Source organism: Ferrimonas balearica (assembly GCF_019802055.1).
Classification (GTDB): Bacteria; Pseudomonadota; Gammaproteobacteria; order Enterobacterales; family Shewanellaceae; genus Ferrimonas; species Ferrimonas balearica_A.
In genome coordinates, this window is sequence record NZ_JAHVHW010000007.1 from 113,633 (window position 1) to 169,929 (window position 56,297).

Here is a 56,297-nt window from a genome sequence, read left to right on the forward strand (position 1 = left end):
CATAGGAAGTAAAAGGATTAGTCGATGGAAATTGTACTCGGCGTAGGAATGTTTACCGCGATTGTGACCGTGCTGGTATTGGTGATTCTGTTCGCCAAATCCAAGCTGGTGGCAAGCGGAGACGTTCGCATTGATATTAATGGCGATCCGGAAAAAGGGATCGTAACCAACCCTGGCGACAAGCTGCTGGGCAGCCTGGCCAATAACGGCGTATTCATCTCCTCCGCCTGTGGTGGTGGTGGCTCATGCGGTCAGTGTCGTGTGAAAGTGAAGTCCGGCGGTGGCGACATTCTGCCGACCGAACTGGACCACATCACCAAGCGTGAAGCCCGCGAAGGCTGTCGTCTGGCCTGTCAGGTGGCGGTGAAGAGCGACATGGAGATCGAGCTGCCTGAAGAGGTGTTTGGCATCAAGAAGTGGGAGTGCACCGTTGTCTCCAACGACAACAAGGCCACTTTCATTAAAGAGCTCAAGCTGGCGATCCCGCAAGGCGAGTCTGTACCGTTCCGTGCGGGTGGCTACATCCAGATCGAAGCACCGGCTCACCATGTGAAGTACAAGGATTTTGATATCCCGGAAGAGTACCGTGGTGACTGGGAGCGCTTTGGCTTCTTTAACCTGGAGTCCAAGGTGGATGACGAAACCATCCGTGCCTACTCCATGGCCAACTACCCGGAAGAGCATGGCATCATCATGCTGAACGTGCGTATCGCTACGCCGCCGCCGAACAACCTGTCCCTGCCTTGTGGTAAGATGTCTTCCTACATCTGGAGCCTCAAGCCGGGTGACAAGGTCACCATCTCCGGTCCCTTCGGTGAGTTCTTCGCCAAGGAAACCGACGCTGAAATGGTCTTCATCGGTGGTGGTGCCGGTATGGCTCCGATGCGCTCTCACATCTTCGACCAGCTCAAGCGCCTTAACTCCAAGCGTAAGATCAGCTTCTGGTACGGTGCCCGTTCCAAGCGTGAGATGTTCTACGTGGAAGACTTTGATGGCCTGGCGGCGGAGAACGATAACTTCAAGTGGCATGTTGCCCTGTCTGATCCTCAGCCTGAGGACAACTGGGACGGCTACACCGGCTTTATTCACAACGTGTTGTACGAGAACTATCTGAAGAACCATGACGCGCCTGAAGATTGTGAGTACTACATGTGTGGGCCGCCGGTGATGAACGCCGCCGTGATCAACATGCTGAAAGAGATGGGCGTTGAAGATGAAAACATCCTGTTGGATGACTTCGGCGGCTGATCTGCGAATCGCAAATGAATAGAGGGTTCACGTTGTTCCGAACCACACTGAAATGGCTGGCCCCACTGGGGCTGGCCCTTTTTATCTTAGGTTGTGCGCCCCAGCAGCACGTGGTGTCCATTCAGGGCCAAACCATGGGGACCACCTACCACATCACCTGGGTGCAACCCACCAAGCCGGTGGAGAGACTGACGCTGCAGGCCGCGGTTGATACCCGGCTGGAACAGGTTAACGACTCCATGTCGACCTGGCGGAAGGACGCGCTGATCAGCCAGTTCAATCGCCATAACTTTGATACCCCGATGCGCATTGATGACGACTTTGTGCGGGTGTTGGAGGAGGCGATCCGACTGGCTCACCTGACGGACGGGGCGCTGGATGTTACCGTCGGTCCGTTGGTGAACCTCTGGGGCTTTGGTCCGGATGGACGGGTCACCTCGGCGCCCTCTTCGTTGGAGATCGCCGAAGCCAAGGCCCGGGTCGGCGTTGAGCATTTGCAGCTTAACGGTGAGTTCCTCAGCAAAGATCGGGCGGATCTGTACCTGGATCTCTCCTCCATTGCCAAAGGCTATGGAGTGGATGTGGTGGCCGAAGTGTTGGAGCAGCGTGGTATCCACAACTATCTGGTTGAGGTCGGCGGGGAGTTGCGTTTAAGCGGCCATAAGCCGGACCAAAAACCCTGGAGAATCGCGATTGAGCAACCCGATGAAGATGGTCGTGAGGTGTTCAAGGTCATTGAGCCCGGAGAACTGGCTGTGGCCACTTCCGGCGATTATCGGAACTTCTTTGAGGAGAACGGGCGCCGTTTCTCTCATCTGATTGATCCTCGTTCCGGCGAGCCGGTCAACACGCGTCTGGCTTCTGCCACCGTGCTGGCCCCCTCCTGCATGACCGCCGATGGCCTGGCAACGGCCTTTATCGTGATGGGCACGGAGCAGGCGCTGGCACTGGCGGAGCAAGAGTCTTTGCCAGCCATGTTTATCGAGAAATCTCCGGAGGGGTATAAGGTTCACTACTCCTCCGCTTTCCTGCCTTACCTGGGGGAGACCAACCCATGAATACGTTTTTTGCCACTTTCGCTGCGATGCTGTTGCTGTTTGGCCTGATGTCGGTGGGTTACCTCATCAAGAGAAAAGCGATCAGCGGTTCCTGCGGCGGTCTTGCGGGCGTCGGCATTGAGAAAGAGTGCGATTGTCCTGAGCCCTGCGATAAGCGCAAAGCCAAGATGGCCAAAGAGGCCGCAGAGGCGGAGCGTCGTGAGCGCCTGGCGCAAAACCGGATAATCTGATCCCATCCCGCATACTGAGGCGACCATAAGGTCGCCTTTTTTCACCACTTCACTCAGATACCCCTACTGACCTTCTCGTTGTTTTTTCAGTGCTAATCGGTATTTTGTTATCAAAGCGTTGCCAAAGACGCCGATAACCATAAAACAAGACAAAGACAGGGTTTGGGAGTTTAGGGGATGGAGATCCTACGTCGTTCCATAACGCGCCAGCTGGTGGCAGCCATCGGCGGAAGCGTGTTCATCATTTTGCTGCTTGGCAGCGCATGGCTTATCTCACAGAGTGCCAAGAAGACCCGGCAGGAAGTGACCGCCGAGGTGGCTCAACTGGTTAAGCAGCAGAGCACTGCCATTCAGGGCTTTTTTGAAGCGCGCGGGCAGGTGATCCACAGCATATTCGCCAATCCTCAGGTGGTACGGTTCTTCCGGGAATACGATCAGCGCGGCGGTGACCTGGCCCGTAATGGGGACTACCAGGATACGGTGCGCTACTTCCGCCACTTCTCGGATCAGGACCCCAGCATCAAGAGCATCTTTTTCGGCAGTGAGAATACCCACGAGTATTTCGATCTCAATGGTCGCTATGAAGATGACCCCAACTACTACACCGCAAAGCGACCCTGGTGGGGAGAAGCGATCGCCCAGGGACGCCTTTTTGTGGGTGATCCGGCGGTAGACGCCAACGACGGCTCCATCTCCGCCACGGTCAAACTGCCGCTCTATGAGAATGGACGCTTTCTTGGTATTGGCGGCATGGACATCCTGATCAGCACCATCGGCGAGCGCTTGCTTTCGGAGGTGCGTTATCAGGGGCAGGGCCAGGCTTTCCTGGTTACCGAGCAGGGTAAGTTGGTGTTCTTCCCGGGTTTCAGTGAGGCGTTCCCTCCTGGCTCCATGATGGCAGAGGTGGACACTCAGTTTGGCGAAACCGCGGGGTTCTCCGCGCTGGATACGGCGCTGAAGTCCGACGCCAGTGGTCAGGCTGAGGTGATGTTGTCCGGTGAGCCGATGTTGGTGAAGTGGCAGAGTGTTGAGAGCGACTATCCCCACCTGCGCTGGCGTCTGGGTCTGCTGCTGCCTCAAAGCGTGATTGGTGAGCGCGTAACCGACGCGGCCTGGTCCACGGCCTGGGCCAGCATTGGATTCACCCTGCTGCTCTGCTGTCTGGTTTGGGCCATGCTGCTGCCGTTACGCAGTCAGCTGGGGCGTTTGCTGGCGGCGATGGAGGAGATCGCTGACGGTGACGCGGATCTGCGTCAACGCATTGAACTGGACCGAATCGATGAACTGGGACGCCTTGGCTGTGCCTTTAACCGGTTTGCTGGTCGCATCCATGAACTGGTGCGGCAAACCGCCAATATGACCAACTCGGTGCGCTCCGCCAGTGCCAATGCGGGCGAGGTGTGGCAGAAAACCATGCTGGCCATTGAGGAGCAGAAGTTGGAGGTTGACCAGGTGTCGACCGCCACCACCGAGATGGCTCAGACCAGTCACGAAATGGCTCAAGCGGCGACCCGGGTCAGCAACCATGCTGAATCCGCGCAGCACCAGGTGGCGCAAGCGTCGCAGGAGGTGGGCAGCGCCAACGAAGGGATCCGCCGCCTCAACGAGCAGGTTCAGAGTGCCGCAGCGGTGGTGTCCGAGCTGCGCAGCAACTCAGAGCAGATTGGCGAAGTGCTGAACGTGATCCGGACCATCGCCGAGCAGACCAATCTGCTGGCGTTGAATGCCGCCATTGAGGCTGCCCGTGCCGGTGAGCAGGGGCGGGGCTTCGCAGTGGTGGCGGATGAGGTACGCACCCTGGCGTCCCGTACCCAGGATTCCACTGCCAATATTCAGCAGATCATTGCCCAACTGCAGCAGGCCAGTGAGGCGGCGCAGAAGGCGATGCAGGAGAGCTGTGAGGAAGCGGCTTCCAGTGCTGAGATCAGCGCCAAGATCAGCGATGCCCTGATGCAGGCTAATGGCGCGGTAGGGGAGATCCAGGGGCAGATCCATGAGATCAGTGCCGCTATCAGTCAGCAGGCTACAGTGGCGGAGGAGATCGACGCCAAGGTGATTCGGGTGCGGGAGTTGTCGGACGTCACTACCGCCGCCTCGGAAGCCCTGGAGGGCGCTGTGGGTGAGATGACCTCCTCATCCCGGGAGATTGGCGTACAGCTGGATCAGTTCAAGATCTGAGTGCGGCATGGCGATCGGAGGGGGCCCTGGGGCCCCCTTTTTTTGATTGAGTCCCGCCCAGACTGTGATAGCATTCGATAACTGGATAAATATACAGTTATTGGGCGATGAGCGAATCGTTGAAAGGCCGTAAGATCATTCATGTGGACATGGATTGCTTCTACGCCGCGGTGGAGATGCGGGATAACCCGGAGTATCGGGGCCGGCCGCTGGCGGTGGGTGGTAAGGCGGATTCCCGTGGGGTAATCGCCACCTGCAACTACGAAGCGCGCGCCTTCGGTGTCCGCTCCGCCATGCCCAGTAGTGAGGCCAAACGGCGCTGCCCGGAGTTGTTGCTGGTACGGGGCAGGATGGAGGTGTACAAAGCGGTCTCCGAGCAGATCCGCGCCATCTTCGCCCGCTATACCGACCTGATTGAGCCGCTCTCGCTCGATGAAGCCTACCTGGATGTTACCGACTGCCCCTACTGTCAGGGCAGCGCGACCCGAATAGCCGAGCGGATACGGGCGGAGATCCTTGCTGAAACCGGGTTAACCGCGTCGGCAGGGATAGCGCCCAACAAGTTTCTGGCGAAAGTGGCCTCCGATGAGAACAAGCCCAATGGCCAGTGTGTGATCCCCCCTGATCGCACGGCCGAGTTCGCGGCCGCCCTGCCACTTCGTAAAATTCCGGGGGTAGGCCCCAAAACCGCAGAACGACTGGCTGAGCATGGCCTGCATATCGGAGCGGATGTGTTAGCGAAGACGCCTGAGCAACTCGCGCACTGGTTGGGGAAATTTGGCCCGGTTCTGCATCAGCGGGCTCAGGGGATCGACCCGCGTCCGGTGCAAACCCATAGAGAGCGAAAGTCCGTCGGCGTGGAGACCACGCTGGCCCGGGACCTGACTCAGGCACCGGCCTGTTACCAGGTGCTGGAGGGGCTGCTTCCCGAGCTTGAGCGTCGGTTAAGGGGACGCCCCTTTAAGGGGGTTCAGGTCAAACTGAAGTTTCACGATTTTCAGCAAACTACTCTGGCTCAGCAGGCGACGGTGCTGGAGTTGGCGCAGCTGAAAGCGATGGTTGATGGCGCGTTTGAGCGCGGCGAGGGACGTCGCGTACGGCTTGTGGGCGTCGCTGTCACTCTGGCGCCAGCAGAGGCGGAACAGGCTCAGCAATTGCCGCTGGGATTGGGTTAGTGATTTATGATGGACCGGTCGCCATATTTCGATGAGTAAACTGGCGATTCATAAAACCGGGGAGAGTTTCGCTAACTTTCAGTGAATTATGAATATTTATGTTAATTGACTGTGGTTTTATTGATCGCGATCAACCGTGTTTTGAGCATCTGCTCCTAGTCTGTGATTAAGCCCCCTCGATATAAGCGGGGCATGCGCAGAGTTAAGGAGGCCCAGGATGAGAATACGAAGCCTGTATCGTCAACTTTTTACCGCGGTATTTATGCTGGGGGTCGTGAGCCTGGTGCTCTTCACCCTGGCGTTTCAATTCAACGAAGCCCGCCCCCTAAGGGACGCCGAACGATTTGATCTCTATGTCGGCGAAAAAACCTATTGCCGCACTCTGAACCACTACCAGTCTCAGGATAAAGACGCCAAGGTGGAACGCCTTATCGAGTACAGCGACCAGAATGCCATGCAGTTTATTCTCTGGCGCTTCGGTAAGGAGAAAGGGCGTGAGATGATCGATACCTGTGAAAAGGCGAAGAAGGCGCACATTATCGAGCGCTGTGAACAGCAGCCGGAGTTGGCGATTGAGCAGGTGATTCTGGAATACAACAGACCCGCCATCGCAGAGAAGGGCTATATCTGAACCCTTGCCAAGGCAAAAGAAAAGCCGCCCGTTGGGCGGCTTTTTTGTGGTTTGCCGTTACTTGGTCGGGATCGCCTTCAGTACGGCCAACAGCAGTTGCCAGTACTTCTCTACGGTGGCGATCTCCACTTTCTCATCCGGAGAGTGAGGGAATCGGATGGTGGGGCCGATGGAGACCATATCCAGCGCCGGGTAGGGCTCCTTGAACAGGCCGCACTCCAGACCGGCGTGGATCACCTGGATGTTGGGCAGTTTGCCGAACAGACCCTGGTAGGTTTCGCGAACCACCGCCATGATCGGAGAGCTCGGATCCGGCTGCCAGCCCGGGTAGGCGCCACTCAGCTTCAGCTCAGCGCCCGCCAGGTCCGCCAGGGCCTGCAGCATGTTTTCCACCATGGAGCGACCGGAGTCGACGGTGGAGCGGATCAGGCACATTACCCGAACGCTCTCCTCCTTGGTGGTGATCACGCCCATGTTCAGGGAGGTCTCTACCACGCCCGGGAAGGCGTCGCTCATCCGGATCACCCCGTTGGGGCCTGCGTGGATCAGCGCCACCAGTCGGGCCTGGTCATCGGCATTGAACACTTGAGCCGGAGCGTCGATGGCGCTCAGCTCCAGGCTCAGATCGGTTTCGATCGCCTGCAGTTCGTTTTTCAAAATGTCGGTGTAGAGGCCAACTAGACGCTCCAGTTCGGCCACCTTATCGGACGGGATAACGAACTCGGCGAACGCTTCACGGGGGATGGCGTTACGCAGGCTGCCGCCTTTGAACTTGGCGAGGCGCAGGCCCAGTTCGGCCGCGTGGCCAAACAGGAAGCGGCCCAGCAGTTTGTTGGCATTGCCACGGCCAGTGTGGATGTCACAACCGGAGTGGCCGCCTTTCAGGCCGGTCAGGGCCAACTGCAGGCTGACGTGATCCGCCGGAGTGGCTTCACGGCCCACAGGCAGGGTCAGCTCTGCGTCTACGCCACCGGCACAACCCATATAGACCTCACCCTCCTCTTCGGAGTCGGTGTTGATCAGGATGTCACCCTTCAGCAGGCCGGCTTCCAGACCGAAAGCGCCGGTCATGCCCGCTTCCTCGTCGATGGTCAGCAGCACCTCCAGCGGACCATGTTCAACGCTGTCGTCGCCCAGTACCGCGAGAGCGGAGGCCATACCGATGCCGTTGTCGGCACCCAGTGTGGTGTCTTTAGCGGTCACCCAGTCACCGTCGATATAAGCCTGGATAGGGTCACGATCGAAACGGTGCTCGGTGCCGGAGTTCTTCTGGGGCACCATATCCAGGTGCGCCTGGATGATCACCCCTTTAAGGTGCTCATAACCGGGAGTGGCCGCTTTGCGGATCACCAGGTTGCCCACGCCATCAATGACGGTTTCCAGCCCCTTCTCCTCGGCCCACTGCTGAATATGGTCACGGAGGGCGATCTCACGCTTGGAGGGGTGGGGGATGGAGCAGATGGTTTCAAACCAGGTCCAGAGTCCCTGGGGGGATAGGGTGCTTAGAGCTGACACTGCACTCTCCTTATGAGGTGTAATTCGGTTCGGAGGAAAAACGCGGCCAGTGTATCACAGCGGCAGCAAAGCGTGACCTCAGTAGCACACCGGGTACGCGGCCTGCTATGGTGTGCTCCAGCAAGATTTGGACAGCAAAAGGATAAAGGATCATGAGCAAGCTGTTGATTGTGAAAGCCGACCAGGAAGAGGCCCTGTTTGGTGATGGCGGTTGGGATGCGGTCGTGGTGGTGGGCGACGCCAACGGGCTGGAGTCTCACCCCGAAATCGGCCAGCTGGTGGCTCACGCCGCTCATGTGGATGCCCGCATCGGCAAGGAGCCACTGATGTTGATGGCGCCGGGCTTGGCGGGAGGGCGCCTGGTGCTGGCGCCGACCGGCGACCTGGACAACGAGTATGAGGATGTGCGCCGTTTTGCTGAAGCGGCTCAGGCCGGGATTGGCATCGCCTTGCGAGCCGGGGCCCGGGCGCCCCTGCTGCTGGTTTCCGGCAATGATGACCTGCGCTACAGCCAGGCATTGGAGGTGGCACTGATGGGGGCGGGTCACGAGATCTATACCCCCTTTGATGTGTCGGGTCCGGAGGTCACTCTGGGCGTGCTGGGGCTGGATGAAGTGGCTCGGGTCAATGCGCTGGAGAATGGGCGCATTGCGGCCCGGGATCTTTGCGGTGGTGATCCTGAGCAGATGGCGCCTCCGGCCTTTGCCGATTACTGTGTTGAGCTGTTTTCCGATACCGCCGTCTCCGTTTCGGTGATTGACGATCCCGACACACTGAAAGCCGATTACCCCCTGCTCAGTGCTGTGGCGCGGGCTTCTTTTGCGGTAGAGCGGCATGCCCCCCGCGTGGTGCGACTGGAGTACGTGGGTGAGGGCGTGATCAGCCGCAACTGGTTCCTGGCGGGTAAGGGCGTCACCTTTGATACCGGAGGAGCGGACCTGAAGATCGGCGGTGCCATGGCAGGAATGAGCCGGGATAAAGGGGGCGCTGCTGCGGTGGCTGGCCTGATGGCGACACTTGCCCAACTGAAACCGAAAGGGGTCCGTGTGGTGGCCGAGCTTGGCCTGGTGCGTAACAGCATCGGTTCCGAGGCATTTGTGCCGGATGAGATCATCGAGAGTCATGCCGGTGTGAAGGTTCGTATCGGTAACACCGATGCGGAAGGGCGCCTGGTGCTGGCGGACGTGCTCAGCCACCTGCGTGAGTCGGTTAACGGTTGCGAGAATCCCGTGATGTTCTCTCTGGCCACCCTGACCGGTCACGTTGGGCGGGCCTATGGCCCCTACAGCGCCGTCATTGAAAATGGTGTAGCCCGTGGCCAGGCGCTGGGCGGTCAGTTGCAGATGGTGTCGGAGATCTGGGGTGAGCCCTTTGAGCTGTCACGTCTGCGTCGTGAGGACTTTGCCCAGGTGGCGGCCCGCTCCCCTTCAGAGCGGTTGCTCTCCTCCAACAATGGCGCCTCAGTGAACATCTCCCGGGGCCATCAGTTCCCCATGGCGTTCCTGGTCCAAGCGTCGGGACTGGATCAGCATGGATTGGGCAGCGATCAGCCCATCGCCTACCTGCACCTGGACATTGCCGCCTCTTCTGTAGAAAAACGAGATCCGCTTTATGGCCAGCCTACAGCGGTGCCGGTGGCGACCTTGCTGGCGAATCTGCTTGACCATTAATGGGTTAGCTTGCGCCTGAAGAGACTGCGTGCCTCGCATCAAAATCCCTCATCCGGTAATTAAATTACATACTGGGCCAAATGAGGGATTTTTTGTGGGGCCGTCTTGTAATAAAACTACATATTGGTATGATGCATTCCATCGGGAGCTGACGACTCCCGAACACGTTGGCTAGGACAGCCCGAGTTCTCCAAGGAACCGAGTGACGAAGACACCACGGATGACTCCGTGTTCCTGTCGTTATTTGTCATTTGTTTGATTATTTAGGAGTTCGGTATGCAATACCCCTTTTCTTATGACGTGACCCTCTACAACACCTGGTTCTCCCGTAGCTGGACTACCGGTGCCCTGTTCCCCCTGGGTCGCTGATTATCGTCACTTTGCTTCATCAACCTGTAAATCGGGGTTTCTGGTGAACGGCTAGGCAGGCCGTTTTGGACTTCCCCACAGTAGGGTTTCTCTTCCCTTCGGCGCCTTTATGGCGCCATTTTTTTTGCCTTTCTCCCAAAGTTCGCCTGTTTTGTTGGCACCTTAGCGACAAAACGGGGATAATCTCGCGCCAAATTTACCGGCAATTCAACCGTCGGTGAGTTTGCCTCTCTGTGCACTACAAAACACAAAATAATTAAGGTCCGACAATGCTCGAGTCGATTTTCAAGCTCAGTGCGAACCGCACCACGGTTCGTCAGGAAGTGGTTGCTGGGATCACCACTTTCCTCACCATGGCCTACATCATCTTCGTTAACCCCGCGATGCTGGCTGACGCCGGTATGGATCACGGTGCCGTTTTCGTTGCCACCTGTGTGGCGGCAGCCGTTGGCTGTCTGGTGATGGGTCTGCTGGCCAACTACCCCATTGCCCTGGCGCCTGGGATGGGCCTCAACGCCTTCTTTACCTACACCGTTGTTCTGGAAATGGGCCACAGCTGGGAAACCGCGCTGGGCGCCGTATTCCTGTCCGGTGTGCTGTTCCTGCTGCTTTCGGTGCTGAAAATCCGTGAATGGATCGTCAACGCCATCCCCATGTCTCTGCGACTGGGCATTGCGGCAGGTATCGGTCTGTTCCTGGCCCTGATTGGCCTGAAAAACGCCGGTATCGTAGTCTCCAACCCCGCCACCATCGTGGGTCTTGGCGACGTCACCAGCTTCCCGGTTGTGATGGCCGCGCTGGGCTTTGCCCTGATCATCGCTCTGGTGCACTTCGGCCTGAAAGCCGCCGTGATGATCTCCATTCTGGTGATCACCGCTCTGGGCCTGATGTTTGGTGATGTGCAGTACCACGGCCTGGTCTCTATGCCGCCCTCTGTTGCACCGACTCTGGCCGCTCTGGACATCGCCGGTGCGCTGGAAGTGGGCATGCTGTCTGTAGTGTTTGCCTTCCTGTTCGTTGACCTGTTCGATACCTCCGGCACCCTGGTGGCGGTGGCACAACGTGGCGGAATGCTGGATGACAAAGGGCGTCTGCCCCGCGCCAACCGCGCGATGATGGCTGACTCCTCTGCCACCATCGCTGGCGCCTTCCTCGGTACCTCCACCACCACCAGCTACATCGAAAGCACCGCAGGCGTGTCTGCCGGTGGCCGCACCGGTCTGACTGCCGTCGTGGTTGGTCTGCTGTTCCTGGGCTGTCTGTTTATCTCTCCGCTGGCGGGCATGGTTCCGGCTTACGCCACCACCGGTGCACTGGTCTATGTGGCGATCCTGATGATGTCCGGTCTGGTTCACCTGGAGTGGGATGACCTGACTGAAGCCGCTCCGGTGGTGGTGACTGCCATCATGATGCCGCTGACCTTCTCCATCGCTCACGGCATCGCCATCGGCTTTATCACCTACGCGGTGATCAAGCTGCTGAGCCGTCGATTCCAGGACGTCAGCCCCGCGGTTGGCATTCTGGCGGTACTGTTCATTCTGAAGTTCATGTACCTGTAAGGCTGTTCGCCTTCCGGCCTGACACCGCCTCCCTTTGGGGAGGCGGTGTCGTTTCTGTGCGTCAAACCTGCTGTGTCAAAGCCACTTTTTCGGTATAACTACTCCTTCTGTCTTTTTTTGAGCCTTACCCCGAGTGAATCCGCTACGTTATCGCCGGATAGTGGTCAAACTGGGCACCAGTGTCCTGACCTCCGGCAGTCCCAAGTTGAACCGTGCCCATATGGTGGAATTGGTTCGCCAGATGGCCCGCCTTCGTCAGGCTGGCTGTGAGATCATCCTGGTTACCTCCGGCGCCATCGCCGCGGGTCGCGAGCACCTGGGTTTCCCAACATTGCCGGACTCTCTGTCGAGCAAGCAGATGTTGGCAGCCGTAGGGCAGAGCCAGTTGATCCGGACCTGGGAGCAGCTGTTCAATCTCTACAATCTGCACGTGGGTCAGATCCTGCTGACCCGTGCCGATCTGGATGACCGCGAGCGCTACCTCAACGCCCGCGATACTCTGCAGGCGCTGCTGGATAACGGCATCATTCCGGTGATCAACGAGAACGACGCCGTGGCAATCGCGGAGATTAAGGTAGGCGATAACGATAACCTCTCCGCCCTGGCGGCCCTGTTGGGCGAGGCAGAGTTGCTGATGCTGCTGACGGACCAGCCGGGTCTGTTTGATGCGGATCCCCGCAGTAATCCCGATGCCAAGCTGATCCCGGAAGTGGAGCACATCGACGACAGTCTGCGCCGTCTGGCGGGAGGCAGTGGCACCAACCTGGGCACCGGTGGCATGGCCACCAAGCTGCAGGCGGCGGATGTTGCCCGTCGTGCGGGAGTTGAGGTGGTGATCGCCGCTGGCCACGCCGAAGGGGTAATCGAGGGGCTGGCCCGGGGTGAGTCTATCGGCACCCGCTTCCCGGCGTTGGCCTGTCCTCTGGATGGCCGCAAACGCTGGATTCTGGCGGGACCGCCCCCGGCAGGCACCCTGCATCTGGATGCCGGTGCGGTTTCTGCCCTGGTAGACAAAGGGTCGAGCCTGCTACCCAAAGGGATTACGGCCGTTGAGGGCAACTTTGCCCGGGGCTGCACCCTGATGCTCAAGGACCCGAATGGCCAACTGATTGGCCGCGGTATCGCCCGCTACGGGGCGCCGGACATGCGTCGTCTGGCTGGCCAACACTCCAATGAGATCGAAAGCCTGCTGGGCTACAGCTACGGCACGGTGGCGATCCACAGAAACGACCTGGTGGTGCTATGACAACCAATCCCCTTTTGCCCATGGGTGAGAAAGCCCGTGAAGCCAGCTACGCCCTTCTGGGGCTGGGAGCGGCTGAGAAGAATGCTCTGCTGGCGACCATCTCCGCCCAGATCCATGCTCATCAGGAGTCGATTCTGGCGGCCAACGCCGAAGATATGATCCGTGCTGAGCAAGCGGGATTGTCCGGGGCCATGCTGGATCGCCTGCTGCTCACCCCGGAACGTCTGGCCGCCATTCGGGCCGATATCGATACGGTGATCGCACTGGCGGATCCGGTCGGCGTGGACATTGAGAGCCGTCTGCTGGAAAACGGCATGCGCCTGGCCCGTCGCCGCATCCCGCTGGGGGTGATCGGCGTGATCTACGAAGCCCGTCCCAATGTCACTGTGGATGTGGCGGTGTTGGCGCTGAAAACCGGCAACGCCGTGATCATGCGTGGTGGTAAGGAGACAGTACGCTCCAACCAGGCGCTGCTGATCGCTATCCATGCGGCCCTCACCGAACGGGGTGTGCCCACCGATGCGGTGCAGCTGATCGACGACCCGGATCGGGCGTTGGTCACCGCGCTGCTGAACCTGGACAGCCATGTGGACATGGTGATCCCTCGTGGTGGCGCCGGGCTGCATCAGCTCTGTAAGGAGCAGGCCCGCATGCCGGTGATTACCGGCGGGATCGGCATCTGCCACATGTTCATCGATCAGGCTGCAGACCTGCATCGCGCACTGCCGTTGATTGAAAACGCCAAAGTGCAGCGTCCCACCGTGTGTAATGCCCTGGATACTCTGCTGGTGCATGAGGCGGTAGCCGATGCGCTGCTGCCTGAGGTGGCGAGCCGCCTGCGTCCGTTGGGCGTTACCCTTAAAGCGTGCCCCAAAGCGTTGGCCGCTCTGGGCGCGGATGCGGAAGCGGCGGGCGAGGGGGACTTTGACACCGAGTGGCTCTCTCTGGTGCTGGGAGTCAAAGTGGTCTCCGGTGTGGATGAAGCGATCACCCACATTCGCACTCACTCATCGGAACATTCCGAAAGCGTGGTGACCGAGGATCGCTCAGTAGCGGATCGCTTTGTGGCAGCCATCAACTCCTCAGCGGTATACGTTAATGCCAGCACCCGCTTTACCGATGGCAGCCAGTTTGGCCTGGGTGCCGAAGTGGCGGTCAGTACCCAGAAACTGCATGCCCGCGGACCGATGGGGCTGGAAGCCCTGACCACCTACAAGTGGGTGGGCACCGGGGATTACCACGCCCGTGGATAAACCGTAACGGTGAGAAAAGGGACGCAATGGCGTCCCTTTTTTGATCCTGATGGCCGGGAAAACAGGGCAAGAGGTGTGACGCTGTTCACTTTCAAAGAAATCGATGCCCGCGCGATAAAATCGTCGTGGCATGCCTTGGAAACGAAATGTAAAATCCTGAACCCATTGATGATTTAGGCTCCACAGCGAGGCTGTTGGGGCACAAAGGATTTTTACGTCAGATGAGACTAAGACAGGGAGTTGGCGTTATCGCGGTCGCGATATCGCTTGTCGCCTGCTCCAGCAAACCGCCGAAACAGTATATCGCTCCGACCATCTCCACCGGCATCGCCATGCCCGCCAACGCGGATTTGAGTGACAGTAACGCTGCACTGCAGAAAGCGCTCAATGAACGGCAGCTCTACTTAACGACCGAAGGGGAGGCGGCTCCCTATGAAACGTCCGGTTGCCGCTCAGAGTTGTTGAAGCGGGTTTCCTCACCACAAGGGATTTTGCCGGGGGAAGACCCGCTGTATGGGGGGTATCTGTTGCCTGTGCAGGTCATCGGCCAGTCCGTCCACTACCTGAGCGAAGCGGGTCGACCTGTCCCGCTGCGGGACCTGCCCAACACCCAATCAGCGCTTTACCTGGATTTCAGTGGTCTTGGGGGGAATGACCTGGGGGGCCAATGGATGGCAGCCACCGCGTCCTTGCAGGCCAATATCGTACTGAGTGATGGACAATGGCGAGCGTTGAAAAAGACCGGCTTTGCCGGAGTGAGCCCGCAGCGGGTCTTCGTTAAGCGAGCGCCCCTGTTAAGGCGACCGGAGCCAGCGAATGCGGGTGCAGAGTACCTGTTTAATGAGACGCTCAGCCAGCCTCTTGTGGCCATCAGCGGCAATCCGCTGGGGATGTGCCAGAGCCTGCGGGACTCGGTGTTTATATCCAGCTCAACCCTTCCATACCAGCAAGGGCGGGGCTATCTGCCGCCTCAGCTGGTCTCGATGCTGCCTCAGAACGCGGACTTCAACCAGCTTGATAAGCAGGTGGAACTGGCGAAGCAGGGACGCTACCTCACGTTCTGGGGCAAGCGTGCTGTATTGCAGGATCGCTGCAAAACCGGCGAGCTGGGTGAGGAGGTGTGCGGCAAGGGCTCATCGAAAACCACCCGGGAGCGCTCAGGCGCGGTGGTCGTGATCGGTGGAGGTCAGGGTGACCGATAATCTCTCCCCGAAGAAGCCAAAGCGCTTTGCTGGCTTGATTACCTTTATGGCTTTGCTGCTGGGTCTTATCGGCCTGGCGCTCTACCTCTACGTCGAGATCGCCCTGAACGTGACCCTGGTGAGCCTCTACTCATCCGGTTTGACGGCGCTAGTGAACGATTACCACGAACTGGCGGGCCACGTTGAACTGGTGGGACGCATCATCAGTGGCTTTGGTCTGGCGTTGGGCCTGACCTTCTGGCTGCCCGGAAAACTGATCCAGCGGGTGCCATTGGGGGCGGCCAAGGTGCGCGCCCTGGCGTTTGTGCTGCTGTGGCTGATCAGTGTGCCCTCGCTGAAGCTGGCAGTGGAGCATCTGGTGCTCAGCACCTCCCCCCAGGAGAAGCTGGCATCCGTTCGTTCTTTGCTTTTCCGGGAGGCGCTGGACCGTGAGCTGCTGGCGTTCGATGGGGCTACGACGCTGAACCAGATTGTCAAAGATGAGGAGCAGCGTGCGTTGCTGGTGGCATTGCTGCCCTCTCTGGCGCTGGTGTCCAATGCGGTGGACAGCACCATTGAAGCCCAGACCGAAGAGATGGTTGTGGCGATGATGGAGCGCGACCAGCGGGCCTATTTCCGTGAGCAGATCTTCCCCACCTACCAGTCAGCCTGGACCGCTTATGACGGAGAGTGGGAGCGTTACGGCCAGGCGCAGGCTGATGCCCGGGCTGTGCGCCAACGCCTGACTGCACCCGGCGTGATGGAGCAGAAGTTCAAACAGCTGCAGAAGGGGATTGATCAGCAGTTGGCGAATGAGTGGCTGCTCTACCAGACCGCTTTCGACGACGTTGATGAGTATGTTGAGCCTCTTGTCGCCGCATTCCTGCCGGAGTTTCGTCAGCGAACCCCCCGATACCGCTCCAGCAAATGCGACCGAAGCTGTCGGGCGGAGATCACCAATGAGTGGGTGCGCTTCGTGGAGCACAATCGGGCTCAGGGCTTCCCCGGCCTGGATGGGATAACCCTGCCCGACCCGGAAGACTGGTTTGCGACCACTTACGTATTTGGCCGGGAGATCCACCTGAAAGTGGTGTTCCAGAACGCCCGTGAAGGCTATCTGGAGCAGCGCTTCCCCTTTGATGATGATCTGGAGCAGGAGGAGTTCGTGACTCAGCCTGCCATGCAGCGCATCGTGGTGGAATACGCCCGCGCCCAGGGCTACCAGGTGCCGGATAACTGGCAACGCACCGACTTCCAGTCGATAAGACAGTCGCTGCAGGCTCAGGCCCAACAAGCGATCGACAAAGTCTGGCTCGCTTATCAGCAGCAGAGCCGCTTTAAGTTTGTCGACCGCACCATGGACAAGGGCGAATACGCCCGAGCCGGTGTCGTGGATGCGATGCACCGGGAGACACTGGGATCGCTCTATTTCAATGGCTACCGTCGCAGCCTCGGCTTTGATGCCCTGTTTGACCGCTGGGCAGAGACGGAAGAGAACGCCAACTTTGTTCGGATGCTGACGGATGCGGCGGCCGAAGCGGCGTTCTCCCCTGGTGGCATCATGTATGAGCTGGGCGTGGATGCAGTGCGCCTCTCCTACATCCCACCGGTGGCGATTGTCGCCTCCTTCAGCGCCATTCTGATGCTGGTGGGCCGGTTTGGCAGCTTTGTTCATCGTAAGGCACCGATGGCAGGCAAGGGCTACTTCGCGCTGTTTGGCCTGCTGGCGGTGGTCGCCGTCAGTGGGGTGGCGTCCAGTAAGGACAGCTACGCGAACGCGATGAAAGAGTTTGGCCAACAGACGGTGGCGCTATCCGGGCCTGAACTGGCGTTCGCCACCTTCCTGGGTGGCGTTATCGACGCGGAACATTGGCTGCTGCAGAACGTGGAGGCACCCAGCCTCAAACAGCTGAATCGCTTTTTCAATCAGGAGCAAAGTGATGCCGCTCTGCACCAGGCTTACGTTCGGGCTGTGCAACTGGATGAGACCCTGTACCAGGGACTGCTGAGTGCGCTGATTGTGAAAAACCGCGTCGAGCGGGGTGGGGTGGTCCCCTTTGACTTCAACCTGGCGGTGATCAAGGCGGATGAGCGGGTCGGTTTCTATGCCGGTCTGAACTACGACGAAGAGGGCAAGTTGTCCAAAGTGAGCATTCCCAATGTGCTGGCTTCCGAGGAGGTGGCGTTCGCGCTGGAGCAGCGCTGGATCTACCGACCGGATCTCATGCGCGACGCCTATGCCGTCGTCAACAGTTACGCCAGCCCGGATGGCTGGATGGAGATGAGAGAGCTGGGCAAAACCTCTCTGCGCGAAGAGCTTGAGCGTCGCACCCTGATGGTGATGCGCGACTCGGACAGTCGTCAACTCCGGCGGGTACACGAAGCCTACACCCAGGGGCACAACAACCTGATCTTTGTTCAGCGGGGGCGCGGCAACGTGTACGACTGCTACCAGATGCCCAGACTGTCCATTGAGAACATCGCGCAACTGGCTGCGCGACAGGAGATTGAGGGACAGCACAAGTTTGAGTGCCGAGGAGAGGTGTTTTGATTCGGAAATGGTTAGCTCAATTGCCGGCGTCTTCCGCCACTGTTGCCCGGGGGATATTGGTGAAAGTGGTGGTGGCGGCTCTGGTGATCGCCGGTGTCACTCACCTGACCTCGGTTCAGGACCAGGCGATGCATGCGCTTTATCAGAAAGCGGAAATCATTAAGTTAAAGCTTCAATTAACAGGAATTAAGTAATGGCAGAGGCACAACAGAAAGCGCGCTGGATCAGTTTTGGTGATCTCTGGACCATGTTGGCTGGCGTGTTGGTGATCTACACGGTCTGGACCCAGCATCAGAGCAGCATGGCCAACATCGAAAAGACCAATCAGATGCTGGCCAAGTACGAGACCCAGTTGGATCTGGCGATCGCCAATGACGGCAACGTACTGAAGACTTACCAGAAGAACCTGCGGGCCATCACCACCTCCATGAGCAAAGAGGAGAAGGCGCTGCTGTCCCAACTGTTGAGCGTGGAATCCTCCATGGCCAACACCAGCCTTTAATCCGAACAGCCCGGCAATGGCCGGGCTGCTTTCGCTGACCTAGAACCGCCGTTTCCACAGCAACAAAAAAGCAAGCCGGAATCGGCTTGCCTTTGTTTTGCAAACGGTTGGCGGTTTTAGCCAAAGGTGCGGCCAAGCTCGCCGATCCCCTCCACTTCCTGCTTTACCCGCTCTGCGGTGTGCTCTACCTGTTCAGACTGACGCAGAACTCCCTGGGTCAGCTGATGGATTGAGTCCAGATTCTCGGCGATTTCGGCGGCGGCCATGCGTTGCTGCGTTGCGGCAGTCGCCGTCTCAGCCGCCATCTTCTCCACCTGTTTCACCTGGGCATTGATGGTATCAACCTGGTTCGCGCTGTGGCGGGCGTGTTCCGCGCAATCATCAGCCTGCGCGCGGTTCTGCGCCATCTGCTCCACCCATTGCGCCAGGGTTTGATTCATCTCCTGAACACTGGTCTGGATGGCGGTAGTCGCTTGCTGAGTCCGGCTGGAGAGTGCGCGAACCTCATCGGCGACCACGGCAAATCCACGACCCTGCTCTCCCGCACGGGCGGCCTCAATGGCGGCGTTCAGCGCCAGCAGATTGGTCTGCTCGGCGATGCCATCGATCTCCTGCATCGCAGCGGACACCTTCTCCGCCTCCTGATGGAGGGTGGTGGCCCGGTTAGCAGCCTGAACCACGCTGTTGGCCAACTCATCAATCCGTTCGGAGCTTGCCAGCATGGCAGTGCGGGTTTGCTGGCAGATCTGGTGGGTTTCGGAAACCTGGTTGGAGTTGGCTTCGGCGTTGTGGGCAATCTCTCCGATGGTGACATTCATCTCCTCCACCGCCGTCGCGATCTGGGAGAGACGGTGTTGCTCATCGTCGATGCCCTGTCGGGCCTGGTGGGCGATGGACACCAGCTCCCTGGCGGAATCATCCAGGCGACGCCCGGCGTCGGCGGTTCGTCCCAGCACCCCCTGCATCTTGGTTTTGGCCAGGCCGAGATGGAAGTGTGCGACTGAGGCGCTACCGGTCCCTTCGTAGACCAGTCGGCTGACACTGTCATACGCACTCTGCAAATCGGCCAGCAGTGCCGGAACCTGCACCGCTTCGTCCCAGAACAGCCAGACCAAAAGGGCGAAACTGAGCAGCGCCGGGATCAGCACCATCGGACTGAACCACCATGAGGTGGCCGCCGCCATGACCAACGCCAACAGAGCCGCCAGAACCTGCTTTTGGCCAAGTCGCAGCTCTTTTGGTAGGGGTTTACCCGCCTGGATGCGGGCGTAGAGACGGGAAGCCCTGGTGACCATCTCGACCGTGGGTTTGCGGCGTACAGACTGGTAACCCACCACTTTGCCGCGTTCCAGAATTGGTGTGACAAAGGCGTCCACCCAGTAGTAACGGCCATCTTTGCAGCGATTTTTGACGACGCCGCGCCAACTGTTCCCCGCCTTGAGGTGGTCCCACAGGTCTTTGAATGCGGCCGCTGGCATATCCGGGTGACGAACCAGATTGTGGTTGTGGTTCATCAACTCTGACTCGCTGTAACCACAAATGCGGATAAAGTCGGCATTGGCGTAGGTGATAACCCCACGGGTGTCGGTGGTGGAGACCAGTTCATCATCCGCTTGGAGAGGGACTTCCTGGTCGATGCAGTCACGGGTCCGTGTCATGTGATGCTCGTCTGATTTACGATGATTTATGAGGCGCTTATCTATTTTAACGGCAGTTAATGTGATTATCTTTATGCATTTGTGCTAATCGGTTGATAATCAAGCGCTTTGGGACTGCGCGACGGTCGCTTCTCATTAGGGCTTTTGATAGAGGTTTGCCTGAGATAAAGAGAATCTTGCGGCGTCTTGATGAGAGATAAGCGGATCGCCCCGTAAACTGAAATTCATTCCACACATCCGACCAGTCATGGCGGAAGGTCCGGTTAGCTGGAAATGCTCTGAGAAGTGGATCGGAGAACCGCTTGCCCAGTATCGGGGCGCGTTTTTTCCTTGGCCATATTCGAGTATGCTGGGGATTGGTTACGACAAAAGTGAAACGCACGTCTATGGCAGCCAATGATGGGCAAACCCTGGAACGCCTGGCTAACCGCTTGGGATCACTTGGGGTTTTGATGCTGGTTCTGCCCTCTCTGCTCGCCTCCCTGGTGTATGAAGGGGAAGCGGGAGAGCCGTTTAATTTTCTGAATCACTCCCTCTCGGAATTGGGACGCTATGAGTCCTCTCCTCTGGCATTGCTGGTCAATGGCGGGCTGTTTTTTGGTGGGCTGTTTCTGGTGGTGAGCTTTGTCTCCCGAGGCTGGTTACGGCGTCGGCGTCCCATCAAGCTGTCTCTGAATCTGTCCGGCGTTCTGATGTCGCTGAGTGTGGCGGCCTGTGGCCTGTTTCCGGTGAATGTCGGCATGGTGCATGCCTGGGCCGTGACCGCGTTCTACGTGATGACCCCCATCTGCGCAGTGATCTACTGCTTTGCCATCCTGACGGAGATCCCGCCCCGATGGGGGGTGATCCCCGCATTGGCTGCGGCGGGTTGCGCCATTGCACTGCTGACCCGGGATGACCGCCTGCTGGCACTGATGGATCGTTACCCCTACGGGTTGTTTGGCGCCGACCGACCGATAATCTGGTGGCCGGCGCTGTTGGGCTGGATGTTGCTGGGCTGTGTCGCCCTGTGGCTGCTTTACGCCCTGGTACTGGTGACCCGACGCAACCGTTAATCGTTGGAGAGCGCCACCGTGGTTTGCTGGCGCTGCCAGAATTGACGCATCCCCACCACGGGCGGATCAAACCGGTCCGCCCCGGCCGCCAACGCCTCCTGAAGCTCCCTTGCCCAGCCCCATTCCAGTTCCGGACCCGGATCGATCCGCAGCCAGTCCAATTTCAGTTCGCGCAGCGCGGGCAGACTGTCGAGCAGGTCGATGGGGCGGTCGCCGTGGACCTGCACGCCGTTCAGCAGCAGCATCGCGTCACCCTCCAGGGAATCCGCGCGCTGCGCCCCTCGCTGCTGACATACGGTGTCGCAGCGCTTGCGGTTGCGCCCCGCAACCCGGGCGGTTGAACAGCGGGCTGAAACCGACAGGGGCGGGTGGCCATAACCCAGCAGCTCCAGCTCAAAGCGGGCGCGCTCCCCTTCGGCCTCGGCTTGCGCCATCAGGGTTGTGAGAACCGGCTGGGCCATCTCAAGCGGTGGCTGGTAGGTGGTCATGCCCAGGCTGAGCAACCAGCGCAATGTTTCCAGGTTGTAGGCATTAAGGCCCTGGCCCGCCACAAAGGGCAAACCTGCCTGATACGCCGCGCCGACTGCGCCCATCTCGTTGGCTTCAATGGCGAAGCGTTCTTGCTGGCACAGCTTCTCCAGCAGAGCCAAGTCCCGCTCACTGCCCAGCAGAGTCAGACTGGTCAGTACCACCTCTTTGCCAGCCGCCTGCAGCGTTTCCGCGATAGAGAGCAAAGTACGGGGAGCGATGCGGTCCCGCAGGCTGCAGACGCTCTCGCCCAGGTAGACCCGCTGGAAGGGGCTGTCCTGAAGCGCATCCAGATAGGCGTGCTGAGCCTGCCGCTCCATCGGCCACCAGTTTGGGGCCAGACTTAATCGGGGGGTGTGAGTCATTGCCATGGGTTCAGGTAGGGTCCGGTAGTCAGCAGTTGGCCTTCCGCCAGGGCACGCAGGGTGGCCTGGGCGGCAGGATCGGTCCGGTAGGTGTCCGGGTTTGCCCGGTACGCGTCGATGGCGCGTCGCCATACCGCGGTGATCTGGGCACTGTAATGCGCGCTGCGCTGGCGGCCCTCCAGCTTAAGGGCCGCTACACCGGCCTTGGCCAGTCGCGGCAGCAGGGGCAGGGTAGAGAGCGAACAGGGGCTGGAGATGGGGTGCATTATCCGCCCCTCCACCTGGTATCGCCCCTTACAGACAGTGGGGTAGCCGCCGGGCTGGCCCGGTGGAACCCGGTCCAGCAGTCGGCCATTCAGGCGGGCCTCCCGGCCTTCAGGACCTTCCACCCAGCGTACCAGCGAGGCGGGCGAGCAGGCGCCGCCAGAGTTGGGGGAGTGGCCACTGACCCAGGTCGAAAGCTGGCAACGGCCCTCGGCCATCACGCAGAGTGAACCGGAGGCAAACACTTCGAGTTCAACCGGCGAGTCCTGTGCAATCCGCTCGATCTGTTCAATATCCAGCACCCGGGGCAAAACCGCCCGGGTGATGCCAAACTGTTGATGAAACAGACGCAATGCCGGGAGGTTGGCGGCACTGGCCTGAACCGACAGGTGACGCTCCAGGTCGGGATGTCGCTGTGCGGCGTAACCCAGCAAACCGGGGTCCGCCATGATGACAGCGCTGATCCCTGCCTCAGCGGCCTGATCCACCGCCCGGTGCCAGCGGGCCTCCTGACCGGGCTGAGGAAAGGTGTTGATGGCGACGTACAGTTTGCGGCCGGCATGGCGGCACAGGTCGGCCGCCTCGCCCAATTCGGCGGGGGTAAAATTGAGACCGGCAAAACGACGGGCATTGGTGTCGTCCTTAAGGCCGACGTAAACGGCGTCGGCGCCTTGGGCCAGCGCGGGTGACAATCCCGCCAGATTGCCCACCGGTGCGAGCAGTTCCATTACTTGGGCTCCACTGCGGAAAAAAAACTACGGCGCCTAAGTTAGCAGTGGGATCGCGATCATTTCTTGATGTAAAACAGGAACAAGATCCAATTGCGGCGTTATCATCCAGCGGTTTATCTCTAAATTGGTAGGAAAGATGTTGCCTCGTCCCCCTTTAGCCCCACTGCGGACTTTGCTTTTGCCCCTGCTCAGCCAGCGACTGGCGGAGCCATTGCGTCAGGGGGAGCTGGCTTTTCTGGACGGCCGCAGCGTCAGCATCGCAGTGAAAGAGCTGCCCTGGGCGCTGAAACTGGGTCTGTCTGATGGCCAACTGTGGCTGGATTGGGCGGACGATTCGGTGGATGCCAGCATGAGTGGCGATGCCCGGGCGCTGCTGCAGATGGCGCTGGGGAGCGCCGACGGGGACGCCCTGTTCTTCCAGCGTCGTCTCGCGATGGAGGGGGACACGGAGCTGGCGATGGAGCTGAAATCCCTGCTGGGCCGTTATCCTTTGCTGCCAGCCCCGCCGTTTGCCCTGCCGGGGCTGACCGGGGTCTGACCCTATCTGAGCAAAAATGCGGGGCACTCCCCGCTTTTTTTTCGTCCCTCCCTTGCCTCGCCCCATCTGCGTCCGTTTCTATACTCAGTGCAGAACAAACAGGAGGGTGCGCCATGCCGTTGGTTCTCTGGTGTTTATTGCTGTTGTTGCTGATCCCTTACGCCCTGGCTGCACTGGGTGGCGTCTACAAGTGGCGGAACCTTGGAGGGCTGGATTTGCACCACCCTCGTGCTCAGGACGCCACTCTGACCGGACTGGGTAACCGACTGAGGGCGTCCCAGAGCAACGCCTGGGAGGCTCTGGCCTTTTTTACCGGCTGCGTGCTTATCGCCCACCTGCGGGGCGCAGACCTGGATGCGCTGGCATTGCCTGCTCTGCTGTTTGCCCTGACCCGCCTGCTTCACCCGCTGCTTTATGTCGGCGATCTGCCCCCGCTGCGCTCCACCGTGGTGGTGGTGGGGTTGCTTGCTGGCGTCTATCTCGCCATCTGGGCGGGATAGCATTTCAGTTCTTCTGAATCCTGGTCGCATTAGCCCACGTAAGTGGGCTTTGTTGCTCTTGGGCTTAATCAATTGAGGGATTTGGGATGGCGGTAGCCAAGATGAAGTTTGCCATTGATGATGGTTCCACCAACGTCAAGATCAGCTGGATTGAGGGAGGTCAGATGCGCAGCATCATCTCCCCCAACTCATTCCGTAAGGACTGGAAGAGTGCCGCTCTGCTGAGCGACAAGAAGGTGTTTAACTACCAGATAGGCACCACCAAGTACACTTTTGATGCCACCTCCGACCGGGCGCTGGCGACCACCCATGTGGCCTATCAATACGACGACCTCAACCTGTTGTCCGTTCATCATGCACTGTTGCAGACCGGCATCGCACCCTGTCCCGTCAGCATCATGGTGACCCTGCCGATCACCGAGTATTACAACGCGGATGATTGCCAGAAGAATGAGGTCAATATCGCCCGTAAGAAAGCCAACCTGATGCGGGAGATCAGCCTGAATAAGGGTGAACTGTTTGAGATCATCGATGTAGAGGTGCTGCCGGAAAGTCTGCCTGCGGTGCTGACCACACTGATGGATTCCGGCGTCAATGAGTTCACCAAGTCCCTGGTGATCGACTGTGGCGGCACCACCCTGGATATGGGCGTGATTGTCGGTGAGTTCGAGGATGTCTCCGGTGTGTATGGCAATGCCGAGATTGGCGTTTCCATGGTGACGGACGCAGCCAGAAAGGCGCTGGCGGCGGCGGACAGTGACGCCAGCTACCTAGTGGCTAACGAACTGATTAAGCGTCGCCATGACCGTGCCTTTGTGGAGCAGGTGATCAACGACCTTTACCGGGTTGACTGGGTGCTCTCCCGCATTGAAGAAAAGATCAGCGAACTGGGCGCCGCCGTGGCTTATGAAGCCAAGACCTTCGCCCGCAACCCAAATCGCATCTACCTGGTTGGGGGCGGCGCTCACCTGGTGGCCCCTGCCATTCGTGAAGCCTACCCCAGCCTGGGCGACAAGATCACCGTCGTGGAGGAGCCCCAGTCCGCTCTGGCCCGGGAGATCTGCTGCTATCACGCCGCGGAGCCGGCCCAAGCCAGTTAAGGAGGTCCTATGCGGATCAGTTGCAGCTTTACCCTGACTCCGGCAAGCCAGGAATCCGATGCTGAGGCGGTGCGCCTCCTGAAAGCCTGGCAGCAGGATGAGCAGGCCCGCGATGCGTCGCCGGAGACCCAGCGTCAGCGCCGCAGTGAGTTTCATCGCCAGATCTATCTCAGCGGCCTGTTTCTGCATCAACTGGCGCCGCGATTGCCGGCTTTGCTGGCGGACGCTCTGGATGGGGCTAAAACGGCGGAACAGTTGGTGGCACTGGCGGAGGGGGCCGGAGTGAGCCTGCGTCCTGAAACCGGGCTGTCAGCGGCGCAATGGCAGAAGCTCAGCACCCTGATGGCGACCGCTCCCACCCTTGACCCCACCCCCATCATTGAAGCGCTGAGTGCCCGGGGCAGTGCCGCGACACCGGCGGAACCAGCGCTGGATGGCGAAGCCCTGCTGGGCAGTGTGGCGGCATTGCAGGCGGGACAATCCCGCACCCTGGCATTACTGACCGCCCTGTCGGAGCAGATGACGGCGCGGGGGGCTGAACCCGGACCGGCAGCGGAGCCGGAACCGGCGCTTTCCGGTCAACTGGAGAAGGCAGGGAAGGTGAAGCAGAAAGGGCTTTGGTAAGGATGAAAAAAGGCAGCCAACAGGCTGCCTTCTCTTTTACGCTTTACCGGTCAGGATCAGGTACTTGGCCATCAGCGTGTCCTGATCTTCCTGATGCTCAGGGTCGACCTCAATGCAATCGATGGGGCAGACACTGATGCAGGTGGGCTTGTCGTAGTGGCCGACACACTCGGTGCACCGGTCGGGATCGATCTCGTAGATCTCCTCGCCCATGGTGATGGCGGAGTTGGGGCACTCCGGCTCACACATGTCGCAGTTGATGCAGCTGTCGAGGATCACCAGCGCCATATCAGAGTTCCTTCGCCTGCGGGTTGCGGGTGGTTTGCCCTTCGCCCAGGTTGCGCATCAGGATGGCGTGGGAAAGATCCAGCTCTTCCGGCAGCGGCAAGTACATGGTGTGGCCGTTGCCCGGTGCCACATCGACGGACTCGCCTTTGCGGGTTTCGATGTGACCCAGGGTCAGGTTCAGGTTGCCCTGAGGGGTCATCAGTTCCACATGGTTGCCCACTTCAAAGCGGTTCTTCACCAGCACTTCAGCCAGACCCTGAGCGTTGCGTTCACCGGTAAACTCACCCACGAACTGCTGCTTGTCGGACACGGAGTAGCCGTAGTCGTAGTTCTGGTAAGTGTCGTGAGTGTGGCGGCGCAGGAAGCCCTCGGTGTAGCCGCGATGAGCCAGGGACTCCAGGCTGTGCATCAGACTCGGGTCAAACGGTTTGCCGGCGGCAGCGTCGTCGATCGCCTTGCGGTAGAGTTGCGCGGTACGGGCCACGTAGTAGAAGCTCTTGGTGCGACCTTCGATCTTCAAGGAGTGCACACCCATCTTGGCCAGACGCTCTACGTGCTGGATGGCACGCAGATCCTTTGAGTTCATGATGTAGGTGCCGTGCTCATCCTCAAACGCCGGCATGTACTCGCCCGGACGGTTCTCCTCCTGAAGCAGGAAGATGCGGTCGGTGCTGGGGCCTTCGCCCAGAGTCGGCTGCTGGATCTGAACTTCAGGTTGCACCGCAATGACGTCACCCGCCTCATTCTCTTTGGCTTCGTGGACATCATACTTCCAACGGCAGGCGTTGGTGCAGGTACCCTGGTTCGGATCACGCTTGTTGATGTAGCCGGATAGCAGGCAACGACCAGAATAGGCCATGCACAGAGCGCCGTGTACGAACACCTCAAGCTCCATCTCCGGTACCTGCATGCGGATCTCTTCGATCTCGTCGAGAGACAGTTCCCGGGACAGAATCACCCGCTCAACCCCTTGCTGCTGCCAGAACTTCACGGAAGCCCAGTTGATGGCGTTGGCCTGTACGGAGAGATGGATCGGCACATCCGGCCACTTCTCTTTGACCATCATGATCAGGCCCGGATCGGACATGATCAGTGCGTCAGGGCCCATTTCAACAACCGGTGTTAAATCCTTAATAAAAGTTTTAAGTTTGGCATTGTGTGGGGCGATATTAGAGACCACGTACAGCTTCTTGCCGAGGGCATGGGCTTCCTGGATACCGGTCGCCAGGTTTTCCAGGTTGAAGTCGTTGTTGCGCACCCGCAGACTATAGCGGGGCTGGCCGGCGTACACGGCATCCGCACCGTACGCGAAGGCGTAGCGCATGTTTTTCAAGGTCCCGGCAGGGGAAAGCAGTTCGGGTTTAAACATGGTGGCCTCAAAGGGGTTCATAGCGGGCGGCAATTCTACTGCTGGCCATCCCCTGTTGCAAATGTAGACAAGAGCGAGTTAACGGCGGTTCCCGACACAACCTATACTGGGGATCACTGCTCAAGGAACGAGTAAAAGAGACAGATATGTCAACGGATCATGCACTGCTGGTGCAACTGCTAGGGAAAGTGAAGAGTGGCGAGCTGGTTTTGCCGAGTCTGCCGGAAGTGGCGATATCGGTGCGGGAGATGGCGCGTCAGCCGGATTGCTCCCTGACAGACCTCGCTGCCGAGATCAGCAAGGACCCCGCCCTGGCGGCTCGTATTGTCAGCCTCTCCAACAGCGCCGCGTTTGGCGGCATCACCAAATCCACCAGCGTTATTGCTGCTGTCACCCGGCTGGGGCTGAATCGGAGCCGGGACCTTGCCGTGGCCGCCGCCATGCAGCAACTGTTCCGCTCTTCCCGCAGCATGACCTGGGACCTGATGGATGAAATCTGGCGCTTCAATGTCGAAGTGGCTTCCTGCGCCTCGGCCATCCTGGCTTGTCAGCATGAGTTGGGGAACCTGAAGCACCTCTCTGCGGATACCCTGCTGTTGGCGGCACTGATCCACAACATCGGGGCTCTGCCGGTGCTTGAGCAGGGTGAGCTTCAGCCGGAGCTCTTTGCTGAGCGCGAGCAGCTTCGGCGCATCATCCAATTGCTGAAGGCACCCATCGGCCGCTCTGTTCTGATGGAGTGGGGGTTTGAGCAGGAGTTGATTGAGGTGGTGCACCGCTGGGCGGATTTCAGCTTCCAGACCCAGCAGGTGGGCTACCTGGACCTGGTTCGCCTGGCGGCGATCTACAGCCGTGAACTGGTGCTGGCTGACCCTTTCCCGGTGGTATTGGAGATGTTTGTCAGCAAAGGGGTGATCCCCAGCCTCGACCTGTTTGGAATGGAAACCTACTTCCTGACCTACAACGAGATCAAAGCCAGTTTCGACAGCGGACCGGGTTACCGGAGAACCGGCTGAATTGAAAAAGGGCACCGTAAGGTGCCCTTTTCTGTTATTGCCGTGCCAGACGCACATTCTCCGGCAGGGATTCAAAGTCGGAGCGGAAGGGGTTGATGTCCAGACCGCCACGACGGGTGTAGCGGGCGTAGACGGTGAGCTGCTGGCAAAAGCAGTAGCGCTTGAGATCCATAAAGATCCGCTCCACACACTGCTCGTGAAACTCGTTGTGGCGGCGGAAGCTGATCAGGTAGCGCAGCAGCGCTTCATGATTGATCTTCGGACCCTTATAGCGGATCTGTACGCTGCCCCAATCCGGCTGGGAGGTGATCAGGCAGTTGGATTTGAGCAGATCGGAGCGCAGGCTCTCCTCCACCACCTCTCCATGCTCATCGGCGGCGCCAGCAAGATGCTCCGGTTCAAAGCTGTAATCGGCGATCTCAATATCCAGATCATCAATCAACTCGCCCTCCAGCTCCGCCAGAGGTTGATGCCGAAATTCGCTGGGCATCACCAGGGTGACATTCACCTCACCATCGGCGCACTGGGATAGGTCCCGGGCCAGCATGGTCTGAAGTTGCTCTACCGATTCGATACGGGTTTGGTTGAAGCTGTTGAGATAGAGCTTGAAGCTCTTGGATTCCACCAGGTTGGTACTGGTTGCCGGCAGCACAAACTGGGCGATGGCGACCATCGGTTTGCCTTTGGCGTTCAGCCAGGAGAGTTCATAGCCGGTCCAGATGTCGGCACCCTGGAAGGGCAGGGCGTCAGTCAGGCCGATGGCATCCCGGTTGAGGGAGCGGGGCACAGGCTGAAGCAGGCTGGGGTCGTACTGATCCTGGTATTCGGTTTTCTGGCCCAGAGTCAGGCCTTTGAGCGCATCGGCGCCGGCGTAAGGGTCGTGATGTGACATGGTCTTCAGTTTTTCTGGCACACTATGTCCCTATTGTACCCCAACTGAGTTTCTAGACATGTCTGTTGAGGCCCTGGCCGCGTTTCATCACCGATATCTCACCTGCTGGCAGCAGAGCCTGGGGCAGGATCCCGTCAGCGACAAGCCTGATCACGGTCCGGCGGAAACCGGTCGCGACAGCGAAGGGCGGGCCCTGTGGCAGGCTCGTCCCAGAGACCCGGCTGGTCAGTTTGATAATGTGGCAAAGGCACTTGAGATTGAGCTGCATCCTGCCCTGGCCGAGCTGTATGGTCACTTCTATGCGGGCAACCTCCACTTTGAGGCGCCGTTTGGCCAGGGAGAGTTGCTGCAGGTCTGGTGTGATGAGGACTTTGTCTATCTGCAGGAGAACCTGATTGGTCATCTGCTGATGAAGCAGAAGCTGAAGCAACCGCCCACCCTGTTTATCGGTCTGGTGGATGAGCTGATGCTGGTGTTGGACAACGCTGATGGCAGCGTCTGGCTGGAGGTGCCGGGGAAGGCGCCTCACCAGAAAGTGGCGGAATCACTCGCTGCCTTACTGGACGAACTCAAGCCAGTCACCCAGTTGCCGGAGATGCCTGCACCGGAAGTGGCGACGCCCTCTTTCGGGCAACGGGTTCGAATTATGCTGAGTCACCTGATGCCCAGTGGTAAGAAATAAAAAAACGGGAGCCGGTAGGCTCCCGTTTTGCTTGGGTCAAAAGAACCCGAGGGGGTTGGGATCGTAGCTGATCAGCAGGTTCTTGGTCTGCTGGTAATTGGATAGCGCCATCTTGTGGGTTTCCCGGCCAATGCCGGATTGCTTGTAACCACCAAATGCCGCGTGGGCGGGGTAGAGGTGGTAGCAGTTCACCCAGACACGGCCCGCCTGAATGCCCCGAGCCATCCGGTAGGCGCGGTTCTGGTCCATGGTCCAGACGCCGGCGCCCAGGCCATAGCTGGTGTCGTTGGCGATGGCCAGTGCTTCGCTTTCATCACGGAAGGTGGTGATGCCAAGGGTGGGCCCGAAGATCTCCTCCTGGAACACCCGCATGTCGTTGCGTCCCTTCAGCAGCGTCGGCTGAACGTAGAAGCCGCCTGCCAGATCGGCGCTGAGTTGAGCGGCCCCACCGCCGAGCAGGAATTCAGCCCCCTCGGCCCTGGCGATCTCCATGTAGGAAAGGATGCGGTCGAACTGCTCCTGAGAAACCTGAGCGCCCACCTGGGTATCGGTATCCAGCGGGTTGCCCTGGCGGATCCCCTGGGCCCGTGCCAGCAGCTTCTCCAAAAATTCCGGGTAGATCGACTCCTGCACCAACGCCCGGGACGGGCAGGTACACACCTCTCCCTGATTAAAGAAGCCCAGCAACAGCCCCTCAAGGCACTTGTCCAGGAAGGCGTCCCCCTGGTTGATAACGTCCTCGAAGTAGATGTTGGGGGATTTGCCGCCCAGTTCCAGCGTGACCGGGATCAGCGAGTCGGCACCACAGCGCATGATGTGTCGCCCCACGTCGGTGGACCCGGTAAAGGCCAGTTTGGCGATGCGGTCAGAACTGGCCAGCGCCTGTCCCGCCTCTTCGCCCAGACCATTCACAACATTGACCACGCCGGGGGGAAGCAGGTCGCCGAGCAGATCCATCAGCACCAGAATGGAGACGGGGGTTTGCTCTGCCGGTTTCAGCACCACGGAACAACCCGCAGCCAGGGCAGGCGCCAGTTTCCAGGCCGCCATCAGCAGCGGAAAGTTCCAGGGGATGATCTGTCCGACCACACCGATCGGCTCATGGAAGTGGTAAGCGGCGGTGTGCGCGTCCAGGTCTGCTGCAGTGCCCTCCTGGGCACGAATGGCGCCGGCAAAATAGCGGAAGTGGTCCACGCAGAGAGGCAGGTCGGCGTTCAGGGTTTCGCGGATCGCCTTACCGTTGTCCCAGGTTTCAACGTAGGCCAGGGTTTCGGCATGCTGCTCAATCCGGTCTGCGATCTTGATCAGCAGATTGGCGCGCTCAGTCACCGATGTGCTGCCCCAGGTTTTCTGAGCGATATGGGCCGCGTCCAGGGCCAGGTTGATGTCATCGGCGTCGGAACGGGCCACTTCGGCAATGACGGAGCCGTCTACCGGGCTGATCGCGTCGAAGTAACGGCCCGATTTAGGTGGCTGCCACTGGCCTCCGATAAAGTTGTCGTAACGGGACTGGAACTGGAACAGGGCACCCTCGGTGCCGGGTTTGGCGTAGATCATGGCGGGTCCTCAAACGGGGTGAGAACGTACCAACCTGCGCTCAAAAAATGACCAAGTTAAGTGGACTTTGGTCGAAGCCTCAGTGCAGGTCCCAGGACAGGTTGGAGACCAGGCGGCAAGCGTCGCATTTGAAGTAGAACAGGTCGTGGATTGGGGTTTCCAGCGCCCACTCCGGATTTCCGCAACGGGGGCACGGGCGGGCGCGCTCCGCTTCCAGGCTTTCACCGCCCACTCGGTAGAGGTAGTAGTAGGTCGGGATTTTGGTGAGGTATTCGATGCGCCCCCTCAAGTCCCAGCCGCGACGGAACAGGGTGCTGTTGGGATCCGCTATCTCTGCCAGGGCGGCAAACTCCACCTGACCGCTGCCCGCCATCTGCAACTCGTCGCAGGCCTGCCACTCAGTTTGCCACTTCACCAGCGCCTTATGGTCACCGTTGAAGGTGGCGGGGAGGCGGTAAAGGGGAACCGGCATCATGGTGTCGCCATCCCGCAGCGGTGAGCAGCTGTGCACATAAGTGGTGTAGAGGATCTGCCATTGCTCCGGCAGGGACTCGGCACTGGCTTCGGAGTTGATGTCGCGGCCAAGCACTTTTACGCGGGGCTGCAGCAACTTGGCCTCGGTTAAGGCATCCAGAGCCTGTCGCACCCAGGGGGAGTGAAACCGGCTCTGCAGGCTCTCCTGCTCCGGACACATGGCCCGCAACCGGAATTCCGCCTCGTTCTGCACCAGAGGAAACTCTCTGCCCAGCAGTTGGCCGTTATGGCGCCACGCCTCCATCAAGCCATTGATGGCTCGTTCCACCGCACTCAGGGTGGTGTCAGCAAAGCATTCGAAACGGATCTCAACCAGGTACATCGGGGGCTCCTCTCTGTGGGGGCGCCAGTATAGCGGTGCCCTCCGGATACGCCAACGACCGCATCAAATATGGGGGAGGTGGCCTTGCCCCCTTGCCATTTCAACTCAGCTCGGTATGTTTTGTATAAAGTATAAAAAGGAAAAGGGTTTCACGGATGGATACGCAAAACCCGGCGCTGGATCACGGGCGTCGATTGGGGATTTGGGCGGCGCTGGCCAGCCTGGGGTATGTCTTTTGGGTCGTGGGCGGCATGGAGCTGGTCGAGCGACTGGCTTACTACGGGGTGAAAACCACTGCGCCTATCTATGCCACGGATGCCCGCTCTGACGGCGGCCTGGGCCTGACCATGACCCAATTTGGCCACGTGCTGCTGGCCTGGGCACTGTTCCAATCCTTTGTGCCGGTGTTCTTCGGAGGCCTGGCAGACCGTCTGGGCTACAAGGAGACCATCGCCCTGGCGACGGTCCTGAAGGCGGCCGCTTACCTGGTGATGGCCTGGTTTCCCTCCTTCTGGGGCTTTCTGGGCGGGGCGGCACTGCTGGCCTTTGGTACCGGTATCTTTAAACCGGGGATTCAGGGGACGTTGGTAAAGTGCAGTCGGCCGGACAACTCCGCCATGGCGTGGGGGGTGTTCTACCAGATGGTGAACATCGGAGGGTGGATTGGTCCGCTGCTGGCGGCACAACTCCGATTGCTCTCCTGGGATAAGCTGTTCTACTGCTGCGCCGCCATCATTCTGCTGAACTTCCTGCTGCTTCTGACCTACAAAGAGCCGGGCCGCGAGCAACGGCTGCGCCAGCCCCGACTGCAGGGAAGCCTGTGGCGGGACGCCTGGCGCGAGATCCGCCAGCCCTACCTGATACGGTACGTCATGGTGTTTTCCGGCTTCTGGTTCATGTTTATGGCGCTGTTTGATGTGCTTCCGGTTTACGTCAGAGACTGGGTGGACACCAGTGCCATCGTCACCACCCTGTTTGGCGACAGCAGCCCAAGCGCTATCTGGCGGGGATTGTTGGCGATGAACCCGGAGGGCACCATGGTGCTGCCCGAGGGGATCATGAACGTCAACTTTGGGCTGATTATGCTGGTCTGTTTCCTCTACGCTGGCCTGGCGGGGCGATTGGGTACGGTGCCCTCATTGATCGCCGGCACCGGGCTGTGTGCGTTGGGCCTGTTGCTGCTGGGCGCGTCCCACATGGCGTGGCTGGTGGTGCTGGCGGTGGTGATCTTCAGCTCTGGCGAGATGCTGGCCAGCCCAACCAGCAGTAAGTTCATCGGTAACATCGCTCCCCCGGATAAGAAAGCGATGTACCTGGGCTTTAAAGAGCTGCCCTACGGTATCGGTTGGGTTCTGGAAACGCTGGTGGGCCCACGTCTTTATGACGCTACCGGTTCCCGCGAGACCTTGGCTCGGGAAACCCTGTCGGAGCAGTATGGCTTGAGTGCCACAGCCCTGGCGGATATCCCGGCTGGTGAGGCGTTCTCTAGCTTGGTGACACTCAGTGGTCAGTCGGAGGCGGTGATGCGGGAGATGCTCTACCAGAGTAACGCGGTTGGCACCGTCTGGTATGTGATGGGCGGGGTAGGGCTTGCCAGCACCCTGGGCCTGGTGATCTTCGGGCGCTGGCTAAAACGGCAGGGGTCGGCGCTTAACGCGGCTTAAGGTTCTCCAGTTCCGCTTTCAGCTGCGCCACTTCCAGGCGCAGCATATCAATCTGCTGTTGCAGTTGTGCCGGTGTGGGCTCCGACGTCATGACCGGCGCTTCGGGTGCCGGTTCTGATAGGGGTTGAGGTGCCACCTTCCACTGCTGCAGTGCCTGAATCAATACCGGCATGGGGTAGCTTTTGGCACCGAGCCTGGCTTTCAACTGGGCCAGGGTCGGAGTGCGTCCTGACTCGCTAAGGCGGGTCAAAGCTCGTCGAATGTTGTCGTCCATGGGCGCTCTGAGTTGGTCTGTTTCGCTAAAAGTTTGCCTTATTACCAACCTGGTCGCCAATGTTTAAAATTAGGTTGTTGTATTTTATGGGAATTTTCAGTTGGCACGTGCTCTGCTTAGAGAGTGTTGTTAACCCAACAGAATAAGGATGTCGATATGAACAAGAAGGTGACGCTGGCGGCAATTTTGGCAGTGACTTTGGCCGGGCCTTTGTCTGGTTGCGTAATTGCTGTTGGTGATAAGGGAGACTGGGATAGCGGTTCCAGCGCTGACTGGGAGCAGGTTCAGGATCAAAATCGTCGCAAGCTGGAGCAGGTCGCGCTGGGCATGAGCCTTAATGAAGTACGAGGCATCATGGGGACGGCGGAGTTCAACGAGTTGTACCAACAGGACGATAAGCAGATCCAGGTGCTGTTCTACCGCACCCACAGAACGCGCAGCGACGGGAAAACCACCAAAGAGGAGTGCACCCCTATCGTGCTGACCGATGGTCAGGTTACCGGCTGGGGTGATACCGCCTTCCAGAACGCTGTGCGCCTGTAAACTCAGCTGCGCAGCAAGGTGTCCAGGATGTCGATGGTTTCGCTCCATTCGGCATCCTGGGCTCGCTCCTCTCTTAAAAACGCCTTCTGACTCTCGCTCCAGAAAGGCGCTTCCTCCAGACGCTCATGCCGCCCGAGGTGGTGACGTCGAATAAAGGCATCAACGGCGTCCGGCCGGGGATCCAACCCCAACTGCTTGAACAGATGCCCCAGATCATGAGGGGTAGTGTCCATCGATTCGCTCCACGCTTGCTTTTTGACTAGTGTTTGTTCGATGTTTGAACAGGTCAAGCTTGCAAGGATAGGAGCCCAGCCATGGAATTGGCCAACGAGATGCCCCATCAGCCCCATGTGGCGGAGTTAAAGACCGAAGATTTGCGGGTTGCCGCATCGCTGCTGTTAAACGCGTACCGCGAGGATCCGTTCTTTCAGTCGATACTGCCAGCCAGCGATTATGATCAGCGCTTGCGGGCAGCTATCCGTGAGGAGTTGCAGATCCTCTGGCAGGAGGGGCAACAGATGATAGGTCTGTTTGTCGATGATACCTTGATAGGTATCGCTGCCCTGCTGGAGGCCACCTGTCCTAAAGGTCACAATCGTTACTGGAACTGGCGACTGAAAATGGCCCTGGGCGCGGGTTGGGGCCCCGCCCGTCAATGGATGGCCAGAGAGGAAGCGTTACAGGATCTCACGCCTGACCAGCCCTATACCCTACTGCAGTTTATTGCCATTGCACCGCACTACCAGGGTAAGGGCTATGGCCATCAGTTGCTGCAAGCGATTGTGGCATTGGCAGAGCGTACACAGGTCAACCTGGCCGCTTATGTTTACCAGCCAGAACACGTTGCCTTGTTCTCCTCTCAGAACTTTGAATCCATTGGTGAAATTAACTCGAGTGGTGCGGCGGGCCAGCTGTTTTTCAAGCGCTGCGCTGAGGCGTGAATGTCGGCTGGGGTGAGACAAGGTCTTACTTCTTTGTGAGATATCTCTTACACGGGTGTGAGATATCCATGTCGGATAAGGTAGGGCCGAACTGCAACGATAATGTTAAATCTCTTTATAAACATGGGCTTGTGGCAATGTGACCGATGTCAGACTTTTTCCTGTTTTGTGTGCTTCTTCCCCTATGTCTTGCTCTGAACCGGCCTCGGGATACAATGGCACTGTGTCAAAGGAACGGCGCCCAGCTTAATCCTCAGGTACTGACAGGGAGTCGGAACCGAGCAGGTGAAAGTGGGGAATGGTGGCCCCTTTCTGACAGGGAGTCGGATCGGTAGACCTCATTCAATTGTTAGGACGACAGTTGCCAGGGAAGACAGTAGGACACCTCCAGGATGGAGAGCGATCGGCAACAGGACGTTGTCGTAATAGGGAGATAAGTGACTTCGGTCACAAGGAAGCCCAGGGAAGAGGCCAAGGAAGACGCCAGGAACGGCAATCAGTACGCAGGGATGGGCCAGGGAGTGGCACCAATTTAAGCCGGACAGCTTAACGCAAAAACAAGGGGCGCAACTTAGGTTGCGCCCCGTTCTATTTGGGGCGGCCTTAACGGTTTTCGCTCTTGTCACACCGCCCGGATGTACGGGTTAAAAGGGGCCTTACTGCCCAATCCGCTCTGTCTCCCTCTCGTGTAAGTCATCTCTCACAATGCTGTGAGATGACGTCAGTTCATGATGTCCGTCGCATCAACATTATTTAAAATTAATTCAATAAAATCATATTCTTATCCTTTTGCTTTCTCTGGGTGCAAGCGGATGTGGTTGATTTTGATAGGTAAGCCGCACTTGTGAGAGCCGAGACCTGTCCTACAATTAGTCACGTATCGAAACCGAATTCATCGGCTCGGGAGTGAGTGCAGGAAGCGCGATACGACTGAGTTGAGACTCGAAGCAACAGGATGTGGCCGGGTCAAACTGTTTTCAGGGACGATATAGGACATCTCCAGGATGGAGAGTGATCGACCACAGGATGGGGTCGTGGTAAGGACGCCAGTACTTCGGTACAGGGAAGCTGATGGATCAGCCCAAGGAAGACGCCAGGACGGCAAAATACGCAAGGATGACTAGGGAAGACAATCTGCAACGGATGGCAGCGTAAAGGCAGTACCCGAACCGCAACAGAATCTCTGTTGCGGTTCTTTTTTGTGCACGCTACCGGCAGCCACTTCCGCAGTTGCTTTTGGGGCCGCAACTGCTGGCACCGCCACCACAACTGCCCATACCGATACGCCCCTTTGCGGTAGGGGCTTGCTGCCACTCGGGTTCGGGATAGAAGGGCATATGGATCGCCTTCAGCCGCTGCCCCTGCATCTCCAGCCGTGCGGTAAGTTGGTTCATGCCATCGGTACTGAATTCACACAGGTACTCGCAATGCCAGCCAATGCCACTGCCGGGAACACGACCCAGACGGGCGCGGCTTCGGGCCACATTCAAAAGCTGTAGGCGACGTTGCTGGCAGGCCCGCTGAGCGTGGAACTGGGCCACTTCTGAGATACGGCGGAGCTGCCAGAAGAAGGCGCCAATGCCCGCCAGAATCATCAGGGCGATCAGGTCATAAAGGTCAATCACGGCGCGCTCCTTTTACGCTCTCCACCAGTCGGGCTACCGCAAGATTCAGTGCCTCTGAACGCTCAGGAGAGCGCAGCGACATCAACACCCATGCTCGCTGGCCCGGAATGGCCACGAGATCACTGTATATCTGGTTAAACAGGGGCCCGGGATACTGGGCCAAATGCTCAAGATATCGGGGCATTTGATGCTGGTCCAGTGCTTCCCAGAGGCGCGCAGCCAGGACGATGAGGGTTTCCTGATCCAGATTTGGCTGGCTCAGCAGCTGATCTACGGCGTGATCCCGGGCTTCAACTGAACCGGCGAGGGCACGCAGGCACAGTTGACGCTCATGGGGCTCCTGGCTAATGCACCAGCGCCGATACCAGGCTTCACCCACCAGGTTGCTGATGGGGCCGTGCTCCATCACCGAACCGAGGGCGCTCAATGGCTCGAACGGCATCGCCGCAATGGCTTTCGCCAGTGATTCGTCATCAGCGCTGTTGGGACGGCTGACCAGATCGGCAAATCCCTGAAGTCCCAACTGGTGCCATGCCTCCCAGGGATGCTGGCCACTGACGTATTGCTGTACCGGCTCAAAGTAGACGGAAGCAGGCTGTGCCAGGTGTTTGCGAACCAGGGCGTTGAACAGGGCCATCTTCTCCTGCCCCGGTGTGAAGGTGAAGGGGTTGTTGGCCAAGCGCTCCTCCTGCTCTTCGCTCAGTGCAGCAGCAGGATCCTGACCCAGCGCTTCCATCACCATCTGCAGAAATTGGTTGCGGGCAGCGGGGTTCAGCAGGCCCCGCTCATCCAGGGGGAGTTTCAGAAACCAGACGTAGTGCTGGTTTGAGGCTTTGGCGTTCCAGAATAGGATCCCCAGCCAGGCAAATCCCGCACGAGGGGTGGGATAGGGCAGGGTGCCAGCCTCAAGTTGGGCAAACAGAATGGGATCCAGCGGGCGTACCCGGCGACCCAGGTCGTAGACCTGAAACTGGGTATCGGCCTTGGTCAGAAATTCGCTCAGGGTGGTGATCGCTTCCATAACGGCTCAGTCCGGATTTTTGCGGCCATTATAGGGGGAGGGCGGAGCAGATGGTATGATTCCGCGCCCAGCTAGCCCACAGGAGAGATCCATGCCACATTCGGCCTCGGTGAGTGCCACTTTAGATGCCATTGAGGAGGCGATGAAAATGGCCCAACTCTGGCAAACCACACCGCCCACTCCGGAAGCGCTGGCCAGCGTTCAGCCTTTCTGTTGTGACACTCTGGCGTTTGAGCAGTGGGTTCAGTGGGTGTTGCTGTCTCGCCTGCGGGCATTGATTGAAGGCAAGCTGCCTCTGCCCAACAATGCTGCCATTGCCCCAATGGCGGAGGAGGCGTGGGGTGGCCAGCCCCAGTTTGAGTCGGTAACCGCGCTGCTGCGGAAGCTGGATGCCCAGTTGACCGGAGGTCAGGCATGATTGAGATCCTATATGAGGATGAGTATCTGGTGGCGGTGCATAAGGCCTCCGGCCTGCTGGTGCACCGCAGCTGGCTGGATCGGCATGAGACTCAGTTTGCCATGCAGATGACCCGGGATGCGGTGGGCTGCCACGTTTTTCCGGTACACCGGCTGGACCGCCCTACCTCAGGGGTGCTGCTCTTTACCAAGAGCGCGGAAACGGCGCGGGCCCTGTCTGAACAGATGGCAGCGCACCGCATCGACAAACATTATCTGGCCCTGGTGCGGGGCTACATCCATGAAGCGGGCGAGCTGGATTACCCGTTGAAAGTGGAGTTGGATGAGATCGCCGACAAAATGGCGAACAAGGATAAGGCGCCTCAGGACGCCATCACCCGTTACCGCCCACTGGCCAAGGTGGAACTGCCTCATCCGGTTGGACGCTACAGCACGACCCGCTACTCCCTGATGTCACTGGAGCCTCAAACGGGTAGGAAACACCAACTGCGTCGGCATATGGCGCATCTCCGTCACCCCATTGTTGGCGACACCACCCACGGGGATGGTCGTCATAACCAGTTTTTCCGGGATCACTTTGGTATGCAGAGACTCTGGCTGATCGCCAAGGGGCTGGGCTTCACTCATCCAGTAAGTGGCGAGGCAGTTTGGGTGGAGGCGCCACTGGAATCGGAGTGGTTGACGCTGTTTGACGCCTTCGGCTGGTCAACGGATCAACAGGATTATCTCATCCGGTCTTAGGCTTGGGTTTGCCGTTCCAGAGTAATGGCAGCGACTTGTGCTCCGCCATAAAGAATAGGGTGCGGCGGATCTGCCTTCGGTGGGTTACTTTACGGTGCGTTTGACGCCGTCGGAGACTGCGTTGTTGCATGTTGGGCCTTCCCTGAGACCAGTTGCGCCGGAGTGCCCCTTACAGTAAGTTGGAAACCTCTCGGTTTCAAGTGGGTCACTCAATGGCAGCATTTTATCTGGCGGTGGGCAGCGTGTACGGTGCGGCTGAGCATGTCGCCGAACAGCTGGAAGCTAAATTGACCCAGCAGGGGCACTCCGTCCAGTGGATAGAGAGTGATGACCCCGAGTCAATCGTGGCCGTTGCCAGCGATGTTCTGATGGTGATCACTTCGACCACGGGCAGCGGTGACCTTCCAGACAATCTGGCGCCGCTGTTCTACGCCCTTAAAGACCGCTTCCCGATGTTGCCCGGCCTCCGTTATGGCGTGATCGCCCTGGGGGACAGCAGCTACGGTGAGACCTTCTGTGGTGCCGGACGTCAGTTTGATGAGTTGCTGACGGAACTGGGTGCCCGGCGGATTGGTGAGCGGTTGCAGATTGACGCTTGCGAGACCTTTGCTCCCGAGGAGGAGGCGCTTAAGTGGCTGCCGCAGTGGCTGGCTCAGCTTGAGCGGCAGCCTGTCAACGCCGAGTAAAGCTATGACGACCGGCTGGTTCCATCGCCTGCAACGGATTGGCAAGGCGCTGATGATGCCGGTGGCCGTATTGCCTGTGGCCGGGCTGTTGGTTGGCCTAGGCACCAGTCCCATCCCCTTTATCCCTGACCTGCTCGGCGATCTGCTGCTCTACAGCGGCGCTGCCGTATTCTCATTGCTGCCACTGATGTTTGCCATCGCCGTGGCGCTGACCTTCTGTCACCAGGATGGCACCGCGGCGCTGGCCGCGACGACCGGTTACGCGTCGATGCTGGCTTCCATGGCCGTACTGGCGATGCATTTCGAGTGGCCGACCCGCCAGGTACTGGGGTTCGATACCCTGGATACCGGAGTGCTGGGTGGCGTCCTGATGGGATTGGTGACCAGCCTGGTGTATCGGCGTTTCTATCAGACGAAGTTGCCGGAGTTTCTGGCCTTCTTTGCTGGGCGCCGACTGGTGCCGCTGGTGAATGTCCTGGCGGGCATGGTACTGGCGGTGGTTCTCGCCTCGTTATGGCCCCTTCTGGCCATGAGCCTGGAGCGTTTTTCTGAGTGGGCCATCTATCAGCAGCCCACCTTGGCCTGGGGGCTCTACGGTGCAGTAGAGCGTCTGCTGATCCCGCTGGGTCTGCATCATATCTGGAATCTGACCTTTTTCTACGAGCTGGGCAGCTACACCACGCCCGGAGGCTACCTGGTTCAGGGTGAGGTGGGGCGTTTTCTGGCGGGGGATCCCAACGCAGGCCACCTGGCAGGGGGGTACCTGATCAAGATGTTTGGTTTGCCAGCGGCGGCGCTGGCGATATGGCGCTGTGCTGAGCCGGCCCAGCGAGCCCAGACCGGGGGTATTATGTTGTCGGCGGCAGTCACCTGCATGCTGACCGGCGTAACCGAACCGATTGAGTTCGCCTTTCTGTTTATCTCCCCCCCACTGTTTTTTATCCACGCTCTGTTGACCGGCCTGGCTTACGTGGTCGCGGTGCAACTGGCCATTCACCACGGCATCGTGTTTTCTCAGGGGCTGGTGGATTTCAGTCTCTACTTCCACCTCGCTGACAACCTGGAGCAGATGGTTTGGCTCGGGCCGCTGTTTGCGGTGCTGTACTACTTGGTCTTCACGATGGTAATTCGCCGCTTTGACCTGCCCACACCGGGACGCCACCGTCAAAGAGTGCGCCGCGTTACCGAAGCGTCGGCCCAGGCGATACTCAAAGCGCTGGGAGGGGCGGAGAATCTCAAAGATCTGGATGCTTGTCTGACCCGACTGCGGCTATCGGTTTTTGAGCCTGAAAAGGTGGATGAGGACGCGCTTCGCCGTCTGGGAGCGAAGGGCGTCATTCGACATGGCCACGGGGTCCAGGTTGTGGTCGGACCCCGGGCAGAAGGATTGAAAGCGGCGCTACAAGGTGCCCTTGCTCAATCGTAATCTTTACTCCTCAAACCAGACATGGACCGGTTGATTCATGGACAGATCCTGAATGGTAACGGTACCCGGGATGAAGCGCTCAATGCGAGCAGCGGTACGATCATTGCCGCGGCTCAATGCAAATGTGTGAATATCCTCGCCGTTGCACATCAGATTGGGCAACACGTTATAGCCATTGATGCGGTAGGTCTTCATGGTCTGATTGAAGGTTACGGGGCGGTTGGTCAGGCTGGCCTTGCATACGGCCACCAAAGACTGCTCCATCCATCCGGTATAAGGGGCTGCCTGACTGACTCCGGAGGCCAGTAAACCTGCGGTCAGGGTAGCGGCAATCATGTAGCGTGTTTTCATGGTTTGGCTCCTGCGTAGCGTATGTTTAACGCCTAATAAAGATGGGAGCCAAAGGCGGTTCTTTCCTATGTCGGGGTGTTGCTGAGTTTTGCTGTGGCGGAAAAGGGCGTGTTTGATGGCGTAACGTATTGACCTAAAGTCGGAATCCGCTAAATGGCTGGTTACAACAATATTGCGGTACAGGGGTTGTTGGGATCGTTTCAGGCCGAGTTGGGAGCGCTTTGTGTGAAGATGAAAAAAAAGGTGTCTGTGGAGACAAATGGCCCCCTCCAGACACCTTTTTTACCTTTGCTTACCTTCCTTACCCATCGTTACACTTTTAACGACAGAAAGGCGCAGTCATGGCGTTATTCGGCGCTGCGCAGCAGCTCATTGATGCCCACTTTGCCACGGGTCTTGGCATCCACCTTCTTCACGATGATGGCAGCGTACAGGTCACAGGTACCGCACTTGGAGGGCAGGGTGCCTGATACCACTACGGAGCCCGCAGGAACGCGACCGTAGTGGATCTCGCCGGTTTCGCGATCATAGATGCGGGTGCTCTGGCCGATGTAAACGCCCATGGAGATCACGGAACCCTCCTCGACGATCACCCCTTCAACCACCTCGGAACGCGCGCCGATAAAGCAGTTGTCTTCGATGATGGTCGGGCTGGCTTGCAGCGGCTCAAGTACGCCACCGATGCCAACGCCACCGGAGAGGTGAACATTCTTGCCGATCTGGGCACAGGAGCCTACGGTGGCCCAGGTGTCGACCATGGTGCCTTCGTCCACATAGGCGCCGATATTGACGTAGGAGGGCATCAGCACGGTGTTCTTGGCAATAAAGGCGCCCTGGCGAACGGTCGCCGGCGGCACAACACGCATCCCTTCAGCGCGGAAACGGGCTTCATCGTAGCCAGCAAACTTCATCGGTACTTTATCGAAGTAACGGGTTTCAGCGCCGTCCATCACCTGGTTGTCGAACAGTCGGAACGACAACAGCACCGCCTTCTTCAGCCACTCATTCACCACCCATTTGTCGCCCTGTTTCTCGGCAACACGGGCTTCACCGCTGTCCAGCATGGCCAGAACGGATTTTACGTCTGCCACCAGGGCAGCGTCAGCGTTAGCGGGGGTGATGTTGGCGCGGTCTTCGAAGGCCGCTTCGATGCGTTGTTGCAGTTCGGTCATTCCGTACTCCTAGGGTTGGTCTTGCTCAAGCGCGCCGACCAGGGCGCGACTGAGGGTATCCTGTTCGGCCGGGCTTAAGGCCTGGCCATCTGGGGTGCAGAGCATAAAGAAGTCTTCCGCTTTCTCCCCAACGGTGGTGATTTTTGCCGCCTGGATCGAGAGTCCACAGCGGTCGAACACCTGAGCAATCTGGGCCAGCAGGCCCGGTCGGTCCAGGGTCACCAGTTCCATCATGGTGCAATTTTTACGCTGACTGGAAAGAAACTGCACCCGGGTTGGCACCCGGAATGAACGCAGTTTACGAGACAGCGGACGAAGTGACCTGTTGCTTAAGGTCCCCTTGGTCAGTGCGGTGATGAGACTGTGGCGGAGCCGATTGATCCGCGAAGGATCCTGGATCGGATGGCCATCATGCTCAAGGATTACGAAACTGTCCAGTGCGTATCCGTCCCGAGTGGTGAAGATCTGGGCGTCATGCACTGAGACGCGCTTGGCGTCCAACTGAGCCATCACCATGGCAAACAGGCCCGGTCGGTCAGGGCCGTATACCAGAAGCTCAGTGCCGCCTCGGGTCACATGAGTGGAGAGGTGCACTTGGTAGGCGCTCAGATCCTGCTCCAGCAACATCTCCGAGTGCCATAGGATCTGGGCTGGACTGTATCGCAAAAAGTAGTCGGCGGAGAGGCGTTGCCAGAACGCGTCGATCGCCTCCGGATCGAAGCCCTGGCGAATCAATTGATTCCGGGCCTTGCCCTTGTGTTCACGAATCCGGGCGCGGCTGTCTACGGGCTTCGCCATACCGGCGTTCAGGCGGTCCCGGGTGGCGTGGTAAAGCTCACGCAGCAGTGAACCTTTCCAGTTATTCCAGAGCTTGTCGTTGGTGGCGCAGATGTCTGCCACGGTCAGGCAGTAGAGGTAGGAGAGGCGGTCCGCATCCTGCACCTGCTCGGCAAAGGCCTCAATCACCTCAGGGTCAGTAATGTCCCGGCGCTGGGCCGTCACAGACATCAACAGGTGATGTTCCACCAACCAGGCCACCAGGCGCCCATCGTGCTCGTTCAGGGCATGCTGCTGACAGAACTGGCGCGCTTCCTCGGCACCAATCTCACTGTGGTCCCCTCCACGGCCTTTGCCAATGTCATGGAACAGGGCCGCCAGAACCAGCAATCCTTTTTTCGGCAGTTGATCGATCAACACACTGCCCAGTGGGAAGATCTCTTTGTGTTCCGGGTCCGCAAAGCGCTCAATGAACTGCAGCAACCGGTGGGTATGCTCATCGACGGTAAAGGCGTGGAACAGGTCGAACTGCATCTGTCCGACGATGCGCTGCCAGGGTTTGAGATAGGTGGACAGAATGCCGTGACGGTGCATCAGCGAGAGCGCTTTAATGCCGTCCGGATGGCGCAGTATCGCCATAAACTGTGCCCGGCACTCCGGCAGCTCTGAGAGCGGCTGTTTCTGTTTGCGACGGGCTTTTCGAAGCAGCCTGAGAGTAGCAGTTGAAACCGTGTCCACCTCACGCTGGCGGGCGGCCTGGACAAACAGTGCCAGGATCTGTGCCGGGTCCTCAAACACCTGATCGTGGGCGGCTTCAATCAGACGGCCACGACGGACGAAGGGCCCCTCAAGGGGGACAGGATCAGGCAGTGCCCGGGTGCGGAAGGTAGAGCGGAACAGCCACAGTAGCATCTGGTTCAGTTCGCGGACCGCCCGGACGGTGCGGTAGTAGCGCTTCATCATCTGCTCTACCGCAAGCTGAGTTTCGTCCCGATATCCCATCAGGCTGGCAACCGCACGCTGATGGTCGAACAGCAGGCGGTCCTCGGCGCGGCCTGCGACGCAGTGCAGCGCAAAGCGGAGGCGCCAGAGGTGGTCTCGGCAGGCGTTGAGCTCCTCCAACTCCTCAGGCTCAAGGAATCCGTGGCTGACCAGCTCCGCCAGGCAGGAGGCGTTGAAGTGGCGCATCGCCACCCAGCTGATGGTCTGAATATCCCGAAGGCCGCCGGGGCAGGACTTGAGGTTGGGTTCCAGGTCAAAAGCGGTGGCGCGCTGGTGTCGGGCTTGCTGCTCGGTCAGCTTGGCTTCAAAAAAGGGGGGGCTGGGCCAGAAGTCGTCGGCGCTGATCGCCTGTTGCAGCTCGACATAGAGGGTGTTATCCCCCACCAGATAGCGGGATTCGAGCAGGTTGGTGGCGATGGTGATGTCGGCGCTGGCCTGACTCAGGGTTTCTGCGACGGAGCGGACCGAGTGGCCGACTTCAAGGCGGGCATCCCACAGGGCCTGGAGCAGGGTGGTCAGCTTCTGCTCCAGCTCCGGGGAGGGCACCGGGCCGGTCAGAACCAGCAGGTCAACGTCGGAATGGGGGTGTAACTCACCCCGGCCATAGCCACCTACGGCGATAAGCGCCGCAGGCTCGCTGTCCAGCTCGAAGTGGTGCCAGAGCTGGATCAGGTTCTGATCCATCTCGTAGGCCCGTTCGGCCAGCAGGACGCCGATCGCCTCGCCGTCGATGAACTTCTGTCTGGCCGACTCGGCCTGTGCCCGCAAGCTGTCCCGGCACTGGGTGATGGCGTCCTTGTCCGTCATGGCTGGCTCAGGCGTGTTCGATGACGCGGGGCAGGATCCCCTCTTCGTCGGCGCGCAGGGTCAACACTTCGCAGCCATTCTCAGTCACCAGCAGGGTGTGCTCGTACTGAGCGGAGGGCTGGCCATCTTTGGTGGTGGCAGTCCAACCGTCCTTCTTGCTCACTTTGCAGCGGTAGTCGCCGGCGTTGATCATCGGTTCGATGGTGAAGCACATGCCAGCCTTCAGTTCCAGCTTGCCGCGGTTGCGGTAGTGAACGATTTGGGGCTCTTCGTGGAAGGTTGCACCGATACCGTGACCGCAGAAATCGCGGACCACTGAGAAACCGGCGCGCTCAGCGATGGGCTGAATCACGGCACCGATATCACTGATGCAGGCGCCGGGCTTGATGATCTTGATCGACTCATAGAGACACTCTTGAGTGACTTCGCAGAGTTTGCGGTTGCGCGGGGCGGTGTTACCAACGATGAACATGCGGGAGGTGTCGCCGTGGTAGCCGTCTTTGATCACCGTGATGTCGATGTTGACGATGTCGCCCTCTTTGAGCTTCTTGTGGCTGGGGATGCCGTGGCACACCACCTCGTTGATGGAGATGCAGGTGGACTTGGGAAAACCGTGGTAGTTGAGCGGTGCCGGAATTGCCTTCTGCTCGTTCACGATGAAGTTATGGCAGATCTGGTTCAGTTCGTCGGTGCTGATCCCTGCTTTGACGTGGGGTTCAATCATCTCCAGCACCTGAGCGGCCAGACGGCCAGCCACGCGCATTTTTTCGATCTCTTCAGGGGTCTTGATGACAATGCTCATTAGTCTACTCTTTAGTCGGTTTCTGCCCGCAAAAAATACCCGTCAAATTTGAGCCTGAGGGCGCGTTATGGTATAAAGCGCGCCGACTCTGGCGAGACTGTGACGGGAGGGGCCCTATGGGCAACTGCGGATCGGGCTCAATGGGCGTCATTATATCTGTAAAGTGACTTTATAAACCACACACGTACCGGCACATGCTCCGGGGTGCCCGAAAGGGTCGGAACATGGGGTACGTGGAGGCTTAACCCCAACTTAAATTTTGAGGAATATCATGGCTACTGTATCCATGCGCGACATGCTGAAGGCCGGTGTGCACTTCGGTCACCAAACCCGTTACTGGAACCCCAAGATGAAGCCGTTCATCTTCGGTGCTCGTAACAAGGTTCACATCATCAACCTGGAACACACTGTTCCGATGATGAACGAAGCCCTGGCTTTCCTGGGTGGCGTTGCTTCCAAGAACGGTAAAGTACTGTTCGTAGGTACCAAGCGCGCTGCTGGCCAAGCTGTTCGCGAAGCGGCTCAAAGCTGTGACCAGTACTACGTCGACAACCGCTGGCTGGGCGGCATGCTGACCAACTGGAAGACCGTACGTCAATCCATCAAGCGCCTGAAAGACCTGGAAGCTCAGTCTCAAGACGGCACCTTCGAAAAGCTGACCAAGAAAGAAGCGCTGATGCGTTCTCGTGAAATGGCCAAGCTGGAGAAGTCTCTGGGTGGTATCAAGGACATGGGCGGTCTGCCGGACGCGCTGTTCGTGATCGACGCTGAGCACGAGCACATTGCTATCAAAGAAGCCAACAACCTGGGCATCCCGGTAGTGGCTATCGTTGATACCAACACCAACCCGGATGGCGTTGACTACATCGTACCGGGTAACGACGACGCGATCCGCGCCATCCAGCTGTACACCGGCGCTGTTGCTCAAGCTGTTAAAGAAGGCCGTTCTCAGGATCTGGCTGTTCAAGCTGAGCAAGACGGTTTCGTTGAAGCCGAGTAATAGGGCGGATTGCTTGCAATCTCCCAAAGACCAAGCTGAATGATTGGTTTAACGGGGGCCCTATGGCCCCTGTTTTTTAAATCCGACGATTCTCGAGAGGAATAGGACAATGGCAGTTACTGCTTCCCTGGTAAAAGAGCTGCGCGAGCGTACCGGCGCTGGCATGATGGATTGTAAGAAAGCCCTGGTAGAAACCAACGGCGATATCGAGCTGGCCATCGAGAACATGCGTAAGTCCGGTCTGGCCAAAGCCGCTAAGAAAGCCGGTCGTGTTGCCGCCGAAGGTACCATCGTAATCAAGCAAGAGAACGGTGTTGCTGCAATGGTTGAAGTCAACTGTGAAACTGACTTCGTTGCCATGGACAAGTCTTTCCAGGCTCTGGCCAACGGCGTTGCTGACATCGCTCTGGCTGGCAAGATCACCGACATCGACGCGCTGCGTGCTGCTCCGATGAACGATTCCGACGTTGACACCGTTCGTGCAGAACTGGTTGCCAAGATCGGTGAAAACATGGCGGTTCGTCGTGTTGAAATCGTTGAAGGTTCTAACCTGGGTGCCTACATCCACGGTCGTAAGATCGGTGTTGTAGCGGTTCTGGAAGGTGGCGACGAAGAGCTGGCCAAAGACGTTGCTATGCACGTTGCGGCTTGCAGCCCGCAGTTCGTTACTCCGGAAGACGTATCCGAAGAAGTGGTTGCCAAAGAGCGTGAGATCCAGGTTGAACTGGCCATGAACTCTGGCAAGCCGAAAGAGATCGCTGAGAAGATGGTTGAAGGCCGTATGCGCAAGTTCACCGGTGAGGTTTCTCTGACCGGTCAGGCTTTCGTTAAGGATCCGTCCATCACCGTTGGCAAACTGCTGGAGCAGAAAGGTGCCAAAGTGATCAACTTCGTTCGCCTGGAAGTGGGTGAAGGCATCGAGAAAGAAGAAGTGGATTTCGCTGCAGAAGTAGCCGCTCAGGTTGCCGCTGCCAAGTCCTAAGGACACACTTCTTAACCAAGATCAGACCGCAGCAGCCGCTGCGGTCTTTTAGCATCAGGAAATCAGTCAATGAGCACCAATCCAAAACCTGCATACCGTCGTATTCTGCTGAAACTCAGTGGTGAAGCCCTGATGGGCGAAGAAGGGTTCGGCATCGATCCCAAGGTACTGGACCGCATGGCCCAGGAGATCAAAGAGCTGGTTGAGCTCGGCGTGCAAGTGGGCTTGGTGATCGGGGGCGGTAACCTGTTCCGTGGTGAAGGTCTGGCGAGCGCCGGCATGAACCGCGTGGTGGGCGATCACATGGGTATGTTGGCCACCGTGATGAACGGTCTGGCCATGCGCGATGCCCTGCACCGTGCTTATGTGAATGCTCGTCTGATGTCCGCCATTCCGCTCAACGGTGTGTGCGACAACTACAGCTGGGCGGAGGCGATCAGCCTGCTCAAGTCCGGCCGAGTGGTGATTTTCAGTGCCGGGACCGGCAACCCCTTCTTCACCACCGATTCTGCAGCCTGTCTGCGTGGCATCGAGATTGAAGCCGATGTGGTCCTCAAGGGCACCAAGGTGGATGGCGTTTATACCGATGACCCGGTGAAAAACCCCGATGCGACAAAGTATGATAAGCTCAGCTACCAGGAAGTTCTGGAAAAAGAATTAAAAGTGATGGACCTGTCTGCCTTTACTCTGGCCCGGGATCACCACTTGCCGATCATGGTGTTTAATATGAACGAGCCTGGCGCTCTGCGTAGCGTAGTAATGGGCGACAGCATCGGCACCGTGATCTGCGATCTGGATTAATCTGCTTCAAATAGGACGTACAACGTGATTAACGACATCAAGAAAGACGCCAAAGACCGTATGGTTAAGAGTGTGGAAGCCACCCAAACTCAAATGAGCAAGGTGCGCACCGGTCGAGCCCACCCCAGCCTGCTGGACAGCATCATGGTGTCCTATTACGGCGTTGATACCCCCCTGAAGCAGGTGGGTAACGTTACCACTGAAGATTCTCGTACCCTGGCTGTGACCGTGTTCGATAAGAGCATGATCCAAGCGGTTGAGAAGGCAATCATGGCCTCTGATCTGGGTCTGAACCCGAACTCTGCCGGTACCATGATCCGCATCCCGCTGCCGCCGCTGACCGAAGAGCGTCGTCGTGACCTGGTTAAAGTGGTTCGCGCTGAAGCCGAGCACGGCCGTGTTGCCATTCGCAACATCCGTCGTGACGCCAACAGCGACATCAAGGCGCTGGAGAAGGACAAAGAGATCAGTGAAGATGACGCTCGCCGTGGTGAAGACGACATCCAGAAGCTGACCGATCAGTACGTTAAAGAGATCGACGCCATCCTGGCTGACAAAGAAAAAGAGTTGATGGAAGTCTAAGCCCTTCTATCCTCCCTAGAGATAAAACGCCGTGTAGGGGTATACTACGCGGCGTTTGTGTTTTTAACCCTATCAGGAAGTTCCACTGAATGACCCAACCCGACCAGCAGGCGAACGTCGTTCCCACGCCTAAACACATCGCCATCATCATGGATGGCAATGGTCGTTGGGCTGAAGCACAGGGGCAGCCCAGAGTCATGGGGCATCGTGCCGGCGTTAAGTCGGTGCGCGATGTCGTCGCCCTTTGCCGTCAGCATCAGGTGGAATCCTTGACCCTGTTCGCCTTCTCCAGTGAAAACTGGCGTCGACCGGAAGGGGAAGTGAAGCTGCTGATGCGCCTGTTTTCTGTTGTGCTGCGTCGGGAAGCGAAGCTGCTGAAGCGCAACGACGTCCGGTTGAAAATCATTGGCGACGTCAGTGGTTTTGATCAAAAGCTCCAGGTCCGTATTCGCCAGGCGGAAGCGGACACAGCCCACTGCCAGGGCATGGTGCTGAACATCGCAGCCAATTACGGTGGTCGGTGGGACGTGGTGAACGCCGCGCGCAAACTGGCTGATCTCGCGGTGCAGGGGGAGATTGTGCCGAGTGACATCGACGAAGTGCTGTTTGACCGCTTTACGTCGCTCTCTGACCAACCCGAGGTGGATCTGCTGATCCGTACCGGAGGTGAGCAGCGGATCAGCAATTTTCTGCTCTGGCAGTGCGCTTACAGCGAACTGTTTTTCTCCGATGCCCTTTGGCCAGATTTTGGTGAAACCGCACTGCAGGAGGCATTGGACTCCTTTGCAAGCCGTCAACGGCGCTTCGGTCTCACCAGCGCCCAAGTGGCAACCGTTGAGTAAAGGGTGCCTGCGCCCTCTACACTTCGCTCAGGCGATAACTAAAAAAGAAAAAAAGAGGTTTTTTTGCTTAAGCAACGTGTCCTGACCGCCCTGTGTCTGCTGCCTTTGGCCCTGGCCGGGATCTTCATGCTGCCTGTGCCCGCTTTTGCGCTGGCGGTGGCGGCCGTTATCGTTCTGGCGGCCCGTGAGTGGGGTGCCCTGATCCGACCCGGTGACCAAATGATTAAGGGTGCCTACGCCGTGGCCGTAGCCGTGTTGCTGGCGGCGCTGATGGTGCTGGTGCCCGATGAGCTGCTCTGGAGCGGCCATCAACTCCACCCCTTGGCCCATGGCGTACTCCTGGCCGGGGCACTCTGGTGGCTGGCTGCGCTGGCGCTGGTGTTGACCTATCCGCGCAGTGCCCGCTGGTGGCATCGCTCTGCCTGGCTCAAATCTCTGTTTGGTCAATTGACCCTGCTGCCTTGCTTTGTGGCCCTGGTCGTCCTGAAAAGCTGGCCCGGTCTGAACGGCATGGGCGGCGCCTATCTGGTGCTGGCAGTATTGCTGCTGGTCTGGGGGGCGGATACCGGCGCTTACTTTGTTGGCAAGGCGATTGGAAAGAACAAATTGATTCCCCGGGTCAGCCCAGGAAAAACCCGCGAAGGCCTGTTTGGCGGCATGGCCGTCTGTGCCCTGCTGGGCGCACTGGGCGCCTACCTGGTGCCGGAACTGAACCTCATCACCGCGCTGACTCTGGCGCTTATCACCGGTCTGGCGTCTGCTCTGGGTGACCTTACCGAAAGCATGTTCAAACGTGCCGCTGATATCAAAGACAGTGGTCGACTGTTGCCCGGGCACGGTGGTGTGCTGGATCGCATCGATAGCGTGACTGCCGCCATGCCGGTGTTCGCTCTGCTCTATCTCTATTTTGGGATCTGATTTCATGCAAAATCTGGCGGTAATGGGGGCTACCGGTTCCATCGGAACCAGCACCCTGGATGTGATCCGTCGTCATCCTGATAAGTATCGAGCTTACGCCCTGTGCGCGCACAGCAGCGCCGAAGCGATGGCAACCTTATGTCGGGAGTTGGAACCCGCTTACGCCGTGATGGTGGAGCCTGAGGCCGCCAAACGTCTTGAGCAGGCGCTGGCCGGAAAGGTAGCGACTCAGGTTCTGGCCGGGGAAGAGGCCCTGATCGAGGTGGCGGGACTGCCTGAGGTGGATACCGTTATGGCAGCCATCGTTGGGGCGGCAGGTTTGCATTCAACCCTGAAGGCGGTTGAGCAGGGCAAACGCGTGCTGCTGGCCAACAAGGAGGCCCTGGTAGTGTCCGGTCGCCTGTTTATGGACGCCGTGGCCCAAAGCGGTGCCACACTGCTCCCGGTGGACTCTGAGCACAACGCCATCTTCCAGAGCTTGCCTGAAAGCGTTCAGACCCGCCTCGGCCACTGCGATCTGGCGGGTAACGGCATCTCTCATTTGCTGCTGACCGGATCCGGCGGGCCGTTCCGCACCCGTGACCTCACCACGTTCGACGCCATCACGCCTGCAGAAGCTTGCGCCCATCCCAACTGGAGCATGGGCCGTAAGATCTCTGTCGACTCCGCCACCATGATGAATAAAGGGTTGGAGTACGTGGAGGCCCGCTGGCTGTTCAACGCTTCGGCTGAGCAGATCCAGGTGGTGATTCATCCCCAGAGCGTTATCCACTCCATGGTGCAGTACAAAGATGGCTCGGTACTGGCCCAGATGGGGCAACCGGATATGCGGACGCCCATTGCCCACTCCATGGCCTATCCTGATCGGATCCGGGCCGGTGTGGAACCATTGGACTTTTTCCGGGTCGGACAATTGACCTTCGAGCAACCGGATTTTTCCCGCTACCCTTGCCTGAAGCTGGCCATTGAGGCCTGTAATCATGGGCAGGAAGCGACCACCGTGCTCAACGCGGCCAATGAAGTGGCGGTTGCCGCCTTTCTTGATGGCCAGATCCGCTTTAGTGACATTGCCCGGGTAAATGGGTACTGTCTGGAGCAGGCTGAGTTGGCGCCTTTGGGGACGCTGGAAGGCTTGGCACAACTGGATACCCAGGCCCGGGCTTTGGCGCGGGACTGGCTGAGTAGAGGACACTGATGCTGGCATTTTTGTGGAACCTGGGCGCTTTTATTGTCGCGCTGGGGATCCTGGTAACCGTTCACGAGTTTGGCCACTTCTGGGTAGCCAGACGCTGTGGTGTAAAGGTGGAACGCTTCTCCATCGGCTTTGGCAAGGCGATTTGGCGTCGCACCGGTGCGGATGGTACCGAGTATGTGGTGGCGGCTATTCCCCTGGGCGGTTATGTCAAAATGCTGGATGGGCGGGTGGACAATCTGCCTGCCGAACTGGAATCCCAGGCGTTTGACCGCAAATCCGTATGGCAGCGTATCGCCATTGTTGCTGCTGGCCCTCTGGCCAACTTCCTCTTTGCCCTGTTTGCGCTCTACCTGATGTTCCTGGTTGGCGTGCCGGCAGTTAAGCCGGTGCTGGACCGTCCGGCAGAAGGCTCTATTGCGGCCAGCGCTCAGCTTGAAGAAAAAAGCCTGATCACCTCAGTGGCGGGACAGCCAGTACTGGATTGGGAAGCGGTGAATCTGGCACTGCTTGGCCAACTCGGCAATCAACGCATCCCCCTGACCGTTGAGGCGCCCGGCGGCGGCCAGCGTGACGTGGTTCTGGATACCCAGAACTGGCAGGTCAACCCCGAAAACGAATCGCTTCTGACCAGCCTGGGGTTGGTACCCTGGTCTCCTAAGGCCACCGACACGCTGGCGTTTGTGGATGAACAAGGCGCGGCTTACGCCGCTGGTGTTCGTCAGGGTGACCGTCTGATTGCTCTGGGTGGCCAGCCCTACGAGGGCTGGGAACAGTTGGTTGGCATGGTTGAGTCCCACGCGGATACGCCTCTGACCATCGAAGTGGCCCGTGAAGGCGAGCGTCTGAACTACACCATGGTGCCCAAGGGGCAGCTTGAGAATGGGCAGCTGGTTGGCAAGATTGGTGTGGCCCCCGGTCGGGATGCCTGGCCCGAAGCGTATCGCATCGACCTTAAGTACGGCGTGATTGAAGCCCTGAGCAAAGCGGCCTCCCGAACCTGGGAATTGACCTCACTGACCTTCAAGATGATCGGTAAACTGTTTACCGGTGATGTCTCCGTGAAGAGTCTGAGCGGCCCCATCTCCATTGCTCAGGGAGCGGGTGCAACGGCGGGATTTGGGCTGGTTTATTTCCTTGGCTTCCTGGCACTGATCAGTGTGAACCTTGGAATCATCAACCTGTTGCCTCTGCCTGTGCTTGATGGTGGCCACTTACTTTATTACTTTATTGAACTTTTAACGGGTCGTCCGGTGCCGGAGCGGGTACAGGAGATCGGTTTCCGAATCGGCTCGGCGCTACTTCTGTTGTTGATGTCCATTGCCATTGTCAACGATGTCGCCCGACTTTAGGGACTAAGGGAATAACAAGAAACGCGTCTATGAGACTGAATAAAATCATGGCGTCGATGCTGCTGGTCGGGGTGACCTACACGGGTCATGCTCAGGCTGCCGGATTCGAGCCATTTGTCGTTGACGACATTAAAGTTGAAGGATTGCAGCGTGTTGCCCTTGGGGCGGCACTGCTTAACTTACCTATCAAAGTCGGGGATGAGCTGGACCCATTGCTGCTGCAGCAGTCGATCCGTGCGCTTTACGCCTCTTCCAACTTTGAAGACGTTCAGGTGTCCCGAGATGGGAACACCCTGGTGGTCAAAGTGACCGAACGTCCCACCATCTCCAGCATCGTTCTTGATGGCAACAAAGACATCAAGGATGAGCAGTTGCAGGAAAGCCTCGACAGCTCCGGCGTAAAAGTCGGCGAGCCTCTCGACCGCACCATTCTCACCGAGATTGAGAAAGGCCTGCAGGACTTCTACTTCAGCGTGGGTAAGTACAACGCCCGCGTGGAAGCTCAGGTGGTCAATCTGCCCCGTAACCGGGTTGAGCTGAAGTTCCAGTTTAAAGAGGGTGATGCCGCTGAGATCCACCAGATCAACGTGGTCGGTAACACCATCTTTGCGGACGACGAATTGATCAGCCAACTGGAGCTGACCGACTATGTCGCCTGGTGGGACTTCTTCGGCGATCGCCGCTACCAGAAGCAGAAGCTGGAAGGCGATCTGGAAACCCTCACCTCCTATTACCAGGATCGTGGCTATATCCGCTTCCGTGTCGACTCCACCCAGGTGGCGATGACCCCGGATAAGAAGGCGCTCTACGTCACCATCAACGTGGATGAAGGCGAGAAATACACCGTTAAGGAGATCAACCTGACCGGTGAGCTTCTGGATAAGCGTGAGCTGCTGGAGCGTCTGGTTCCGCTGCAAACGGGCAGCACCTATAACGGTGCCGAAGTGACCTTCACCGAGGAGCTGATCAGTAAGTTCCTGGGCCGCTACGGTTATGCCTACCCGGAAGTGAGTACCTACCCTGAAATTGATGATGAGACTCAGGAAGTCACCCTCAACATCAACATCAATCCAGGCAAACGCGTCTATGTCCGCAATGTAGAGTTCACCGGTAACCAGGTGACCAAGGACGAGGTGCTGCGCCGCGAGATGCGTCAGATGGAGGGGGCCTGGCTGAATAGCCGTAATGTCGAACTCTCCAAAGAGCGTCTGAACCGTCTCGGCTTCTTTGAAACCGTTGAGTCCACGACCACGCCGGTTCCCGGTTCCGATGACCTGGTAGATGTCACCTACAACGTCAAAGAGCAGCCCTCCGGCTCCTTTACCTTTGGCGTGGGCTACGGTACCGAGAGTAAGCTGAGTCTGCAGTTGGGCCTGTCCCAGAGCAACTTTATGGGCTCCGGTAACAGCGTTGGCATCAACGTCAACACCAACAGCTACTCCAAGAGTGTGAACCTCTCCTATCGCGATCCTTATTTCACCAAGGACGGCGTAAGTGCAGGGGGGAACATCTATTGGTCCGCCTTTGACGCTGACCAGTTCTACTTGGAGTCCTATAAGAACGACTCTTACGGCCTGGGCTTTGATCTCTCCTGGCCGGTGAACGAATACAACCGTCTGGGTGTGGGTATCGGCTATCGCCACAACGAACTGTCCGAAGTGTCGCCCTATCAGCAGGTGTTGAAGTTCTACAACATCTACGCGGATGTGAATAACCCGACCACCACGCTGGCGTTCGACAACTTTGAGTTTAATGGCAACTGGACCCGAAGCACGCTGAACCGCGGCATGTTCCCCACAGCCGGTAACAACCAGCGTTTTACCGGTAAAATGACGGTTCCGGGCAGTGACAACCAGTACTTTAAACTGAACTTTGACACCAGCTTCTACGTCCCGCTGAACCGGACCCATGAGTGGGTGTTCCTGACCCGGGGACGGGTGGGCTACGGTAATGGCTACGGCACCTTCGACAACGGTGGCGTGGAGCACGA

54 protein-coding genes (1 of these 54 cut by a window edge) are annotated in these 56,297 nt (G+C 58.6%); 37 read left to right on the forward strand and 17 right to left on the reverse strand.

Annotated elements, in window-relative coordinates; translation table 11 throughout:
- Positions 1-24 precede the first annotated feature (24 nt).
- The 6 genes from nqrF to KUV52_RS08190 all read left to right on the forward strand — a co-directional run bounded on the left by nqrF (position 25) and on the right by KUV52_RS08190 (position 6,520).
- Positions 25-1,248 (forward strand): NADH:ubiquinone reductase (Na(+)-transporting) subunit F, encoded by a 1,224-nt coding sequence (nqrF, locus tag KUV52_RS08165; RefSeq protein ID WP_222525449.1) that lies wholly within the window; start codon positions 25-27, stop codon positions 1,246-1,248.
- 14 nt (positions 1,249-1,262) lie between these two features.
- Positions 1,263-2,306 (forward strand): FAD:protein FMN transferase, encoded by a 1,044-nt coding sequence (locus KUV52_RS08170; RefSeq protein WP_261389944.1) that lies wholly within the window; start codon positions 1,263-1,265, stop codon positions 2,304-2,306.
- The gene (gene nqrM, locus KUV52_RS08175; protein WP_222525450.1) at positions 2,303-2,536 is read left to right on the forward strand and encodes a (Na+)-NQR maturation NqrM; all 234 of its coding nucleotides are present in this window, start codon (positions 2,303-2,305) and stop codon (positions 2,534-2,536) included. The genes KUV52_RS08170 and nqrM overlap by 4 nt, the downstream gene beginning before the upstream one ends.
- Before the next feature lie 177 nt (positions 2,537-2,713).
- A complete protein-coding gene (locus KUV52_RS08180; RefSeq protein ID WP_222525451.1) occupies positions 2,714-4,714 on the forward strand; it encodes a methyl-accepting chemotaxis protein in 2,001 nt (666 codons plus the stop codon).
- 107 nt (positions 4,715-4,821) lie between these two features.
- Complete coding sequence (dinB, locus tag KUV52_RS08185; protein ID WP_222525452.1) at positions 4,822-5,889, forward strand: DNA polymerase IV; 1,068 nt, start codon at positions 4,822-4,824, stop codon at positions 5,887-5,889.
- A gap of 217 nt (positions 5,890-6,106) precedes the next feature.
- On the forward strand, positions 6,107-6,520 hold the full coding sequence (locus tag KUV52_RS08190; RefSeq protein ID WP_222525453.1) for a hypothetical protein: 414 nt from the start codon (positions 6,107-6,109) through the stop codon (positions 6,518-6,520).
- Between the two features lie 57 nt (positions 6,521-6,577).
- Here the strand turns inward: KUV52_RS08190 and KUV52_RS08195 are convergent, their stop codons facing one another.
- Positions 6,578-8,035: an aminoacyl-histidine dipeptidase gene (locus tag KUV52_RS08195; RefSeq protein ID WP_222525454.1), complete on the reverse strand. Its 1,458-nt coding sequence runs from the start codon at positions 8,033-8,035 to the stop codon at positions 6,578-6,580.
- 152 nt (positions 8,036-8,187) lie between these two features.
- Between KUV52_RS08195 and KUV52_RS08200 the strand changes: the two genes are divergently transcribed.
- The 8 genes from KUV52_RS08200 (at position 8,188) to KUV52_RS08235 (ending at position 18,366) form a co-directional block, all read left to right on the forward strand.
- Positions 8,188-9,705 (forward strand): M17 family metallopeptidase, encoded by a 1,518-nt coding sequence (locus KUV52_RS08200; protein ID WP_222525455.1) that lies wholly within the window; start codon positions 8,188-8,190, stop codon positions 9,703-9,705.
- A 638-nt stretch (positions 9,706-10,343) separates the two neighbouring features.
- A complete protein-coding gene (locus KUV52_RS08205) occupies positions 10,344-11,633 on the forward strand; it encodes an NCS2 family permease (protein WP_222525456.1) in 1,290 nt (429 codons plus the stop codon).
- A gap of 133 nt (positions 11,634-11,766) precedes the next feature.
- Positions 11,767-12,879, forward strand: a complete 1,113-nt coding sequence (gene proB / locus KUV52_RS08210; RefSeq protein WP_222525457.1) for a glutamate 5-kinase — start codon at positions 11,767-11,769, stop codon at positions 12,877-12,879.
- Complete coding sequence (locus tag KUV52_RS08215; RefSeq protein ID WP_222525458.1) at positions 12,876-14,132, forward strand: glutamate-5-semialdehyde dehydrogenase; 1,257 nt, start codon at positions 12,876-12,878, stop codon at positions 14,130-14,132. The genes proB and KUV52_RS08215 overlap by 4 nt, the downstream gene beginning before the upstream one ends.
- A 221-nt stretch (positions 14,133-14,353) precedes the next feature.
- Positions 14,354-15,334, forward strand: coding sequence for a hypothetical protein (locus KUV52_RS08220; RefSeq protein WP_222525459.1), 981 nt, complete (start codon positions 14,354-14,356; stop codon positions 15,332-15,334).
- On the forward strand, positions 15,324-17,864 hold the full coding sequence (locus KUV52_RS08225) for a hypothetical protein (protein WP_222525460.1): 2,541 nt from the start codon (positions 15,324-15,326) through the stop codon (positions 17,862-17,864). Before KUV52_RS08220 ends, KUV52_RS08225 begins: the two co-directional genes overlap by 11 nt.
- On the forward strand, positions 17,861-18,058 hold the full coding sequence (locus KUV52_RS08230) for a hypothetical protein (protein WP_222525461.1): 198 nt from the start codon (positions 17,861-17,863) through the stop codon (positions 18,056-18,058). The genes KUV52_RS08225 and KUV52_RS08230 overlap by 4 nt, the downstream gene beginning before the upstream one ends.
- The gene (locus KUV52_RS08235; RefSeq protein WP_222525462.1) at positions 18,058-18,366 is read left to right on the forward strand and encodes a hypothetical protein; all 309 of its coding nucleotides are present in this window, start codon (positions 18,058-18,060) and stop codon (positions 18,364-18,366) included. Before KUV52_RS08230 ends, KUV52_RS08235 begins: the two co-directional genes overlap by 1 nt.
- A gap of 116 nt (positions 18,367-18,482) precedes the next feature.
- Here the strand turns inward: KUV52_RS08235 and KUV52_RS08240 are convergent, their stop codons facing one another.
- Positions 18,483-20,024 (reverse strand): methyl-accepting chemotaxis protein, encoded by a 1,542-nt coding sequence (locus tag KUV52_RS08240; protein WP_222525463.1) that lies wholly within the window; start codon positions 20,022-20,024, stop codon positions 18,483-18,485.
- 386 nt (positions 20,025-20,410) lie between these two features.
- Here KUV52_RS08240 and KUV52_RS08245 point away from each other — a divergent pair, with 386 nt between their 5' ends.
- Complete coding sequence (locus KUV52_RS08245) at positions 20,411-21,079, forward strand: hypothetical protein (protein WP_222525464.1); 669 nt, start codon at positions 20,411-20,413, stop codon at positions 21,077-21,079.
- Here the strand turns inward: KUV52_RS08245 and KUV52_RS08250 are convergent.
- Together KUV52_RS08250 and KUV52_RS08255 are read right to left on the reverse strand one after the other, a co-directional pair.
- A complete protein-coding gene (locus KUV52_RS08250) occupies positions 21,076-21,978 on the reverse strand; it encodes a U32 family peptidase (RefSeq protein ID WP_222525465.1) in 903 nt (300 codons plus the stop codon). The two genes, KUV52_RS08245 and KUV52_RS08250, sit on opposite strands and share 4 nt — an antisense overlap.
- Positions 21,969-22,964, reverse strand: coding sequence for a peptidase U32 family protein (locus KUV52_RS08255; RefSeq protein WP_222525466.1), 996 nt, complete (start codon positions 22,962-22,964; stop codon positions 21,969-21,971). The genes KUV52_RS08250 and KUV52_RS08255 overlap by 10 nt, the downstream gene beginning before the upstream one ends.
- Before the next feature lie 139 nt (positions 22,965-23,103).
- Here KUV52_RS08255 and KUV52_RS08260 point away from each other — a divergent pair, with 139 nt between their 5' ends.
- The 4 genes from KUV52_RS08260 (at position 23,104) to KUV52_RS08275 (ending at position 25,729) form a co-directional block, all read left to right on the forward strand.
- A complete protein-coding gene (locus KUV52_RS08260; RefSeq protein ID WP_222525467.1) occupies positions 23,104-23,505 on the forward strand; it encodes an SCP2 domain-containing protein in 402 nt (133 codons plus the stop codon).
- A 113-nt stretch (positions 23,506-23,618) separates the two neighbouring features.
- Entirely contained in the window at positions 23,619-24,005 is a 387-nt protein-coding gene (locus KUV52_RS08265) for an MAPEG family protein (protein WP_222525468.1), read from the forward strand.
- A gap of 86 nt (positions 24,006-24,091) precedes the next feature.
- On the forward strand, positions 24,092-25,105 hold the full coding sequence (gene parM / locus KUV52_RS08270) for a plasmid segregation protein ParM domain-containing protein (RefSeq protein ID WP_222525469.1): 1,014 nt from the start codon (positions 24,092-24,094) through the stop codon (positions 25,103-25,105).
- 9 nt (positions 25,106-25,114) lie between these two features.
- Complete coding sequence (locus KUV52_RS08275; RefSeq protein WP_222525470.1) at positions 25,115-25,729, forward strand: plasmid partitioning/stability family protein; 615 nt, start codon at positions 25,115-25,117, stop codon at positions 25,727-25,729.
- A gap of 36 nt (positions 25,730-25,765) precedes the next feature.
- Here the strand turns inward: KUV52_RS08275 and KUV52_RS08280 are convergent, their stop codons facing one another.
- Positions 25,766-26,017 (reverse strand): YfhL family 4Fe-4S dicluster ferredoxin, encoded by a 252-nt coding sequence (locus KUV52_RS08280; protein ID WP_222525471.1) that lies wholly within the window; start codon positions 26,015-26,017, stop codon positions 25,766-25,768.
- A 1-nt stretch (position 26,018) separates the two neighbouring features.
- Entirely contained in the window at positions 26,019-27,386 is a 1,368-nt protein-coding gene (yegQ, locus tag KUV52_RS08285; RefSeq protein WP_222525472.1) for a tRNA 5-hydroxyuridine modification protein YegQ, read from the reverse strand.
- A gap of 146 nt (positions 27,387-27,532) precedes the next feature.
- Here yegQ and KUV52_RS08290 point away from each other — a divergent pair, with 146 nt between their 5' ends.
- Positions 27,533-28,402: an HDOD domain-containing protein gene (locus KUV52_RS08290; RefSeq protein WP_222525473.1), complete on the forward strand. Its 870-nt coding sequence runs from the start codon at positions 27,533-27,535 to the stop codon at positions 28,400-28,402.
- Between the two features lie 34 nt (positions 28,403-28,436).
- Here the strand turns inward: KUV52_RS08290 and queF are convergent, their stop codons facing one another.
- Positions 28,437-29,294, reverse strand: a complete 858-nt coding sequence (gene queF, locus KUV52_RS08295) for an NADPH-dependent 7-cyano-7-deazaguanine reductase QueF (protein WP_222526813.1) — start codon at positions 29,292-29,294, stop codon at positions 28,437-28,439.
- Positions 29,295-29,352: 58 nt separating this feature from the next.
- On the opposite strand from queF, the gene syd reads away from it, so the two are divergent.
- Positions 29,353-29,976, forward strand: a complete 624-nt coding sequence (gene syd, locus KUV52_RS08300) for a SecY-interacting protein (RefSeq protein WP_222525474.1) — start codon at positions 29,353-29,355, stop codon at positions 29,974-29,976.
- 36 nt (positions 29,977-30,012) lie between these two features.
- Here the strand turns inward: syd and KUV52_RS08305 are convergent, their stop codons facing one another.
- A complete protein-coding gene (locus tag KUV52_RS08305; RefSeq protein ID WP_222525475.1) occupies positions 30,013-31,533 on the reverse strand; it encodes an aldehyde dehydrogenase family protein in 1,521 nt (506 codons plus the stop codon).
- A gap of 79 nt (positions 31,534-31,612) precedes the next feature.
- Positions 31,613-32,389 carry a Zn-ribbon-containing protein gene (locus KUV52_RS08310; RefSeq protein WP_222525476.1) on the reverse strand — a complete coding sequence of 259 codons (777 nt, stop codon included), beginning with the start codon at positions 32,387-32,389 and terminating at the stop codon, positions 31,613-31,615.
- Between the two features lie 155 nt (positions 32,390-32,544).
- On the opposite strand from KUV52_RS08310, the gene KUV52_RS08315 reads away from it, so the two are divergent.
- Complete coding sequence (locus KUV52_RS08315; protein WP_222525477.1) at positions 32,545-34,053, forward strand: MFS transporter; 1,509 nt, start codon at positions 32,545-32,547, stop codon at positions 34,051-34,053.
- Here the strand turns inward: KUV52_RS08315 and KUV52_RS08320 are convergent.
- Positions 34,040-34,327 (reverse strand): hypothetical protein, encoded by a 288-nt coding sequence (locus KUV52_RS08320; protein ID WP_222525478.1) that lies wholly within the window; start codon positions 34,325-34,327, stop codon positions 34,040-34,042. The genes KUV52_RS08315 and KUV52_RS08320 overlap by 14 nt on opposite strands.
- Before the next feature lie 156 nt (positions 34,328-34,483).
- On the opposite strand from KUV52_RS08320, the gene KUV52_RS08325 reads away from it, so the two are divergent.
- Positions 34,484-34,870 (forward strand): DUF3192 domain-containing protein, encoded by a 387-nt coding sequence (locus KUV52_RS08325; protein WP_222525479.1) that lies wholly within the window; start codon positions 34,484-34,486, stop codon positions 34,868-34,870.
- 2 nt (positions 34,871-34,872) lie between these two features.
- Here the strand turns inward: KUV52_RS08325 and KUV52_RS08330 are convergent, their stop codons facing one another.
- The gene (locus KUV52_RS08330) at positions 34,873-35,103 is read right to left on the reverse strand and encodes a DUF2789 domain-containing protein (RefSeq protein WP_222525480.1); all 231 of its coding nucleotides are present in this window, start codon (positions 35,101-35,103) and stop codon (positions 34,873-34,875) included.
- 81 nt (positions 35,104-35,184) lie between these two features.
- Here KUV52_RS08330 and KUV52_RS08335 point away from each other — a divergent pair, with 81 nt between their 5' ends.
- Positions 35,185-35,811: a GNAT family N-acetyltransferase gene (locus KUV52_RS08335; RefSeq protein WP_222525481.1), complete on the forward strand. Its 627-nt coding sequence runs from the start codon at positions 35,185-35,187 to the stop codon at positions 35,809-35,811.
- A gap of 1,208 nt (positions 35,812-37,019) precedes the next feature.
- Here KUV52_RS08335 and KUV52_RS08340 read toward each other — a convergent pair.
- Positions 37,020-37,436 (reverse strand): DUF3301 domain-containing protein, encoded by a 417-nt coding sequence (locus tag KUV52_RS08340; protein WP_222525482.1) that lies wholly within the window; start codon positions 37,434-37,436, stop codon positions 37,020-37,022.
- Positions 37,429-38,457 (reverse strand): DUF3549 family protein, encoded by a 1,029-nt coding sequence (locus KUV52_RS08345; protein ID WP_222525483.1) that lies wholly within the window; start codon positions 38,455-38,457, stop codon positions 37,429-37,431. Before KUV52_RS08345 ends, KUV52_RS08340 begins: the two co-directional genes overlap by 8 nt.
- 91 nt (positions 38,458-38,548) lie before the next feature.
- Between KUV52_RS08345 and KUV52_RS08350 the strand changes: the two genes are divergently transcribed.
- The 4 genes from KUV52_RS08350 to KUV52_RS08365 all read left to right on the forward strand — a co-directional run bounded on the left by KUV52_RS08350 (position 38,549) and on the right by KUV52_RS08365 (position 41,727).
- A complete protein-coding gene (locus KUV52_RS08350) occupies positions 38,549-38,875 on the forward strand; it encodes a YqcC family protein (RefSeq protein ID WP_222525484.1) in 327 nt (108 codons plus the stop codon).
- Complete coding sequence (truC, locus tag KUV52_RS08355) at positions 38,872-39,615, forward strand: tRNA pseudouridine(65) synthase TruC (protein WP_222525485.1); 744 nt, start codon at positions 38,872-38,874, stop codon at positions 39,613-39,615. The genes KUV52_RS08350 and truC overlap by 4 nt, the downstream gene beginning before the upstream one ends.
- A 212-nt stretch (positions 39,616-39,827) precedes the next feature.
- Positions 39,828-40,301, forward strand: coding sequence for a flavodoxin (locus KUV52_RS08360; protein WP_222525486.1), 474 nt, complete (start codon positions 39,828-39,830; stop codon positions 40,299-40,301).
- A 4-nt stretch (positions 40,302-40,305) separates the two neighbouring features.
- Complete coding sequence (locus tag KUV52_RS08365) at positions 40,306-41,727, forward strand: PTS transporter subunit EIIC (protein WP_222525487.1); 1,422 nt, start codon at positions 40,306-40,308, stop codon at positions 41,725-41,727.
- A gap of 3 nt (positions 41,728-41,730) precedes the next feature.
- Here the strand turns inward: KUV52_RS08365 and KUV52_RS08370 are convergent, their stop codons facing one another.
- From KUV52_RS08370 to map, 4 genes are all read right to left on the reverse strand, one after another.
- Entirely contained in the window at positions 41,731-42,078 is a 348-nt protein-coding gene (locus KUV52_RS08370; protein WP_222525488.1) for a DUF3718 domain-containing protein, read from the reverse strand.
- 347 nt (positions 42,079-42,425) lie between these two features.
- Positions 42,426-43,250, reverse strand: coding sequence for a 2,3,4,5-tetrahydropyridine-2,6-dicarboxylate N-succinyltransferase (dapD, locus tag KUV52_RS08375; protein WP_222525489.1), 825 nt, complete (start codon positions 43,248-43,250; stop codon positions 42,426-42,428).
- 9 nt (positions 43,251-43,259) lie between these two features.
- Entirely contained in the window at positions 43,260-45,836 is a 2,577-nt protein-coding gene (gene glnD, locus KUV52_RS08380; RefSeq protein WP_222525490.1) for a [protein-PII] uridylyltransferase, read from the reverse strand.
- A gap of 7 nt (positions 45,837-45,843) precedes the next feature.
- Entirely contained in the window at positions 45,844-46,638 is a 795-nt protein-coding gene (gene map, locus KUV52_RS08385) for a type I methionyl aminopeptidase (RefSeq protein WP_222525491.1), read from the reverse strand.
- A 271-nt stretch (positions 46,639-46,909) separates the two neighbouring features.
- On the opposite strand from map, the gene rpsB reads away from it, so the two are divergent.
- The 9 genes from rpsB to bamA form a co-directional block, all read left to right on the forward strand.
- Complete coding sequence (rpsB, locus tag KUV52_RS08390) at positions 46,910-47,638, forward strand: 30S ribosomal protein S2 (RefSeq protein WP_222206492.1); 729 nt, start codon at positions 46,910-46,912, stop codon at positions 47,636-47,638.
- Positions 47,639-47,747: 109 nt separating this feature from the next.
- Complete coding sequence (gene tsf, locus KUV52_RS08395; protein WP_222525492.1) at positions 47,748-48,620, forward strand: translation elongation factor Ts; 873 nt, start codon at positions 47,748-47,750, stop codon at positions 48,618-48,620.
- 69 nt (positions 48,621-48,689) lie between these two features.
- Complete coding sequence (pyrH, locus tag KUV52_RS08400; protein WP_222525493.1) at positions 48,690-49,421, forward strand: UMP kinase; 732 nt, start codon at positions 48,690-48,692, stop codon at positions 49,419-49,421.
- A gap of 24 nt (positions 49,422-49,445) precedes the next feature.
- A complete protein-coding gene (gene frr / locus KUV52_RS08405) occupies positions 49,446-50,003 on the forward strand; it encodes a ribosome recycling factor (RefSeq protein WP_222525494.1) in 558 nt (185 codons plus the stop codon).
- Between the two features lie 89 nt (positions 50,004-50,092).
- Entirely contained in the window at positions 50,093-50,845 is a 753-nt protein-coding gene (gene uppS / locus KUV52_RS08410) for a polyprenyl diphosphate synthase (RefSeq protein WP_222525495.1), read from the forward strand.
- A 63-nt stretch (positions 50,846-50,908) separates the two neighbouring features.
- Positions 50,909-51,763, forward strand: a complete 855-nt coding sequence (locus tag KUV52_RS08415) for a phosphatidate cytidylyltransferase (RefSeq protein ID WP_222525496.1) — start codon at positions 50,909-50,911, stop codon at positions 51,761-51,763.
- 4 nt (positions 51,764-51,767) lie between these two features.
- Positions 51,768-52,958, forward strand: a complete 1,191-nt coding sequence (ispC, locus tag KUV52_RS08420) for a 1-deoxy-D-xylulose-5-phosphate reductoisomerase (RefSeq protein WP_222525497.1) — start codon at positions 51,768-51,770, stop codon at positions 52,956-52,958.
- A complete protein-coding gene (gene rseP, locus KUV52_RS08425) occupies positions 52,958-54,307 on the forward strand; it encodes a sigma E protease regulator RseP (RefSeq protein WP_222525498.1) in 1,350 nt (449 codons plus the stop codon). The genes ispC and rseP overlap by 1 nt, the downstream gene beginning before the upstream one ends.
- A 29-nt stretch (positions 54,308-54,336) precedes the next feature.
- Positions 54,337-56,297, forward strand: the 5' portion of a protein-coding gene (gene bamA, locus KUV52_RS08430) for an outer membrane protein assembly factor BamA (protein WP_222525499.1). Its footprint extends 538 nt past the window's final position; 1,961 of the gene's 2,499 nt are visible here — the first part of the coding sequence; it begins with the start codon at positions 54,337-54,339; its stop codon lies beyond the right edge, outside the window.

What these genes read in the sequence shown, in the direction of transcription:
- KUV52_RS08215 (WP_222525458.1), top strand. Translation starts at nt 12,876, where the DNA reads ATGACAACCAATCCCCTTTTGCCCATGGGTGAGAAAGCCCGTGAAGCC.
- nqrM (WP_222525450.1), top strand. Translation starts at nt 2,303, where the DNA reads ATGAATACGTTTTTTGCCACTTTCGCTGCGATGCTGTTGCTGTTTGGC.
- rseP (WP_222525498.1), top strand. Translation starts at nt 52,958, where the DNA reads ATGCTGGCATTTTTGTGGAACCTGGGCGCTTTTATTGTCGCGCTGGGG.
- KUV52_RS08170 (WP_261389944.1), top strand. Translation starts at nt 1,263, where the DNA reads ATGAATAGAGGGTTCACGTTGTTCCGAACCACACTGAAATGGCTGGCC.
- uppS (WP_222525495.1), top strand. Translation starts at nt 50,093, where the DNA reads ATGACCCAACCCGACCAGCAGGCGAACGTCGTTCCCACGCCTAAACAC.
- KUV52_RS08220 (WP_222525459.1), top strand. Translation starts at nt 14,354, where the DNA reads ATGAGACTAAGACAGGGAGTTGGCGTTATCGCGGTCGCGATATCGCTT.
- KUV52_RS08245 (WP_222525464.1), top strand. Translation starts at nt 20,411, where the DNA reads ATGGCAGCCAATGATGGGCAAACCCTGGAACGCCTGGCTAACCGCTTG.
- KUV52_RS08180 (WP_222525451.1), top strand. Translation starts at nt 2,714, where the DNA reads ATGGAGATCCTACGTCGTTCCATAACGCGCCAGCTGGTGGCAGCCATC.
- queF (WP_222526813.1), bottom strand. Translation starts at nt 29,294, where the DNA reads ATGTCACATCACGACCCTTACGCCGGCGCCGATGCGCTCAAAGGCCTG.
- dapD (WP_222525489.1), bottom strand. Translation starts at nt 43,250, where the DNA reads ATGACCGAACTGCAACAACGCATCGAAGCGGCCTTCGAAGACCGCGCC.
- KUV52_RS08315 (WP_222525477.1), top strand. Translation starts at nt 32,545, where the DNA reads ATGGATACGCAAAACCCGGCGCTGGATCACGGGCGTCGATTGGGGATT.
- KUV52_RS08320 (WP_222525478.1), bottom strand. Translation starts at nt 34,327, where the DNA reads ATGGACGACAACATTCGACGAGCTTTGACCCGCCTTAGCGAGTCAGGA.
- ispC (WP_222525497.1), top strand. Translation starts at nt 51,768, where the DNA reads ATGCAAAATCTGGCGGTAATGGGGGCTACCGGTTCCATCGGAACCAGC.
- KUV52_RS08330 (WP_222525480.1), bottom strand. Translation starts at nt 35,103, where the DNA reads ATGGACACTACCCCTCATGATCTGGGGCATCTGTTCAAGCAGTTGGGG.
- pyrH (WP_222525493.1), top strand. Translation starts at nt 48,690, where the DNA reads ATGAGCACCAATCCAAAACCTGCATACCGTCGTATTCTGCTGAAACTC.
- KUV52_RS08325 (WP_222525479.1), top strand. Translation starts at nt 34,484, where the DNA reads ATGAACAAGAAGGTGACGCTGGCGGCAATTTTGGCAGTGACTTTGGCC.
- map (WP_222525491.1), bottom strand. Translation starts at nt 46,638, where the DNA reads ATGAGCATTGTCATCAAGACCCCTGAAGAGATCGAAAAAATGCGCGTG.
- dinB (WP_222525452.1), top strand. Translation starts at nt 4,822, where the DNA reads ATGAGCGAATCGTTGAAAGGCCGTAAGATCATTCATGTGGACATGGAT.
- KUV52_RS08345 (WP_222525483.1), bottom strand. Translation starts at nt 38,457, where the DNA reads ATGGAAGCGATCACCACCCTGAGCGAATTTCTGACCAAGGCCGATACC.
- KUV52_RS08310 (WP_222525476.1), bottom strand. Translation starts at nt 32,389, where the DNA reads ATGTACCTGGTTGAGATCCGTTTCGAATGCTTTGCTGACACCACCCTG.
- glnD (WP_222525490.1), bottom strand. Translation starts at nt 45,836, where the DNA reads ATGACGGACAAGGACGCCATCACCCAGTGCCGGGACAGCTTGCGGGCA.
- KUV52_RS08290 (WP_222525473.1), top strand. Translation starts at nt 27,533, where the DNA reads ATGTCAACGGATCATGCACTGCTGGTGCAACTGCTAGGGAAAGTGAAG.
- yegQ (WP_222525472.1), bottom strand. Translation starts at nt 27,386, where the DNA reads ATGTTTAAACCCGAACTGCTTTCCCCTGCCGGGACCTTGAAAAACATG.
- parM (WP_222525469.1), top strand. Translation starts at nt 24,092, where the DNA reads ATGGCGGTAGCCAAGATGAAGTTTGCCATTGATGATGGTTCCACCAAC.
- rpsB (WP_222206492.1), top strand. Translation starts at nt 46,910, where the DNA reads ATGGCTACTGTATCCATGCGCGACATGCTGAAGGCCGGTGTGCACTTC.
- KUV52_RS08280 (WP_222525471.1), bottom strand. Translation starts at nt 26,017, where the DNA reads ATGGCGCTGGTGATCCTCGACAGCTGCATCAACTGCGACATGTGTGAG.
- KUV52_RS08250 (WP_222525465.1), bottom strand. Translation starts at nt 21,978, where the DNA reads ATGGCAATGACTCACACCCCCCGATTAAGTCTGGCCCCAAACTGGTGG.
- KUV52_RS08275 (WP_222525470.1), top strand. Translation starts at nt 25,115, where the DNA reads ATGCGGATCAGTTGCAGCTTTACCCTGACTCCGGCAAGCCAGGAATCC.
- KUV52_RS08265 (WP_222525468.1), top strand. Translation starts at nt 23,619, where the DNA reads ATGCCGTTGGTTCTCTGGTGTTTATTGCTGTTGTTGCTGATCCCTTAC.
- KUV52_RS08190 (WP_222525453.1), top strand. Translation starts at nt 6,107, where the DNA reads ATGAGAATACGAAGCCTGTATCGTCAACTTTTTACCGCGGTATTTATG.
- KUV52_RS08305 (WP_222525475.1), bottom strand. Translation starts at nt 31,533, where the DNA reads ATGATCTACGCCAAACCCGGCACCGAGGGTGCCCTGTTCCAGTTCCAG.
- KUV52_RS08350 (WP_222525484.1), top strand. Translation starts at nt 38,549, where the DNA reads ATGCCACATTCGGCCTCGGTGAGTGCCACTTTAGATGCCATTGAGGAG.
- tsf (WP_222525492.1), top strand. Translation starts at nt 47,748, where the DNA reads ATGGCAGTTACTGCTTCCCTGGTAAAAGAGCTGCGCGAGCGTACCGGC.
- KUV52_RS08255 (WP_222525466.1), bottom strand. Translation starts at nt 22,964, where the DNA reads ATGGAACTGCTCGCACCGGTGGGCAATCTGGCGGGATTGTCACCCGCG.
- KUV52_RS08260 (WP_222525467.1), top strand. Translation starts at nt 23,104, where the DNA reads ATGTTGCCTCGTCCCCCTTTAGCCCCACTGCGGACTTTGCTTTTGCCC.
- KUV52_RS08200 (WP_222525455.1), top strand. Translation starts at nt 8,188, where the DNA reads ATGAGCAAGCTGTTGATTGTGAAAGCCGACCAGGAAGAGGCCCTGTTT.
- KUV52_RS08205 (WP_222525456.1), top strand. Translation starts at nt 10,344, where the DNA reads ATGCTCGAGTCGATTTTCAAGCTCAGTGCGAACCGCACCACGGTTCGT.
- KUV52_RS08370 (WP_222525488.1), bottom strand. Translation starts at nt 42,078, where the DNA reads ATGAAAACACGCTACATGATTGCCGCTACCCTGACCGCAGGTTTACTG.
- KUV52_RS08240 (WP_222525463.1), bottom strand. Translation starts at nt 20,024, where the DNA reads ATGACACGGACCCGTGACTGCATCGACCAGGAAGTCCCTCTCCAAGCG.
- truC (WP_222525485.1), top strand. Translation starts at nt 38,872, where the DNA reads ATGATTGAGATCCTATATGAGGATGAGTATCTGGTGGCGGTGCATAAG.
- KUV52_RS08360 (WP_222525486.1), top strand. Translation starts at nt 39,828, where the DNA reads ATGGCAGCATTTTATCTGGCGGTGGGCAGCGTGTACGGTGCGGCTGAG.
- syd (WP_222525474.1), top strand. Translation starts at nt 29,353, where the DNA reads ATGTCTGTTGAGGCCCTGGCCGCGTTTCATCACCGATATCTCACCTGC.
- KUV52_RS08335 (WP_222525481.1), top strand. Translation starts at nt 35,185, where the DNA reads ATGGAATTGGCCAACGAGATGCCCCATCAGCCCCATGTGGCGGAGTTA.
- nqrF (WP_222525449.1), top strand. Translation starts at nt 25, where the DNA reads ATGGAAATTGTACTCGGCGTAGGAATGTTTACCGCGATTGTGACCGTG.
- KUV52_RS08235 (WP_222525462.1), top strand. Translation starts at nt 18,058, where the DNA reads ATGGCAGAGGCACAACAGAAAGCGCGCTGGATCAGTTTTGGTGATCTC.
- KUV52_RS08365 (WP_222525487.1), top strand. Translation starts at nt 40,306, where the DNA reads ATGACGACCGGCTGGTTCCATCGCCTGCAACGGATTGGCAAGGCGCTG.